The 42754-nt window shown below is 69.9% G+C and carries 35 protein-coding genes and 2 tRNA genes; 16 read left to right on the top strand and 21 right to left on the bottom strand.

Annotated elements, in window-relative coordinates:
* Positions 1 to 97 precede the first annotated feature (97 nt).
* Both G5B46_RS23860 and G5B46_RS23855 read left to right on the top strand, forming a co-directional pair.
* The gene (locus G5B46_RS23860) at positions 98 to 571 is read left to right on the top strand and encodes a glucuronosyltransferase (RefSeq protein ID WP_240903638.1); all 474 of its coding nucleotides are present in this window, start codon (positions 98 to 100) and stop codon (positions 569 to 571) included.
* The gene (locus G5B46_RS23855; RefSeq protein ID WP_165263138.1) at positions 568 to 1053 is read left to right on the top strand and encodes a glycosyltransferase; all 486 of its coding nucleotides are present in this window, start codon (positions 568 to 570) and stop codon (positions 1051 to 1053) included. The genes G5B46_RS23860 and G5B46_RS23855 overlap by 4 nt, the downstream gene beginning before the upstream one ends.
* A gap of 72 nt (positions 1054 to 1125) precedes the next feature.
* Here the strand turns inward: G5B46_RS23855 and G5B46_RS23850 are convergent, their stop codons facing one another.
* Together G5B46_RS23850 and G5B46_RS23845 are read right to left on the bottom strand one after the other, a co-directional pair.
* Positions 1126 to 2418, bottom strand: coding sequence for a polysaccharide pyruvyl transferase family protein (locus G5B46_RS23850; RefSeq protein WP_165263136.1), 1293 nt, complete (start codon positions 2416 to 2418; stop codon positions 1126 to 1128).
* On the bottom strand, positions 2415 to 3851 hold the full coding sequence (locus tag G5B46_RS23845; RefSeq protein WP_346764975.1) for an oligosaccharide flippase family protein: 1437 nt from the start codon (positions 3849 to 3851) through the stop codon (positions 2415 to 2417). Before G5B46_RS23845 ends, G5B46_RS23850 begins: the two co-directional genes overlap by 4 nt.
* Before the next feature lie 209 nt (positions 3852 to 4060).
* On the opposite strand from G5B46_RS23845, the gene G5B46_RS23840 reads away from it, so the two are divergent.
* Positions 4061 to 5281: a glycosyltransferase gene (locus G5B46_RS23840; RefSeq protein ID WP_165263132.1), complete on the top strand. Its 1221-nt coding sequence runs from the start codon at positions 4061 to 4063 to the stop codon at positions 5279 to 5281.
* Between the two features lie 16 nt (positions 5282 to 5297).
* Here the strand turns inward: G5B46_RS23840 and G5B46_RS23835 are convergent, their stop codons facing one another.
* From G5B46_RS23835 to G5B46_RS23820, 4 genes are read right to left on the bottom strand one after another with little or no spacing between them, the layout of a single operon-like run.
* Positions 5298 to 5942: an SGNH/GDSL hydrolase family protein gene (locus G5B46_RS23835; protein ID WP_165263130.1), complete on the bottom strand. Its 645-nt coding sequence runs from the start codon at positions 5940 to 5942 to the stop codon at positions 5298 to 5300.
* Positions 5939 to 7144, bottom strand: coding sequence for an O-antigen ligase family protein (locus G5B46_RS23830; RefSeq protein WP_165263128.1), 1206 nt, complete (start codon positions 7142 to 7144; stop codon positions 5939 to 5941). The genes G5B46_RS23835 and G5B46_RS23830 overlap by 4 nt, the downstream gene beginning before the upstream one ends.
* Entirely contained in the window at positions 7141 to 8025 is an 885-nt protein-coding gene (locus G5B46_RS23825; RefSeq protein ID WP_165263126.1) for a glycosyltransferase family 2 protein, read from the bottom strand. Before G5B46_RS23825 ends, G5B46_RS23830 begins: the two co-directional genes overlap by 4 nt.
* Complete coding sequence (locus G5B46_RS23820) at positions 8022 to 8600, bottom strand: acyltransferase (RefSeq protein WP_240903636.1); 579 nt, start codon at positions 8598 to 8600, stop codon at positions 8022 to 8024. Before G5B46_RS23820 ends, G5B46_RS23825 begins: the two co-directional genes overlap by 4 nt.
* A 260-nt stretch (positions 8601 to 8860) precedes the next feature.
* Between G5B46_RS23820 and G5B46_RS23815 the strand changes: the two genes are divergently transcribed.
* Positions 8861 to 10030 (top strand): alginate lyase family protein, encoded by a 1170-nt coding sequence (locus G5B46_RS23815; RefSeq protein ID WP_165263124.1) that lies wholly within the window; start codon positions 8861 to 8863, stop codon positions 10028 to 10030.
* A 45-nt stretch (positions 10031 to 10075) separates the two neighbouring features.
* Here G5B46_RS23815 and G5B46_RS23810 read toward each other — a convergent pair.
* The 4 genes from G5B46_RS23810 to G5B46_RS23795 form a co-directional block, all read right to left on the bottom strand.
* Positions 10076 to 10149, bottom strand: a tRNA-Cys gene (locus G5B46_RS23810).
* A 92-nt stretch (positions 10150 to 10241) separates the two neighbouring features.
* Positions 10242 to 11396, bottom strand: coding sequence for an MFS transporter (locus G5B46_RS23805; RefSeq protein WP_165263122.1), 1155 nt, complete (start codon positions 11394 to 11396; stop codon positions 10242 to 10244).
* Complete coding sequence (locus tag G5B46_RS23800; protein WP_165263120.1) at positions 11393 to 13660, bottom strand: TonB-dependent receptor; 2268 nt, start codon at positions 13658 to 13660, stop codon at positions 11393 to 11395. The genes G5B46_RS23805 and G5B46_RS23800 overlap by 4 nt, the downstream gene beginning before the upstream one ends.
* Before the next feature lie 83 nt (positions 13661 to 13743).
* Positions 13744 to 14853, bottom strand: coding sequence for a phosphatidylinositol-specific phospholipase C1-like protein (locus G5B46_RS23795; RefSeq protein ID WP_165263118.1), 1110 nt, complete (start codon positions 14851 to 14853; stop codon positions 13744 to 13746).
* A gap of 248 nt (positions 14854 to 15101) precedes the next feature.
* Here G5B46_RS23795 and G5B46_RS23790 point away from each other — a divergent pair, with 248 nt between their 5' ends.
* The 3 genes from G5B46_RS23790 to G5B46_RS23780 all read left to right on the top strand — a co-directional run bounded on the left by G5B46_RS23790 (position 15102) and on the right by G5B46_RS23780 (position 19619).
* The gene (locus G5B46_RS23790) at positions 15102 to 17870 is read left to right on the top strand and encodes a TonB-dependent receptor (protein WP_165263116.1); all 2769 of its coding nucleotides are present in this window, start codon (positions 15102 to 15104) and stop codon (positions 17868 to 17870) included.
* Positions 17871 to 18000: 130 nt separating this feature from the next.
* A complete protein-coding gene (locus G5B46_RS23785) occupies positions 18001 to 18588 on the top strand; it encodes a TetR family transcriptional regulator (protein ID WP_165263114.1) in 588 nt (195 codons plus the stop codon).
* Between the two features lie 26 nt (positions 18589 to 18614).
* Entirely contained in the window at positions 18615 to 19619 is a 1005-nt protein-coding gene (locus G5B46_RS23780) for an NAD-dependent epimerase/dehydratase family protein (RefSeq protein ID WP_165263112.1), read from the top strand.
* Between the two features lie 117 nt (positions 19620 to 19736).
* Here the strand turns inward: G5B46_RS23780 and G5B46_RS23775 are convergent, their stop codons facing one another.
* The 10 genes from G5B46_RS23775 to G5B46_RS23730 form a co-directional block, all read right to left on the bottom strand.
* Positions 19737 to 21095: a DUF1501 domain-containing protein gene (locus G5B46_RS23775; protein ID WP_165263110.1), complete on the bottom strand. Its 1359-nt coding sequence runs from the start codon at positions 21093 to 21095 to the stop codon at positions 19737 to 19739.
* Positions 21096 to 21098: 3 nt separating this feature from the next.
* Positions 21099 to 22808 (bottom strand): DUF1800 domain-containing protein, encoded by a 1710-nt coding sequence (locus G5B46_RS23770; RefSeq protein WP_165263108.1) that lies wholly within the window; start codon positions 22806 to 22808, stop codon positions 21099 to 21101.
* A 79-nt stretch (positions 22809 to 22887) separates the two neighbouring features.
* Positions 22888 to 23868: a P-type DNA transfer ATPase VirB11 gene (gene virB11, locus G5B46_RS23765; protein WP_346764974.1), complete on the bottom strand. Its 981-nt coding sequence runs from the start codon at positions 23866 to 23868 to the stop codon at positions 22888 to 22890.
* Positions 23865 to 24986, bottom strand: coding sequence for a TrbI/VirB10 family protein (locus G5B46_RS23760; protein ID WP_165263106.1), 1122 nt, complete (start codon positions 24984 to 24986; stop codon positions 23865 to 23867). Before G5B46_RS23760 ends, virB11 begins: the two co-directional genes overlap by 4 nt.
* On the bottom strand, positions 24983 to 25717 hold the full coding sequence (locus tag G5B46_RS23755; protein ID WP_165263104.1) for a TrbG/VirB9 family P-type conjugative transfer protein: 735 nt from the start codon (positions 25715 to 25717) through the stop codon (positions 24983 to 24985). The genes G5B46_RS23760 and G5B46_RS23755 overlap by 4 nt, the downstream gene beginning before the upstream one ends.
* Before the next feature lie 29 nt (positions 25718 to 25746).
* Entirely contained in the window at positions 25747 to 26958 is a 1212-nt protein-coding gene (locus G5B46_RS23750; protein ID WP_165263102.1) for a type IV secretion system protein, read from the bottom strand.
* Positions 26955 to 29330 (bottom strand): VirB4 family type IV secretion/conjugal transfer ATPase, encoded by a 2376-nt coding sequence (locus G5B46_RS23745; protein WP_165263100.1) that lies wholly within the window; start codon positions 29328 to 29330, stop codon positions 26955 to 26957. Before G5B46_RS23745 ends, G5B46_RS23750 begins: the two co-directional genes overlap by 4 nt.
* Positions 29309 to 29596: a type IV secretion system protein VirB3 gene (locus G5B46_RS23740; protein WP_058350403.1), complete on the bottom strand. Its 288-nt coding sequence runs from the start codon at positions 29594 to 29596 to the stop codon at positions 29309 to 29311. The genes G5B46_RS23745 and G5B46_RS23740 overlap by 22 nt, the downstream gene beginning before the upstream one ends.
* 6 nt (positions 29597 to 29602) lie before the next feature.
* Positions 29603 to 29935 carry a TrbC/VirB2 family protein gene (locus G5B46_RS23735; protein WP_165263099.1) on the bottom strand — a complete coding sequence of 111 codons (333 nt, stop codon included), beginning with the start codon at positions 29933 to 29935 and terminating at the stop codon, positions 29603 to 29605.
* A complete protein-coding gene (locus tag G5B46_RS23730) occupies positions 29935 to 30564 on the bottom strand; it encodes a lytic transglycosylase domain-containing protein (protein ID WP_165263097.1) in 630 nt (209 codons plus the stop codon). The genes G5B46_RS23735 and G5B46_RS23730 overlap by 1 nt, the downstream gene beginning before the upstream one ends.
* A 244-nt stretch (positions 30565 to 30808) precedes the next feature.
* On the opposite strand from G5B46_RS23730, the gene G5B46_RS23725 reads away from it, so the two are divergent.
* The 5 genes from G5B46_RS23725 (at position 30809) to G5B46_RS23705 (ending at position 37161) form a co-directional block, all read left to right on the top strand.
* The gene (locus tag G5B46_RS23725) at positions 30809 to 31348 is read left to right on the top strand and encodes a sigma-70 family RNA polymerase sigma factor (protein WP_165263095.1); all 540 of its coding nucleotides are present in this window, start codon (positions 30809 to 30811) and stop codon (positions 31346 to 31348) included.
* Positions 31348 to 32304, top strand: a complete 957-nt coding sequence (locus tag G5B46_RS23720) for a FecR domain-containing protein (protein WP_165263094.1) — start codon at positions 31348 to 31350, stop codon at positions 32302 to 32304. Before G5B46_RS23725 ends, G5B46_RS23720 begins: the two co-directional genes overlap by 1 nt.
* A 274-nt stretch (positions 32305 to 32578) precedes the next feature.
* Positions 32579 to 35071, top strand: coding sequence for a TonB-dependent receptor (locus tag G5B46_RS23715; RefSeq protein ID WP_165263092.1), 2493 nt, complete (start codon positions 32579 to 32581; stop codon positions 35069 to 35071).
* A 24-nt stretch (positions 35072 to 35095) separates the two neighbouring features.
* A complete protein-coding gene (locus G5B46_RS23710; RefSeq protein WP_165263090.1) occupies positions 35096 to 36616 on the top strand; it encodes an alkaline phosphatase D family protein in 1521 nt (506 codons plus the stop codon).
* 110 nt (positions 36617 to 36726) lie between these two features.
* Complete coding sequence (locus G5B46_RS23705) at positions 36727 to 37161, top strand: VOC family protein (RefSeq protein ID WP_165263088.1); 435 nt, start codon at positions 36727 to 36729, stop codon at positions 37159 to 37161.
* A gap of 83 nt (positions 37162 to 37244) precedes the next feature.
* On the opposite strand, the gene G5B46_RS23700 is transcribed toward G5B46_RS23705, so the two are convergent.
* A tRNA-Thr gene (locus G5B46_RS23700) sits at positions 37245 to 37319 on the bottom strand.
* 350 nt (positions 37320 to 37669) lie between these two features.
* Here G5B46_RS23700 and murA point away from each other — a divergent pair.
* From murA to G5B46_RS23680, 4 genes are all read left to right on the top strand, one after another.
* Entirely contained in the window at positions 37670 to 38959 is a 1290-nt protein-coding gene (gene murA / locus G5B46_RS23695; protein WP_165263086.1) for a UDP-N-acetylglucosamine 1-carboxyvinyltransferase, read from the top strand.
* 3 nt (positions 38960 to 38962) lie between these two features.
* Positions 38963 to 39403 carry a DUF2948 family protein gene (locus G5B46_RS23690; RefSeq protein WP_165263084.1) on the top strand — a complete coding sequence of 147 codons (441 nt, stop codon included), beginning with the start codon at positions 38963 to 38965 and terminating at the stop codon, positions 39401 to 39403.
* Between the two features lie 152 nt (positions 39404 to 39555).
* The gene (locus tag G5B46_RS23685) at positions 39556 to 40671 is read left to right on the top strand and encodes a hypothetical protein (protein ID WP_165263082.1); all 1116 of its coding nucleotides are present in this window, start codon (positions 39556 to 39558) and stop codon (positions 40669 to 40671) included.
* Between the two features lie 50 nt (positions 40672 to 40721).
* Positions 40722 to 42635 (top strand): M1 family metallopeptidase, encoded by a 1914-nt coding sequence (locus G5B46_RS23680; RefSeq protein ID WP_165263080.1) that lies wholly within the window; start codon positions 40722 to 40724, stop codon positions 42633 to 42635.
* The last annotated feature ends 119 nt before the right edge of the window (positions 42636 to 42754 follow it).

Genomic DNA, 42754 nt, shown 5'->3' with positions numbered 1-42754 from the left:
CCACGGCTTCACCTACGCCTCGGTGGGGCGCGGGGCGGCGGCCGAGGCCGCGGAACCGGCCGCGTCGCCGGTTTCGGTCGGGGCGTGAGGAACCGACATGGCCAAGGACATGGATGAGCGGCGATTGACGCGGGTCCTGGCGGTCTCGTCGTCGGGCGGCCATTGGGAGCAGCTGATGCTGCTGCGCGACAGCTTCCAGGGATGCGACGTGCAGTACGCCGCGACGATGGAGGGACTGGGCGAACGCTCGGGCGTCGGGGCCACCCGCATCGTTCCCGACTTCAACGCCAACAAGCCGATGCGCGTGCTGACGGGCCTGATGGCGGTGGCCAAGGTGGTGCGTGACGCCAAGCCGAACGTGGTGATCTCGACCGGCGCCGCGCCGGGCCTGATCGCGCTGCTGGTCGGCAAGATGATCGGCGCGCGCACGATCTGGATCGACAGCGTCGCCAATTCCGAGCGGCTGTCGCTGTCGGGCCGCATGGCCGGACGGATCGCCGACCTCTGGGTGACGCAGTGGGAGCACTTGGCCAATCGCAACGGCCCGGTCTACTACGGAGCAGTGCTATGATCCTGGCGACCGTCGGCACCCAGCTGCCCTTCGATCGGCTGATCGGCGCGCTGGACGAACTGGCGCCCAAGCTGGGCGTCAAGGTCGTGGCCCAGATCGGCGCCCAGGGGCGGGAGCCCGTCAACATCGAGTGGCGACGCACGATGGAGCCCCGCCAGTTCGAGGCCCTGTTTCTGGAAGCCTCGGTGATTGTCGCCCATGCCGGCATCGGCACCGTGCTGGCCGCCAAGCGCCATCGCAAGCCGATCATCATCGTGCCGCGCCGGGCCGCCCAGGGCGAGCACCGCAACGACCACCAGATGGCCACCGCCCGCCAGCTGGGCGGAAGCCCCGGCATCTACGTGGCTCACGACATCGACGAACTGGGCGGGCTGCTGTCGCGGACCGACCTGGAGCGGCCTTCGCCAGAGGCTGGGCGGTCGATCGGCGCCCTGCACAGCGCGCTGCGCAACTTCATCCAGACGGGCGTGGCGGTCAGCTGACCTTCACGTCTTCGACGAACTGAAGCGGCCCCTCTTGCGAAAGAGGGGCCGCTTTCGTTTGTGGGCCTGTCCTCAGGCGACGGGCCAGAGCGTGCTGAGGTTGGACTGCGAGGCGCTCTTCACCTGGGGTAGGGCCTCGGCGACCTGCGCGCGCAGGGCCGGGGCCTTGGCGAACGAGTCGAGCACCAGGCGGCTGAGGCGCTCGGCGTCCTTGGCTTCCTCGGGCGCGATCAGTTGCTCTTCAGACAGCGAGAAGTGCTCGAAGAGGCCCGCGAACTTGCCCTGGTAGGTAATGCCGACGACGGGCACGCCCGAGCCCAGCGAGCCGATCGCCAGGTGCATGCGGCCGGTGAACACCATGTCGAGCTCGGCGGCGATCGCCTTGATCTCGCCGGCCGAGATCTCCTTGTCCTGCAGGAAGGCGTGGCCGGGGCGGTCGATCGCCTCGAGCACGCGGGCCAGCAGCGCCACGTCGCCGTGAGTTTCGCCACGGAAGTCGTGGGGCAGCAGCACGACGCTGGAGCCCGTTTCGTCGATCAGGCGGCGGGCCGCCGTGGCGGCGGCCTCGACCAGCCGGCCGATCTCCTCGGGGTCGCGGTTGGGCACCAGCATCGGGTGGACGTTCAGGCCGCACACCGGGCGGCCCTCGGCGCGCTGGGCGCGGACCCAGGCCAGGGTCTGGGCGATGGCGTCCGACTCACGCGGCTTCAGCATGAAGGCGCAGTCGGCGACCCGGCGGCCGGGCGTGGCCGACAGGGCGTCGAACCGGCGAAGCGACACCGGGTCGCGCAGGTTGATGGCCAGGCTCGGCGAGAGCTTGTTCTTCAGGAACAGGCGGACCGGCCAGGCCGCGCTGCTGTTGAACGAGAAGCCGCCGATCACCGCGCGGCCGCCCGCGCTGGCGAAGATCTCGGCGACCATCCAGAGGCGCAGCGAGGTGATGCTGGAATAGTAGCCGTCGAGCACGTCGGCGCCGATGACCAGCAGGGCGTCGTAGGCGCGCAGGCCCTTGGCGATGTCGCCCAGGTTCCACGGCGCGCGCCAGACCGGCACGGCTTCGACGCCCTGGGCGACGATGCGTTCGGGCAGGTCGTTGCCGGCGGTGGCGATGCCGATGCGGACGCCGGGCGTGCGGCGGCGGGCCTCGTCGATGATCGCCTGGATCATCGCCTCGTCGCCGCGCGAGCCAAACGGGTCGCGGCCATCGGCGCTGAGGATCACCAGGCTTTTCGGCGGCTCTTCGGAGGGCTGGGCCGCCAGGGCCGAGCGCGCGCGGGACCACTGCGACAGCATCTGCGGCGTGCGGACGAGCTCACGCAGGCGTTCGCGCGGCGACTTTTTGCGTCCTTCGGCGATGCGGCTCAATTTGCAGTTCCCTTGATCCAGGCGGGGACGCGGCGCCCGCCTACCGAAACGATGGCCCGGCGCAGGGCGGGGCCGTTGAAGAGCATGGCGCTGGCCAGGTAGACCGCGCCCCCGATCGCGCCCAGCACCACCAGCCGCGGCAGCGAGTGGCCGAGCGTGCCGACATAGGGGCGCAGCGCCCAGATCGCGCCGAACATCAGGAAGGCGCTGAGCGCGAACGGCGTGACGATCTTCAGCAGGCGGGCCAGCGAATAGCCGACCTCGCGCCGCCCGAAGGCGAAGCTGACCATGCCCAGCACTGCGTGCGAGATCGAGAAGGCCAGCACGATGGTCTGCAGGCTGCGGCCGTAGGTGGCGGAAAGCACGATCACCGAGGCGATCGCCTTCATGCCCTGGACGACCATCGCCACGCCGGGGCGGCCCACGGCGTTCAGCAGCGTGCCGTTGTAGTATTGCAGCAGGCGGAAGGCGCCCAGCAGCGACAGCGGCAGCAGGATCGCCTCGCTGCCGTGGCCGTTGCGGCCAAAGGCGATGTCGGTGATCTCGGGGGCCAGCGCGCCCAGCATCACGAAGATCGGGAAGGCCAGGGCCGAGGTCAGTTCGAACGACTTGTAGAGCGCTTCCACCAGGGCGGGCCGGTCGTCGGCCAGGCGCGAGAAGTGCGGCATCGACACGTCGATGGTCACCGCGCTGATCAGCTGCATCAGCACGGCGTAGATGCGCGAGCCCATGATGTAGAGCGCCAGGGCGGCGGGGCCGAGGGCCGCGACGATGAACAGCTCGATGCTGCGGCCGCCGACATAGTCGAGCATGCGCGAGGCGAAGACCTTGGAGCCGAAGCGCACCAGCGGCAGGGCCCGCGCGGGCGAGGCCGGACGGGGCGTCCAGGGGCGGCGCCACCACACCATGACGGCGTTGATCAGCGCGAACAGCACCAGCTGGGCGGCCATGCTCATGGCGCCGAAGCCCAGCAGGGCCAGGCCCACGCCGACCGCGCCGCTGACCAGGGTGGCGATCAGCCCGCGCATGGCCAGCCAGCGGAAGTCGCCGTTGCGGCGCAGGACGGACTGGGGAATGTAGCTCAGCGCGTTGATCAGGACGGCGACCAGCGCCACCGACAGGATGGGGGTCAGGCCGGGCGCGCCGAGGAAGGTCTCGAGCTGGGCTGAAAAGATCAGGCAGGCGGCCGCGACGATGATCGAGAAGCCGACGTTGAACAGCGCCGCGGCTGACAGAATCTCGTCATCGATCTCCTTGGCCTGGACCACGGCTTCGCCCAGGCCGTTCTCGGCGAAGATCTCGGCGATGGCGATGACGGCGATGGCCGCGCTGAAAAGGCCAAGCTGTTCCTTCGGCAAGATTCTTGCCAAAGCGAAGAACACGGCAACGGATCCGAGGCGCACGCCCCAGTGCCGCAGCGCCGACCAAAACACTTGCAGTCTTATGCTCAAGGTCAGCGATCTCTGTCACAAAAAACGAAAGTTGGGTTTCGGCTTTGTATGTTCTTATATTGCCTTTCGTGACGCATATATTCTTGCCTCACCTATAGCAAGCGCTTAGGTTTGAGTGGGTCACACATTCTCGGATCGATGAACTGCATGCATAAGAAACGGCACGTTCAGCGCGTTAGGCGTGCGGCGCGATGACGGTCGGCAAGCGTACCGCGGCCTTCATCTGCGATGAGCCGCCGGCTCCGAACCAGAGCGGCCCGAGCACCTACAACCATACGATCCTGCAGGGCCTGATCGACCTCGGCTACGCCGTCACGGTCATCTGCACGACGCGCCGCTTCAAGGCGGTCGTGACCCGCGCGCCCCGTGTCGAGGCCCAGGTTCGCTACATCCACGCCCGGCAGGTCGGCGACCTGCTGGTCTGCGTCACGCCGCAAGCGATCGCGCGGGCCGGCAAGGCGATGCTGAAGACCCTGGCGCCCAAGCGCGGGGGCGGCGCTTCGGCAGGCGAGGGAGACCGGGTGGCCCGGATCGGCCGTTTCCTGTCGCCGCGAGAGCGGCGGGCGGTCGCCGAACTGATCCCCGCCGACGTCGACGTGCTGGCGGTCGACACCATCTTCCGCGCGGCGCCGCTCGAGGGCTGGAAAGGCCAGGCACGCACCGTGCTGGTGGCCCATGACGTCTTCTACGAGCGGTCGCGTTCCTTCGCCGAGAACGGCTTCAAGGTCCTGCCGATGATCGAGCGCGACGCCGAGGCCGCGATCGTGGGGCGGTTCGACTGCATCGTCGCGATCAACAGCAGCGACCAGGAGCGCCTCGCCGACCTGGCGCCGGCGCGGCCGTGCGTGACCATCCTGCCCACCGCCAGCAGCAAGCCCGCGGCTTTGGACGGGCAGGCAGAGCGTCCGGCCAACCAGATCTTCTATCTGGGCACGCGCGCGCACCACAACGTGGACGGCCTGCGCTGGTTCTTCGACACGGTCTGGGACCAGGTCAGGGCGCGCCGTCCGGACGCCGTGCTGAACCTGGTCGGCTCGATCTGCGAGGACTTCCGCGACGAGCGCGCGGGGGTGGTTCTTCACGGTCGGGTCGACGACCTGTCGTCGGTGGCCGGCCGGTGCGCCTTCGCCATCAATCCGGTGCGGATGGGCAGCGGGCTGAAGATCAAGATGGTCGACTGCTTCAACCTGGGCCTGGGCTGCGTGACCACCCGCGTGGGGGCCTACGGCTTCCCGGTGGGCGAGGCCGCGCCGTTCGCCGCCGTCGATGGACCCGAGGCCTTCGCCGACGCCGTCGTTCGCTGGATCGACCAGCCGGACCTGGCGCGCCAGGCCGGCCTGGACGCCGTCGGTTATGCGCGGCTGTTCCGCCAGGAGGGTGCGACCAGCGCCCTGGAAACCGTCCTGGCCTGACCTTCGTCGGCCTTGCTCAGCAGGGTTTGCCGGCGATCTGGGCCGCCATGTGCGGTGCGACGATGCGGCGGGCGTAGTCCGGATCGGGATGGCGCCCGTCGGGGATGGCCCGGCGGAGCGTGTCCGGACCAAGCTTGCGCCACAGGGGGCGATGGTCGACGAAGGTCGCACCCTCTTCGCGGGCCAGTTGCTGGTACTGGCGATAGTAGAGGTCGAGGCGAGGCCGCGTGAGCTGCGCCATGCCGACGGACGGGTTCATCGCCAGCAGGAAGATGCGGCTGCCCGGGAACTCCTTGCGCAGGCGGCGAACCATCGAGCGGGCGTTGTCCAGGCTTTCGCGCGGCCCCACGCCCTTGAGCAGGTTGGCGTCGCCGCCGGCGAAGTCGATGGTCACCACGTCCGGGCGCAGCGCGACGGCCCGGTCCATGGCGTCCAGCCCCCAGCGCGAGGTCACGCCGGGCGCGGCGACGCGGGTGACCCGCACCTCGCGGTGAAGGCAGGCGCTGAGGCGCTTCTGCAGTTCGGGCTGCCAGTGGTTGCGGGACGTCAGGCTGGCGCCGATCGTCACCACCTGCAGCGGCCGATCGGCCTTGGCGTGAGCGGAAAGCGGCGCCGAGGCCATCAGGGTCGCCGCCGCGAGCGTGGCAAGGCCGGGTCTCAACTGATCGCGCCGCGCGACACCCCGCGTCCCGCGCTTCCAGGCGGCGTCAGCCAGGCCGGCCGCGACGGTCGCGGCCTGGGGCTGCGGACCTCGCGCGTGGCGAACGAGGCGATGGCCCCGACGAACAGCAGCGTGAAGTAGGGCGGCGTCGCCAGCGCGTTGTCGGTCAGGCTGAGCATCAGGTAGCCGAGCGCGGCGACCAGCATGGTGGCGTTGGGCGGATGGCGGCGCGACAGCCACACCGCCGCCATGGCGCCGATGAACATGCCGAAGAAGGCGAACGAGCCGACATAGCCGAGCTCGACGGCGATGCGCAGGAAGTCGTTGTGCGAGGCGGCCGAGCCCGTGAGGATGTAGACGCTGCGCGGCACGGCCTTGATCGCGTGGCCAAAGCCGATGCCGGTGCGGCCGTATTCCTGCAGCAGCCCCTCGAGATAGTTCCAGAGCAGTTCGCGGCCGCTGAGGCTGTTCATCGAGAAGCGCTTGATGATCGGGCCGCCGAGCACGGCGACCGCGCCCAGCACGGCGTAGACGCCGCCGAAGCCGATCAGGAACTTGCGCGAGCCGCGGTCCTTGTAGGTGGCGAAATAGGTGTAGGCCAGCAGCATGGCGGCGATGGCCACGGGCATCCGGGCTGCGGTCGCCACCAGGATCAGCATGTTCACGCCCGCCAGTATGGCGTAGCGGCGGTCGCGAAGGCTGGCGTACTGCCCCGCGGCGAAGGCGCCGGCCATGGCGAAGCCGCCCAGGAAGGCCGGAATGGTCGAGCCCTGCAGGCGCGGAACGCCCGTATAGCCCTGGCTGAACATGCTCCAGACGCCGATGACCTGGTAGACGAGGCCTAGCCCAAGCGCCAGCAGCGGCACCCAGGAGGCCAGGACCAGCCCGAAGTTGATGTCCTTCTTGTCGGGAATGCCGGCCAGCAGCAGAAACGGGATGATGTACTGCGTGACGGCGCGCAGATAGACGTCCCAGCTGAAGCTGGCCCAGTCGGTGGCCATCGCCAGGATCGTGGTCAGGGCCAGCGTCGCCGCCAGCAGCACCAGCACCACGTAGTTCTTGGGCCGGGTCGCCACATAGACGATGGCGGCGATCAGGAAGAACGACTTGATCAGCGCATTGATGCCGTCGGCCCGGAACGCCAGGTCGAAGTTCAGCAGAAACGACAGGTAGCCGACGAAGAAAAGGACGCGAAACGTCATTCAGCGATCCCGTAGCGCAGCTTGGTCGTCGACAGCGAGGCGCGCACGGCGCTGACCAGCGTCGAAAGGCTCATGCGCCGCCGCAGCAGGTAATAGACGCCGACGGCGATCTTGCGCAGGTACTGCCGGTTGGCGGCGGGCCCCAGGCCGCGGTTCTTGGCGATCGCCAGCAGGCTGCCCAGGAAATACTCCTGGCGCTTCTCGACGATCTTGTCGCGGTGACCGATCATCTGGACGTCGAGATAGACCACGTCCTTGGCGCCGAAATAGGCCCGGATGGCGTAGTCGGTGTCCTCGCCGCCGCCGCTGGGCGTGCCCAGGCCCAGGTTCTCGTCGAAGCCGCCCAGGTCGCGCAGCAGGCCGCTGCGCAGGAAGATGGTGTTGGACGAGGCGTTCTTGACCGCCTCGTCGAGGCTGGCCGGGCGAAGCTGGACCGAGAGGTCGCCCGCCGGCTGGGGCTGCGAGCCGTAGCGGCAGAAGGCCAGGTCGAGCTGCGGGGTGTCGGCGAACACCTTGCGCAGGGTGGCCAGCGCGCCGGGCGGATACCACGCGTCGTCGTCGGGGAAGGCGCCGATGGCGTCGGGCGAGACGGTGTCGCCGGCTTCCTGGGCGAAAAGGTTCAGCAGCACGTTGCGGGCCGCAGACAGCGACATGCGCTGGGGCGAGCCGACCACGGTCATGAAGCTGGGCGCCTTCTGGCGGAAGGCCTCTACGTCGGCGTCGCTGGCGCGCTGCAGCAGGATGAAGCTGCGGATCGCGCCGGCGCCGAGTTCGGTCTCGCTTTCGCGCAGGGCCGCGATGTGCCGTTCCAGCTCGTGGCCGCGCGGCGAGAGGAAGTCGGTGGTGGTGAAGAGATAGAAGAGAGGGGCGGGCGCGCTCATGATTCCTTCGTCCACTCCCGGTTGGCCATCCGGCCTTCGCTCAGCTCGATGCCGCGCTTGATGACCTTGGCCGGGTTGCCGGCGACGGCGCAGTTCGACGGCACGTTCTCGGAAACCACCGCGCCGGCGGCGACGATGACCTGGTCGCCGATCACCACGCCGGGCAGGATCACCGAGTTGATGCCGATGAAGCAGTCGTCGCCGATGACGGTGCGGCGATGCATCTTGCGCACGCCGTCGTGCGACAGGACGACCGCGCCGTTGGTGACGGCGGTGCGCGCGCCGATGTGCACGCCGCGGGGGTTGGTCTTGTCGAGGCGGGCGCCGAACGAGATGCGGGCGGTGGGATGGATGTTCATCCCGTAGATCAGGCGGAGGTAATCCCGATTCAGGCCGACGACCTTCTTGCGAACGGCGGTGCGAAGTTTCGCTAGCATCGTGTGCTTATGTCCCGTCAACAAAGACGTTGAAGTGAAGGCGAGATTTGAAGGTTTCTTGCCGTAGAGGATGCGTTCTTCAGGCGAGTTTGTGGCGCGCCCGTGTTCATCCACGCTTTGCGCGATCTTGCGTCGCAACATCTCCATAGCACGCGATGCGACTTGGGAAATCCGGATTCTCCGAACGGCAACGCTTAACAGCGATGGTCTCGCCGCAATTTTGATCGTCGTACGACAATCTCTGCATAGGGTTTGACCTGCGCTCTCTTTCCCTCGGCTCGTATGCTCAAGCCGCCACGTTGCCGCCCTAGTGCCCAAGCGGAGTGGCCGTGGGAGGCGGGCAGCCCGTTCGTCGCGGCTCCCGGCGTCCCAGTGTCCCGAGTATCGAGGGGTTCAGTATGACCCGGAATGTTGGAAGATTTACGGCTGCGGCGCTGGCGAGACCGGCGCCGGCCAGGATCTGGGGGCTGCAGGCTCTGGTGCTGGCCGTGGCGCTTGTCCTGAGCTGGGCCGGTTCGGTGCGGGCGGCCGATTTCGCGGTCGTCGATCCCGCAACGGTGCAGGCGGTCAAGCAGATGGGACGGGAGGGCGTGGGCGGCAAGTTCATCGCTCGCGCCATCAAGACCGTGAACCGCGCGCCCGCGCCGGTGTCGGCGTTCCGCGTCGAGGGCACGCTGCCAGGCGATCCGCAGCGTACCGCCAGCATCAAGGCCGAGCGGGACTTTCCCGTCATGCTCGACCAGGCCGTGGCCTATCGGATCACCGGCGATCCGCGCCACCTGGCCACGCTGAACCGCTATTTCGACGCCTGGACGGCGATCTACTCGCCCACGTTCAATCCGATCGACGAGACCCGGCTGGACGTCATGATCATGGCCTTCGACCTGTCGCGCGAGGACCTGGATCCCGCCGTCCGCGACCGCTTCGTCGCGCTGATGCGCAAGATGTCCGAGGGCTATCTCTCCGACATGGAGGGCAAGTACGCCACCGTGGTCCACAACTGGCAGAGCCATCGCGTCAAGCTGGCGACGATGTCGGCCTACGAGACGGGCGATGCGGCGCTGATCACCCGGGCGGGCCAGGCCTATCAGCGGCAGGTCGACGGCAACGTCTACGCGGACGGCACCGTCTACGACTATCACAGCCGCGACGCGATCCATTACCTGACCTACGACGTCAACGCGCTGATGATCGCGGCCCTGGCGGCGCGGGGCCATGGCCACGACTGGTTCTCGTACGTCAATCCGAACGGCGGGAGCCTGGGCGGGGTGCTGGCCTGGCTGACGCCCTATGCGCTGGGCGAGCAGACCCACCAGGAGTTCGTCAACTCGACGGTGAAGTTCGACGCCCAGCGCGCCGCCGCCGGCCAGTCCGACTTTTCCGGGACCTGGGATCGCGCCGACGGCGCGCAGACCTTCACCCTGGCCACGCTGTTCAACACCGCCTACCGGCCGACGCTGGAGGTGCTGATCCCGCTGCCCGGCGCCAAGGTCTCCGAATGGCTGATGCTGCTCTGCACGGTGAAGAGCGCCCCGGGCGCGGCCTGTCCCGCGGGTGACGCCGTATAGCGGCGCGAGGGCGAGAAGCCCTGTCTGCTATGAAGGAGAAGAGGGTGGAGGCCCGGCCCGGAATCGAACCGGGGTAAACGGATTTGCAGTCCGGCGCGTAACCACTCCGCCACCGGGCCACCGGGTCGACACGCTTGCGTCGGCGAAGAGGGCGGATGGCTATCAGAGGTCTGGCGCGCCTGCAATGGCCAAACTGGCTTATCCCCACGCTTTACGCGCGGCGGGTCAGGTGGAGGCCGCAAATCAAGGCCAGGGTGGCGATCGCGAGGCCGCCGGCCAGCCAGACGGCCGGGCGCACGTCGTGTTCGCTGACGATCAGGGCGGCCAGCAGCGGCCCGGTCGCGCAGCCCAGCAGGCTGGCGCCGGGGCCCAGCAGCGCCGCGCGCCGGCTGGGATCGGCCTCGATGGCCAGAGGGGTCAGGAACGGCGAGGCGAACAGCCAGGCGAAGCCGAACAGGCCCGAGGCGGCCAGGAAGGCCGGCGCCGGCGGCAGGGCGGCGAAGGCCAGCAGGCAGGCGGCCGCTGCGACCACGCCCAGGGTCAGCGACACGAACCACGACATCCGTCCGGCCAGGGCCGTGGCCGCCGCTCCGCCGGCGACCTGGGCGGCCAGCGAGATCGAAAAGGCCAGGCCCGCCGTCGTCGCCGGGTGTCCCGCCTGGCGTGACAGCGGCTCGGCGTAGATCCACAGGGCCAGGATGAAGGCCTGGAAGCAGAACACCGCCGCCAGGGCGGCCCAGCCGCGCGGACTGGGCAGGCCCTTGGGCCCGTCCTCGGTCTCGGGCAGGGCGGCCCAGGCGCGCGGGGCCAGGAAACCGGCCACGGCCGCCGATGCGGCCAGCGCCGCCAGCGACACGAACCCGCCGTCAGGGCCGAACCGGCCGATGACGAAGATGGTCAGGCCGGCCACCACGGCCAGTTGCGCCAGGGTCTGGACGGTCAGGTAGATTCCCGACCAGCGGTCGGGCCGCGACGAGCGCACGATCATGCCGGTGATGATCCAGATCAGCGCGCCGGCCGGCAGGCCCGCCGCCGCGCGGGTCAGCACCAGCAGGCCGTCATGGGCGAGCGTCGAGGCCAGGTTCAGCGCCGCCAGGAAGCAGCCGCAGGCCACCGCCGCCGGCCGCAGTCGCCTTGCGCCGAACAGGGGCCCCAGCACGGCCGCGCCGACGCCCATGGCCGCCAGCTCGGCCATGCCGGCAAGGCCGATCTCGGTCGCCGTCAGCCGCCCCGCCGCCTCCAGTCCGCCCAGCAGCAGCGGGCCGACGCCGGGAAACAGCACCCCGACGATCCCGATCCACAGCACCGCCAGCCGCTGGGTCAGGCTGGGCTTCGGGCCGATCCAGGCCCCGGCCTGGCCGCTCAATAGCGGGCCCGCAGATAGAGGCCGTAGGTGCGCGGCGGTCCCATGCTGAACACGTCGAAGCCCAGGCCCTCGATGGCGGTGATGTCGAGGATGTTGGTCTCGTCGAACAGGTTCTTGCCCCACACGCCCAGCTCGTAGCGGCCGCCGTCCAGCTTCCAGCCCAGCTGGCCGTTGACATAGGCCCGCCCCTTGTCGCTGAGCCGTTCGGTGTTGGCGGTGTCGAAGAAGACCTTCGAGCGGTAGGTGAAGTCCAGTTGGCCGGCGAAGTCGCCGACCGGCAGCGGGTGCTCGTAGCGGACCACGCCGTTGACGCTGGCCTTGGGGGCCGAGGGCAGGCGATTGCCCGAATAGTCCTGCCCGACCGAGACGAAGTCCTTGTACTCGGCGTTCAGCAGGGCCGCGCCCAGGGTCAGCGACAGGCCGCGCATCGGCCGCGCCTCGATCTCGGCCTCGGCGCCGTAGACCCGGGCGGCCGAGGCGTTGGTGAAGTACTGCACCGACAGGGCCCCGCGCTGGATCACGGTGTAAACCTGCAGGTCCTGGTAGTCGTAATAGAAGGCGGCCGCGTTCAGGCGCAGGCGGCGATCAAAGAACTCGCTCTTGGCCCCCACCTCGAAGGCGTCGACGGTCTCGTCGTCATAGGGACCAAGGTCCTCCGGCGCTGTGGTCTGGCCGGTGAAGAAGCCGCCGCTCTTGTAGCCGCGATTGTAGGTCGCATAGAGGTTGGCGTCGTCGCTCAGCGCGTAGCGCAGGCCAAGGCGCCCCGACAGCGACTTGAAGGTCTTGTCGCCGTCGTAGGTGAACAGCGTCAGCAGGCCGTAGTCGACGTCGCTGACATAGTGGAAGCTCTTGTCGTCGACCGAATAGCGCAGGCCCGCCGTAAAGGTCAGCCGGTCGGTGAGGTCGTGGTCCACCTGGCCGAAGACCGCCCAGCTGCGGGTCTTCTGGGTCAGCGGCCAGCCGAACACGCCGATGCTGGCGGCCGGGTCCATGCCGGTCGGATTGTCGGGCGTGGGGCTGCGCAGATCGCCCAGCACGTCGTAGCGACTGTCGTTGGACAGGTCGTCCTTGGCCCAGTAGAGGCCGGTCACCCAGCGGGTGGGGCCCTGGCCGTTCGACTGCAGCCGGAACTCCTGGCTGGCCGTCTCCTGCAGGGCGATGTAGCGCGCGCTGATCACCTGCAGCGGATTGGCGTCGGTGTCCTCCCAGTCGTCGCGGGCCGCGCGCTGGTAGCCGGTGATCGAGTAGAGGGTCATGTCGCCCAGGTCGTAGGAGACGCTGGCCGTCGCCCCGAACAGCTTGACGATGTCCTTGCCCTCGAAGCGGTAGTCGCCTTCGTAGAGGTCGTTGCTGGTGTTGGCGTAGCCCAGCACGTTCGTGCACTGGCCCGAGGTGTAGTAGGCCGGCTTGCAGACGGCGTAGCCGAGGCTGGGATCGAAGTCGCCGGCCGCCTCGGGCGTCTGGGCCACCAGCGAGCGGTGATAGGTCCAGATCGAGCCGCCGCGCGACTGGTTGAGGCTCAGCGTCAGGTCGGCCGTCAGCTTGTCGTCGGGCTTGTAGCGCAGCGCCAGGCGCGTGGCCCAGCGGTTGGCGTCGTTGCCCTTGTTCCCCGTCAGGCGGTTGGTCGTATAGCCGTCGTTCTTGTCGTAGAGGCCGCTGATGCGGAACGACAGGGCGTCGCCGGCGATCGGTCCGCCAAAGCCGCCCTGAGCGTTGATCGCGTTGAAGCGGCCGTACTCGACGGCGATGTCGCCGCCCGGCGTGCTCGAGGGCTTGCGGGTCGTGACGTTGATCGCCCCGCCGGTGGTGTTGCGGCCGTAGAGCGTGCCCTGCGGTCCGCGCAGCACCTCCACCTGTTCAAGGTCATAGAAGCCTGCCAGCTGGGCCAGCGGCGAGGCCACGTACACCCCGTCCACATAGACGCCGACGGCGCTGGCCGTGCCGGGGTTGAAGTCGTTGACGCCGATGCCGCGGATGAACATGCGCGGATTGGCGGCGTTGTCGTCGGTCTTGATCTGCAGGCCGGGCGCCAGGCCCGACAGCGCCAGCACGTCGCCGACCCGCTGGTTCTGCAGCTGGGCGCCTGTCATGGCGGTGACCGAGACGGGCACCTCCTGAAGGTTCTCCGCCCGTCTCTGAGCGGTGACGACGATCTCGTCCAACGCGACGGGCGCGGCCTGGTCGGCCGTCTGAGCCCAGGATGAGGTCGCCGACGCCATCAAGGCGACGGCGGCGACCCCGGCGAACACTTGCAGCTTGCGCACTACAATCCCCCGCATGTCCGTACGAGGAGGATGCTAGCTATAACTATCGTTTTGGCAAGCGCCGTTCGGCGACTTGCGTTTGCCTATTTCGGGATTGCCCTGGAAACAGCGCCGGCGGTCATTTCGACCGCGTCGTTGCAGCCCTTGGGCGCGCGAACGGGATTGCAGGCGGCCGCCACGCCGTCCGGCAGGCGCACGGTGTAGTTCCCCGGCAGGCGCGGGTCGGCCCACATGTAGTCGGTCGAGACGTACTGGGCGCCGCTGGAGAGCGCGGCGTCGCGCATGGTCACGTCGGCGGCGCGGGCGGCCCAGGTGTCGGCGTCGGCGCGGGTGCGCACGATGAACCCGGCCTTCACGGCCGCGGCGATGCGGTCCTTCTGGGCGATCGGATCGTTGAGCGTCAGGTAGGCGGCGGCCGGCGAGGCCTCGTCGGTGTTGACGAACATCGCCCGGCCTTCCAGCGAGGCGCGGGCGCCGCGATAGATCGCCACCTTGGCCGGCCCCTCGTCGAGGGCGAAGAACACCTTGCCGCGGGCGGCCTCCAGCGTCGGCCAGCCGCCGGCCAGCACCGCCTCGCGCAGGGTGGCCTTCCTGCCCTGCACCAGGTCGGGGGTGATCAGGCGATCGGGGCCGAAGACGCCGCGGATCTCGGCGTCCAGCGCATCGAAGGTCTTCTCGTCGAAGGGCAGGGGCGTGACGCCGCCCGGCAGGCTGGGCTGGCCCTCCTTGGCGTTGAGCAGGATCAGGATCGGGACGTGGCTCGGATGGGCGTCCGACCAGGCGCGGAGCTGCGAGAGGCATTCGACGAAGGTCACGCACGAGGTGCGGAAGTCGACGTCGGGCATGTGCAGGGTCTTGAAGCCGGGGCGGGCCAGGGCCTGCGCCGTCGCCGGCGGCAGGGTCGTTCCGCCGCCCAGGGCGGTCAGGGGTCTGGCGTAGCGGTTTCCCTGCGGGTCGGCGACGACGTCGATCTCCAGCTGGCGGGCGCCGGCGTCGAGCTGCTCGGCAAGCGGTCGATGGGCGTAGTCGAGGGCCAGGACGGGTCGCCCGCGCGCGGCGACCATCGCGGCCAGCTCGGCCGGCGGGATCGCCTGCTTGTAGGAATTGTGGGTGCCGACGGCCACAAGGTCGTTCATCCGCAGCGGCGCCTCAGCGCCCGCCGCCATCGTCATCGCCGCCAACAGGCCCAGCATCGCACGCCCTCCACCCTGAGAAAGCGGCCTGTCTAGCCACGGCGCATGACGGTTCGACGTCAGGCCTGCGCCACCGCCCTGCGGCCCATTCGCAACAAATACGGGGAAAGTCGAACGCCCGACGTGGGGCTTCATCGGGCCGTTATCAAACTCGTAACACGCGGTCACAATTTCGCCCTAACCGCCCCGCCATCGCGCCGGAGGCCCGCTCTTGGAGGCTTCCCGGCGATCCAGTTGCAGGGGGTCTCATGTCCACCACGAAGAAAGCGCTGTCGCTCAGCGCCGCGTCGGCCGTCCTGGTCTTCGCCATGCTCGCCGCGCCGGCCCAGGCCGCCGACATCTCGGCCGACGCGCCGATCGCCACCGCCGCCGATGACGCCGACGCCGTCGAGGCCATCGTCGTCCAGGGCTTCCGCAAGTCGCTGGGCGTGGCCCGCGAGATGAAGCGCGACAGCAGCATCGTCGCCGACGTCATCGTCGCCGAGGACATGGCCAAATTCCCCGACCTCAACCTCGCCGAGTCGCTGCAGCGCCTGCCGGGCGTGGCCATCAACCGCGAAGCCGGCGAAGGCCGCCGCGTGTCCCTGCGGGGCCTGGGTCCGGATTTCACCCGCGTGCAGCTGAACGGCATGGAAGTGCTGGGCAACGTCGACTCGCCGATGGACAGCCGCGGCCAGACCTCGCGTGACCGGGCGTTCGACTTCAACATCTTCGCCTCGGAGCTGTTCTCGAAGATCGACGTGCGCAAGTCGTTCTCGGCCGAGCAGGACGAGGGCGGCATGGCCGGCACGGTCGGCCTCTACACCGCCAAGCCGTTCGAGTACTCGGGCCGCAAGGCCGCGCTGTCGCTGCAGGGCGGCACCAACAGCGCCACCAAGGATTTCCAGCCGCGCGTCGCCGGCATGATCAGCCAGAACTGGGACGACAAGTTCGGCGTCCTGGTCTCGGTCGCCTACTCCAAGCGCCAGGTCGAGGAGCAGGGCTACAACACCTACGGCGCGGGCCAGCAGAAGGCCAACGCCGCCAACGTCGTCAATCTCAGCCCGACCGACGCGGCCAAGGCGCTGGCCGGCGAGCTGATCTTCCAGCGCGGCAACCGTCTTTCGGTGTGGGGCGCCGACAACGAGCGCCTGGGCGTGACGACCGCCCTGCAATGGCGCCCGGTCGAGAGCCTGACCCTCACGCTCGACGGCCTGTACGGCAAGTTCTCCAACGACCGCAGCGAGAACCACCTGGCCACCCGCGCCAGCGTCGGTTCGACCATCCTGGGCGCGGCCACGCCGCACTCGGGCGTGACGACCGCCGCCCCGGTGCTGCGCTCGATCCAGTACGACCAGTACAACACCATCATCTACGCCGACGTCGCCAACACGGTGTTCGCCACCGAGACCCGTCGCCAGGAGACCGAGAACACCTTCAAGCAACTGGTCCTGACCGGCGAGTGGGAGGTCTCCGAGAAGCTGAAGGTCGACGGCCACATCGGCCAGGAGACGTCGGACTACGACATCCCGATCTCCGACAAGTTCTACACCGAGGCGTTCGGCGACCTGATCACCGACTACCGCGGCAAGACGGCCAAGAACACCTATGGCTGGAACACCATCGACCCGAACAACTACCGCGCCCACGAAATCGACTTCTCGGCCACCTACCAGACGACCGAACTGAACAACGCCGAGGTCAACCTGGCCTACAAGTTCGACGAGGCCCTGATCCTCAAGGGCGGCCTGTCGTTCCGCGGTTTCAAGAATTCGGGCTACACCCAGACCAACGACGACGTGAACAAGACGCCGTGGGAGAAGGGCACGCTGGATGACCGCGTGACCAACTACTACAAGATCTTCGACAAGCATAAGGACCAGTCGTGGATCATCGTCGACTGGAACAAGGCGCTGGCGCAGTACAACGTCACCCGCACCCTGAGCGCCCCCAAGTCGGTCTATGAGGTCGAGGAAGAGACCAAGGCCGGCTACGTGCAGCTGGACTGGAAGACCGAGCTGGCCGGCATGCGCCTGCGCGGCAACATCGGCGCGCGGGCCTATGACACCGAGCTGACCTCGTCGGGCGTGACCACCCGCACGACGGCGGGCGTCTCCTACAACGTGCCCGCGACGGTGAAGAAGAGCTATTCGGGCGTGCTGCCGGCGTTCAATGCGGTGCTGGAGGTCTCCGACCAGTTCCAGATCCGCGCCGCCGCCGCCCAGAACATCAACCGTCCGGCCCTGGCCGCCTACGCCATGAACGGCACGATCAGCGTCGACGGCTCGACCGTCACGGTCTCGACCGGCAACCCGAACCTCGACCCCTACACCTCCGACGAGTTCGACCTGTCGGCCGAGTGGTACTTCGGCAGCGTCGGCATGCTGACCGCCGGCGTGTTCCACAAGAAGATCGACGGCCTGGTCAGCAGCCAGACCGTGACCAACGTGCCCTATTCCAGCACCGGCCTGGCCGAGGGCCTCTATCCGGGCGTGACGGGGTCGACCAACGTCGCCTCCTACACCCGCCAGGTGAACCTCAACGACGCCACCCTGACGGGTCTGGAACTGAGCGCCCAGAGCGACTTCTTCTTCCTGCCCGGGCCGCTGAAGAACATGGGCGTGGTGGCCAACCTGACCCTGATCGACTCCGAGACGACCAACAAGATCAACACCCTGGACTTCAAGGGCGAGATCTACGGCATGTCCGACGTCAACTCGAACATCACGCTCTACTACGAGACCCCCAAGTGGGGCGGCCGGATGTCGGCCAACTACCGTTCGGACTACACCATCGACAGCGGCGGCTTCGAGGCCACCACCTATGTCGACGCGGCGGCCTTCTACCAGCTTTCGCCGCGCATCCGCCTGACGCTGGACGGGGTGAACCTGACCGACGAGCGCGAGGCCCAGTACAACAGCTTCTGGGTCTACGACACGACCAAGAAGCTGGTGGTCACCCAGCCGGGCGCCCAGCGCCTGTGGAACCACACCAAGAGCGGCCGCACCGTCTTCTTCGGCGCCAACATCCAGTTCTAGGCGCCCGCCAGGACGACCATGGCGCGCCCCGGGGCCTTCCAGTTCCGGGGCGTCGTCGTTTCCGAAGGGTGGTTGCCCGGCGAGATGGACTCATTTATATCCGACTGGTCGGTTATAAATGGAGTTGGTCATGGGCCGCAGACGCATCGTCGATCGTGACGCCGTTCTCGACGCCGCCGAGGCGGTGGTCGCCCGCGACGGGGCCGCGCGTCTGACGCTGGACGCGGTGGCCGAGCAGGCCGGCATCGGCAAGGCCACGGTGCTGTACGACTTCAAGACCAAGGCGGCCCTGATCGACGCCGTGGTCGAGCGGGCGGTGGCGCGCGACAACGCCTTCAACACCGCCATGACCCAGAGCCTGGAAGGGCAGGGCGACGCGGTGATCCGCGGGCGGATCCTGGCGGCGGCCACGCCCCTGCCCGACGACTTCCGCGCCGTGGCCCTGAACCTTTGCGCGGCCCTGGCCCAGGACGCCGGCCTGCGCGGCCATATCCAGCAGAACCAGCGCGCGGTGATCAACGCCCTGACCGCCGATGCGGCCAGCTCGCGCGGGGCGCTGCTGGCCTATCTGGCGCTGGAGGGGCTGAAGCTGCTGGAGGCGCTCGACTATCACGCCTGGCCCGCCGACGAGCGGGCGCGGATCCTGCGCGAGATCAACTGGCTGGTAACCGCAAAGCCCGACGGCGAGGCGCCTCTGCCGTCGCCGAAGACGACCTGAAGACCCCCACCTAGGACCTGGAAAGCATGACCTTCAACGAACCCGCCGTCGGCGGGCGCGCGCCCGCGCGCCTGTTTCTCACCGGGGGCAGCGGCTATGTCGGCCGCAACCTGATCCGCCGCCTCGTCGCCGACGGGGTGCAGGTCGTGGCGTTGGCCCGCAGCGCGGCCGCCATCGAGACCGTCCGCGACCTGGGCGCCGAGCCTTTCGAGGGCGACCTCTTCGATCCGCGTCTGGCGGAGGGCATGGCCGGCTGCGACGCCCTGGTCCACGCCGCCGCCGACACCGATCACGGGGCCGGCGTCGAGGCCAGGCTTCAACGGATCAATGTCGAGGGGACCCGCGCGGTGCTGGCCGCCGCCAAGGCGGCGGGCGTGTCGCGCGCGGTGCTGATAAGCACGGAGTCGGTGCTGCTGGACGGCGCGCCGCTGGTCGGGGCGACCGAGGACCATCCCTATCCCGCGCGTCCGGCCGGGGCCTATTCGAAGACCAAGGGGCGGGCCGAGCGCCTGGCGCTTGCGATGAGCGAGCCGGGCTTCGAGGTCATGGCCGTGCGGCCGCGCTTCGTCTGGGGGCGTGACGACACCACGGCCCTGCCGCAACTGGCCGACGCCGTGCGTTCGGGCGCCTTCGCCTGGATCGACGGCGGCCGCTACCGCACCTCGACCACCCATGTCGCCAACCTGTGCGAGGGCGTGGCGCTGGCGCTGAGGAACGGGGCCGGCGGGCAGGCCTATTTCATCACCGACGGCGAGCCGGTGGAGTTCCGCGCCTTCGCCACGCGCCTTCTGGCCACCCAGGGCCTGACGGCGCCGGACAAGACCGTTCCGCGCGGCCTGCTGAAGACCATCGCCACGGTCGGAGACGCCCTGGCGGCGATCAGCGGCGGCCGCCTCAAGGGCCCGCTCAGCCGGCAGGTCTACGCCACCTCGGCCGTCGAGGTGACGGTCAGCATCGCCAAGGCCCGCGCGGCGCTGGGCTATGCGCCGGCGGTGTCGCGCGAGCAGGGACTGGCGGAGTTGGCGGGGTAGCACCCCCTCAGTCGCTCCGCGACAGCTCCCCCAGAGGGGGAGCATCTGCGCCGCGCCGACCAGATCCTGCCCCTTCGGGGGAGGGGGCCCGGAGGGCCGGAGGGGGTCTTTCCCTTCCTACCCGAACAACGGCACCGGCCCGCGTCCGCCGCCGTTCCAGGTCGCCCAGTTGGGGAACACGTACGGCATGTCGGCGGGCGAGACGCCGTACCATTGGGCGATGGCGCCGACATACTCCTCGACGGCGATGCTGGGGATCCAGCGGCCGTCGTTGTAGGCGTCCTCGGCCCCGCCGTAGGTGGTGTCGGGATAGCGGCCGTGGACCTTGCGCGAGGCCAGGGCCGCGCCCAGCACCAGGTGGTTGGAGCCCCAGGCGTGGTCGGTGCCGGCGTTGGCGTTGGGTTTGTAGACCCGGCCGAAGTCCGACATCGTGAAGGCGGTGACGTTGTTGGCCAGGCCCAGCGCCTTCATGGCGTTGTAGAAGGCGGCCAGGGCCATGGCGAGGTCGGCGTACAGGCTGTTGTGCGACGCGGCCTGGCCGTTGTGGGTGTCGTAGCCGCCCTGGCTGACGAAGAAGGTCTGCTTGGCGTGGCCCAGGGTGTTGCGGGCCTCGATCATCCGCGCCGCCCGCAGCAGTTGGCGCGAGATCTCGCTGGTCAGGGTCGCCCCGGTGGTCGGGTTCTTGAAGTACTGGTCCACCGTCGAGGTCGTGGCGCTGACGATGGTGTTGGCCGTCGCCGCCTGGGCGTAGGCCGACGACATGCCACGGCCGGTGAAGTCGGTCACCGCCCCGAAGGCCGAGGCGTCCGAGAACGCGTTCAGCGCCTGCTGGCGGGCGATCACCGCCGCGTCGGTGCTGGCGGCGTTGTAGCCGTTGCGCGAGATGCCGCCGCTGGACGGCAGGATCAGCGGCGACTTGCGGCTGCCCAGCAGGGCCAGCTGCGAGCCGGCGATCGAAACAAGCGGCGGGATCTCGGCCGCCTCGGCGCGATCGAGGATGCGGCCCATGAACCCGTCGAGGTTCTTTTCGCGCATGCGCATGCCCTGCCACTCGTTCTGCTGGTCCTCGTGGGACATCAGGTTCAGCGGGCGCAGGTCCGGGCGGCTCTGGTAGATGGTCTTGGTCAGCGGCTGGAACAGCGTGCCGGTGTTGAGCACGACGCTGAGCGCGCCCTCGTCCCAGGCGCTCTTCAGCGAGGCCATGGCCGGGTGCAGGCCAAAGGCCGTGCCGGTCAGCGGCATGAGGGCGTCCTGCTTGACGGCGATGGCCGCACGCTTGGCGGCGTAGTCGGCGTAACGCTCGTCGTTGGGGATCACCATGTTCCAGGCGTCGTTGCCGCCGAACAGGAAGACCCCGACCATCGCGCGATAGCTGGAGGTGTCGGCGACGGCGGCCGAAACCCCGATCTGGGCGAGGGCGGCGGTGGCGGAGGCGCCGGCGAGCAGCCGGCCGAAATCACGGCGGGAAAGGGTCATGGCTCAGCGGTCGACTTGGAAGTGAGGGGAGGTGGCGACGACGTAGAGGGCGACCTGCGCCCGCTTGCGCGCCTGGACGGCGGGGTCGGTGTTCTTGACGGCGGCCATGGCGCTGGACAGCGCGCTGCGCTGGGCCGAGGTCATGGTCCCGTTGAGGAAAACCAGATCGATGCGTTCGAGCATCCTGGCCTCGTCGGCGGCCAGCGCCTCCCATTGCGGCCAGGGCAGTTCGACGGCGGTCGAGCCCGGGATGGTCGTCTGGGCCTTGAACTCGGTGCGGGTGGCCTCGCCGGCCATGGTCCAGTCCCAGGCCAGGTTGTGGCGGGCGACCATGGTCGAGGTGGTCATCAGCTTGCTGGCCGGGCTCATCTCGCCCGAGCCCAGCGGCAGCGGGAAGTCGTAGGGGTAGAAGTTGAACACCGACGGGGCGCGGAAGGGCATCTGCCCCAGGCCCGCGTCGCGATAGTAGAAGGCGTAGCCGTCCGACTTCAGGCCCATGCCGCGGGCCAGGCCGGTCAAGAACAGCACCGGCTCCTTGACCTTGCCGGGCGTGGCGGCCGAGCCGCGCGCCTCGGCATCGGTGAGGATCGCCTTGATCACCGCCTTCATGTCGCCCCGCACGCCCGCGCCGTTGTCGGCGAAGACGGCCGCGACCCGGCCCACATAGGCCGGCGAAGGGTTGGCGAGGGTCAGCTGCTGGATCAGCCGCTTGGAGATGAAGGGGGCGGTGTTGGGGTGGTTGAAGACGGTGTCGACCACCGTGTCGAGGTTCTGCTGCTGGGTCGCGCCGGCCGGGACCGTCACGTTCAGGAACGTCTTGGCCCCGGTGTCGAACCGCGCGGCGTTGACGATCATCGGCTTGGAGTAGTCGATCTTGGCGTAGTCGGTGATCGGCGCGCCATCCAGGCGAGCGTAGGTCCAGCCGGTCAGCGCGCGGGCCACTTCCTTGACCTCGGCGTTGGAGTAGGTGGCGATCACCGCACCGTCGGCGCCGGTCTTGGGCGTGCCGTCCATGTTCAGCATCACGGTGCCGATCGAGAACAGCTGCATCAGCTCGCGCGCGTAGTTCTCGTTGGGGGCCGACTTGTTGCTGTCGACCATGTCGAGGAAGTTGCCCATGAACGGGTTCAGGGTCACCTCGCGCAGGATGTCCTTGTAGTTGCCGAAGGCGTTGCCCAGCAGGATCTGGTTGAAGGTCGCCAGGCCGGCGGTGGTGTGCACCTCCAGGTCGGAAGCGACCACGATCTGCGACAGGGCGAAGGCCGTGCGCTGGCGCAGCTGGTCGTCCTTGCCCATGGCGTTGGAATAGAACCGCATGGCCATCGGCAGGGCGCCGAAGTTGTCGCGGTTGCAGTTGTTCAGGTCCGTGCCGGTCAGGTTCTGCGCCGTGCAGAAGTTGGTCGCCACCGGCTTGGCGGCGATGTCGGCGTAGGTGCTGGCGTTCAGGGCGAACTGCTGGTCGATCCACGCCCCGGCGTTCTTGGCCGCGACGATCTGGTCGATCAGTTCGGGGGTCGGGCCGAAGCTCGCCTGCTTGGCCAGGCGCGAGGCCTCGGCCGCCGAGATCACCACCGGCGGCGGGGTGGTGGGCGTCGTGCCGCCGCCGCCCTGGGGCGTCGACGATCCGCCGCCGCCGCTTCCACCGCCTCCGCAGGCGGAGAGAAGAAGGGCCAGGCCGATCCCGGACCCCGAAGCTAGAAGTTTGATACGCATGGCGCAGAAGTCCCCGATCACGCCCGCGGAACGGGCGCGCTGAACGCGAAAACAAAGGAAGGGCGGGCGAAGGGCGTCTCTATCTGTCGATGAAGACGATCTCCCTGACGGCGCGGACGCCGTCCTGACGGTGAAGCTGGACGAAGACGTCGACGACGCGCTCGACATGGTCGACCACGTCCTGGCGTCTAAGATTGGCCCCGGCCTGCAGGGCCATCAGGGCCAGTTGCTCGACGGCGCCGCGCGGATCGTCGGCGTGCACCGTGGTCATCGAGCCCGGGTGGCCGCTGGAGACGGCGCGCAGGAAGCTGAAGGCCTCGGCCCCGCGCAGCTCGCCCAGGATGATCCGGTCGGGCCGCAGGCGAAGGCTGGCCTGCAGCAGGTCCTCGGTTCCGACCCGGGCCTCGCCCTGCTGCCCGCGCGCGGCCACCAGGCCGACGGCGTTGGGGTGGGCGAGGCGGATCTCGGGCGCGTCCTCGATCAGCACCAGACGCTGGTCGAGCGGAACTTCCTTCAGCAGGGCGTTCAGGAAGGTGGTCTTGCCGGTCGAGGTGCCGCCGCTGACGACGATGTTCTTGCCCGCCCGCACGGCGCTCGACAGGAAGCCGTGCACGTCGCCCGCGTCCAGCAGGGCGCGCAGCGCCGCGTCCGGACGGGACGGTGGCGCGGTCGCGTGGTCGAAGGCCCCGGCGGCCGCGTAGTCGTCGAGCGACAGGTCAGAGACCACGTGCTTGCGGATCGCCATCACGATCCCGCCGCGCGTGGCCGGCGGGGCGACCACCTGCACGCGGGCGCCGTCCGGCAGCACGGCCGACAGCAGGGGATGCTCGCGGCTGACGCCCTGGTGGGCGAGCGCGGCGACCTGGCGGGCCAGGCGCCACAGGTTGGTCTCGTCGAGTTCGGGAACCGCGACGGCGGCGACGGCGCCGCCCAGCCGCTCGACCCACAGCTCTCCTGGCCGGTTGACGTAGAGGTCGGTCACCGCCGGATCGGCCAGCCACGGCGCCAGCGGCGCCAGATAGGCCTCCAGATAGACCCCCATGGGAGCGTGATGGGTCACTTGCGGCCCCGCACGCCGGAGAAGTCGAGGTCGCGGGCGACGAAGATGGTCACCGGCGCGCCCTGCGGCGTGGTGATGGTCGGCGAGGTGTTGCCGGCCTTGGCGACGTTGGCGAGGTTGGCCGCCTCCGACATCGAGCCGATGTAGATCTGCGAGTTGGCGCGGGTGTTGCCGACCGCCGCGACGCCGGCGTTCAGCACCGAGGTCAGGATCGATCCGCCGAAGCGGGTGAAGAAGTGGCGGTCGACCTTGCCTTCCAGTCCGCCCCGGCCCAGCGGGTCGGCGGCCGGCGAGCCGATCTGCACCGACACGCCGTCGGGCCGGATCACCCGGGTCCAGATCACGAAGACGCGGCTGGCGCCCAGCGCCAGGCCCGACTTGTACTGGCCGATGACGCGGCTGCCGCGCGGGATCAGCACGGTCGAGCCGTCGAAGCTCTTGACGTCGCGGGTGACCATGGCGCGGGCCAGGCCCGGCAGGTCGGAATTGATCGCCGTCTCCATCACCGCCGGGATCACCGCGCCCTGGGGAATGACGGCGTCGAGGTCCTGCATGGCCGTGGCCTTGGCGGGGGTCGCCTCGTCCAGGCCGACGCGGTCGGCGAACCGCTCGTCGGAACTGAGCGCGGCGGCGCGGCCGGTCTCGCCAGCGGCCGGCGTCGGTGTTCCCGGGGCGGCGGGGCGGGCGCCCCGGTCGCTGAGATCCACCACCAGCGTCGGCGCGCGCCGGCGGCCGGCCTCGTCGACGGGGGCTGCGACCAGCACGGGTTGCGGCGGGGCGGATGCGGCCGGCGGCATGGGCGCGGGGGGCGGCGCGCTGTTGTCGACCGTGAACTGCGGGGCGGGCACGGCGTAGAGCGGGCCCTGCACCTGGGCGACCTTGGCGATGGGCGCGGGCTGGGCGGCGGCGGGCGGGGCCACCGGCTCGCGCTGGCGGGCGTCGGCCCGGTGGCTGGACAGCCAGGCGAAGACGGCCACGCCGAACACGCCGAAACCGGCCATGACGGCGAGGTTGGAGACCCCGCCGCCCTTGCCGACGACGGGGCGGGCCTGGGCGTCGGCCGCGGCCAGGTCGTCTTGGACCTGCGAGGTCAGGCGCGGATCGATGTCGTGGGTCATCGGGCCTTCCCCTGGGCCTGCCAGGCGCCGTTGACGACGGTGGCGCTGGCCTTGTCGCTGCGCAGCACGAAGCGCGGGGCCAGCTGGTCGACGACCAGGTAGCCGTCCTTGACCACGGCGTTGGCCAGGCCTTCGACGCCGTCGGCGCCGATGACGAAGATGGCCGGCAGGTCGGCCTGCTGGGGCCAGGCGAAATAGGTGGCGCGGCCGTCGTCGAACACCCGCGTCGGGGCAAGGGCGCCCGCGCCCTTGATCGTGTAGGCGGCGTTGAGCGGCGCCTGGGCCGTCGCGGCCCTGGCCGGCGGTGCGGCGACCTCGACCGGAACCGACGGATAGCGGAAGCGCACCACATAGGCCGCCTCGGCCGCGCTCGCCGGCGCGATCACCAGTTCGAAGACGTAGCGGCGGCGGTCGGTGACAACGGTCATGTTGGTGGCCGGGGCGCGGTCGACCGGCTTGAGGAACAGCAGGGTGGCGCGCTTGTTGGGCGTGACCTGCCAGCCCAGGGCGTCGCCGATCGAGACGTTCTCGATCCGCTCGTCGGGGGCGAACTCCAGCATGGTCTGGAAGCCCAGCACGCCGACCAGCCGGTGAACCTGGTCGGGGTCGTAGGGCAGGGTGCGGATGCGGGGGTCGGCCGGCTTGGACGCCGCCGCCGGGGCGGCGGTCTGGGCCAGGGCCGGGGCGGCCAGGCCGCAGGCGAGCGACAGGGCCAGAAGCGAGCGCTTCACGGGCGAAACTCCGGAACGGGTAAGCGGGGTCACTGGTCTCTCCGGGCTCCGGAGGCGGTGCGGCGGGGCGAGGCCGGGCGGCGATAGCTGGCGCCCAGCGGGATGGCGGCGGCAGGTGCGGTGGTCGGGCCGGTCGCGGGCGCGGCGGCCGAGCGGTCGGACACCACCACCAGGCGGCGCGGGCCGGCGGGCGAGGACGCGGCGGCGGCGCTGGCGGACTGTTCTTCCCGCCGGGCCAGGCTGACGGCGGCGGCGGCCAGGTGGGCGGCGCGCGAGGGCGGCTCCAGCGGCATGGCGTAGGAGCCGCCGCTCGTGATCGACGGCGCGGCGGAGGCCTCGCCGGCTGGCCGTTCGCGCGGCAGGCGCAGGCCGGCCACGATCACGCACACCGCGATGGTCGCGGCGACCAGCACGACCGCGAAGACCAGGCTCAGCACCAGCACCGTGACGGCCGGACCCATGTCGAGCTCGGCGAACTGCTGGGCGTCCTTCATGGCCGCCAGGGCTTTCAGGGACGGAGCCATCATCGCCAGTTCCAGCGACAGGGCCAGGGTGGCGATCATCGGCAGGATCGAGAGGGCGATCATCGCCTTCAGCCAGCCCTCGACGAGACCGCGGGTGGTCTCGAACAGCAGCAGGCCGGCGACGATGGGGGCCAGCGCCAGCAGCACCGACAGCACCACCTTGCAGGCCAGGACGACGCCCAGGCTGGTCAGCAGCATCACCAGGCCGCCGACATTGGCGGCGAAGGCCGCGAAGCCCGGGCCGCCCTGCAGCGCCGCGTCGCGGGCGCCGGCCCTGGTCGCGAAGTGCTGGGCCGCCTCCTGCAGCGCGTCGAAGGCGAACTGCAGGCGGGCGTAGGGATCAAGCTTGCCGGCGGCGCCTCCGTCCAGCTGGGCCAGCAGCAGGCTTCCGATCTCGGCCGGGGCCTTGAACAGCAGGTCGTAGACCAGGGTCTCCAGCAGCGCCCAGTTGGTGGCCAGCGCCACGACCAGGGCCAGCTTAACGGCCGCGATGGTGGCGTCGCCGATGCGCAAGGCTCCACGGCCCAGCACCAGCCGGTAGCCCATGAAGGCCACGTACAGGGTCATCAGCACGGTCAGCAGGGTCGAGACCGGCGAGCCGGGCGCCGAAAGGGCCGCATAGCCGGCCTGGGCCAGGCCATGCACCTGGCAGTCGACCGAACCGATCAGGCCCTGGACCAGGGGAGCGTCGGCGGCGGGGCAGGAGACCGGGGTCATGCGGCCTCCTTCAGCAGCTTGGCCATCCACGCCTCGGGCGCGTCGCCCAGCCGTTCGCGCAGGGCGTCGAGGCGGCGCACGGTGCTCTCGCGACCCGACAGCACCGTCAGCAGTTCGGGCGAGCCGGACAGGTTCAGGCGGGCCACGACGCTGTCGGTTCCGTGCTTGATCAGGAAGCAGCGGGCGGTGTCGGGCAGGCTGCGGACCAGCTCGAACTCGTGCTCGGTCAGGCCGAAGCCCTGGCAGTAGTCTTTCGCCTGGGCCTTGGGGTTGGCCATGAAGATCTGGGTGGCGGCCTGCTCGACGATGGCGCTGGCGATGCGGCTTTCCAGGGCGTCCTGGGCCGACTGGGTGGCGAATCCCACCAGGCCGTTGCGCTTGCGCAGGGTCTTTTCCCAGTCCTTGATCCGGGCGACGAAGACGTCGTCGTCCAGCGCCTTCCAGCCCTCGTCGACGACGATCAGGGTGGGATGGCCGTCCAGACGCTGCTCCACGCGGTGGAACAGGTACATCATGGCCGGGGTGCGCAGGGCCGGATCGTCCAGCAGCTGGGTCATGTCGAAGCCCAGGGTGGCGGCCGAAAGGTCCAGGCCGTCCTGGGCGTTGTCGAACAGCCAGGCGTGCTCGCCCGCGCCGTGCCAGGGCGCCAGCCGGGCCGAGATGTCGGCGGCGTCCGGACGCCGCGCGCCCTTGAACAGTTCGGCGAAGAACCGCAGGCGGCGCAGGCGCGGCGCCTGGTCGTAGTTGGCGTCGACGGCGTCCTTGATGCGGGCCAGGTCGTCGGGCGTCAGGCTTTCGCCGGGCTGGCAGACCAGCCGCGCGACCCAGTCGGCGACGAAGCGGCGGTTGGCCGGGGTGTCTTCCAGCGCCAGCGGGTTGAAGCCCGTGGCCTGGCCGGGGCGCAGCACCTCATAGCGGCCGCCGATGGCGCGCAGGAAGATCTCGGCCCCGCGGTCCTTGTCGAAGAAGACCGTGCGCGGCTGGTACTTCTGGGCCTGGGCCAGCAGGAAGTTCAGCACCACGGTCTTGCCCGAGCCCGACGGCCCGATGATCGTGAAGTTGCCGAGATCGCCCTTGTGGAAGTTGAAGTGGTAAGGGCCGGCCGAGGTGGTCTCCAGCAGCGTCACCGCCGGGCCCCAGTGGTTGCCCAGGGCCTTGCCGACCGGGAAGTTGTGGCCGCTGGCGAAGCCCGCGAAATTGGCGGTCGAGATCAGCGCCCGGCGCGCGACGTCCTTGAAGGCGCCCGGAAACTGCGCCCAGAAGGCGGGCTCCAGGTTGACGTCCTCGCGCACGGCGATGGCGCCCATCTCGGTGAAGGCGCTCATCACCTCGGCGGTCGACAGGTCCAGAGCGTCCAGGCTGCGCCCGCGCACCAGCACCGACAGGTGGTGTTCGCCGAAGGCCGCGCGGCCGCTGACCACGTCGTCCTTGGCGCGGATCAGGTCGGCCTTGACGCTGAGGGCGTCGTCGTCGGCCGCGCGCATGCGGCGCAAGGCCAGGTTCATGCGGTCCAGCGTCGGCTGGCGGTCGACGAAGCCGAAGCTCTGGGTGACCACCATCTCGCACGGCAGGCGCAGCAGGTCGTCCAGCATCCCCGGCGTGGTCTGGGCGGGGTAGTCCTTGACCGAGACGATGGCGCCGAAGTCGCGCGAAAGGGCGCCGGCGCGCGACAGTTCCAGCGTCTCGTGGCCGAAGCTGACCCGGCGATAGGGCAGGTATTCGCCGACGTCGCCCTGCGGCGCCAGCACCGGGCGCATCTCGCCGTTATAGAGGCAGGACAGGAATTCCAGCGGCTCCGAGCACTTGCCCTGAGCGCCTTCGTATTGGGAAAGCACCCGCGCGCCGTAGGGCGCCAGGGCCGAGACCAGGCCGTCGCGGGCGGCGTCCAGTTCGCGGCGGTCCAAGGCCTTCTGGCCGTCGGTCTGGGCCGGGCCCCTGGCCAGGCGCAGGGCCTTGTCGATCAGCCCGCCCTGGCCCTGCAGGGGGCGGCGGACGATCGTCAGGAAGAGGTCGTTGACGTAGAGCCTGCGGCCGGCGAGGCGCGCGCTCCACTCGGCGTCGAGCCGGGCGCTGAAGTCGTCGGCGAACTCGCCCTCGGCGCCGACCCGCGCCTCGCGGCGGATGATGTGGTGGTAGATGGCGAAGCGCGAGCTGGCGAGGCCGCGCAGCATCACGTCGCGCACGGCCTTGCGATAGTTCAGGGTCTCGCTGTCGGCCGTCTCGAACGGCAGGCCGGCCAGGTGGATCACCTGCATCAAGAGGCCGTCGCGCGTCTCGATCGTGCGCTCGTCCAGCAGCCGGGCGTAGGGCAGGCGCTTGCCGGCGCGGGCTTCCCGGCTCGCCTTGGGCTTCACGGTTGGTAGCTGTTGCATCGCCAGGCCCGGAAATTGGGTACGCGGGGGCAGCGGCTGACCTTGGTCAGCCACAGGTCGAAGATGCGGGGCTCGCGCAGGCAGGCCGCGTAGCCGATCGCGTGGATCACCAGGGCGGCGAGCAGGGCCCAGAACGACTTGGTGATCAGGAAGAGCTCGGTCGTGACCACGCCGTTGACGACGAAGTAGCTGTAGGTCACGCCGGCGAACATCTGGGGCCGGGTCAGGGCCCCGAACACCACGTCGCGATCGAGGGGAGCGGCCATCGGCTGTTACGCGCCCGCCGCCGTGCGGATGCCGCTGACGATGGTCGTCGCGCCGAACAGGATGAAGCAGCCCAGGATGACGGTCGCGCCGTAGCGCCAGTTCATGCGGCCGGTCAGCATCATGAAGCCGACGGCGGCCACCGCCATCACCGCAACGGCGGTGGCGACGTTGCCCAGCAGCGTGCCCTGCAGCCACATCACGCCCGACAGCACCGCCGACGAGCCCTGCGGGTCGGCCTGAACGGCCTGGGCGTGGGCCTGGCCGGCGGCGGCCAGGAGGGCGCTGGCCAGGGCGGCGGCGCGGACGCTTACGAACTTGGTCTTCAGGATTTGGCGCATCAGTTGGAGGCTCCGAGGGCGGGAACGGCGAAGGCGGCGCCCGACACGGCCATGCGGCCGAGGATCGAGGTCACGTAGGCTTGGGTTTCGGCGTAGGGCGGCACGCCGCCGTGCTTGAGGACGGCGCCGGGACCGGCGTTGTAGGCGGCCAGGGCCAGCTTCACGTCGCCGCCGAAGCGGGTGAGCATCTGGCGCAGGTACATCGCCCCGCCGCGCACGTTCTGGGCCATGTCGGAAGGATCCACGCCCAGGTCGCGGGCCGTGGCGGGCATCAGCTGCATGACGCCCAGGGCGCCCTTGCGCGAGCGGGCGGTGGGCTTGAAGCGGCTTTCACGCCAGGCGACGGCTTCGACCAGCTTGGGATCCAGCGCATAGGCGGCGGCCGCGGCGGCGATCTCGCGGCGGACCTCCTCGTGGCCGGCCTCCACGACCGGCGGCAGCGGCGGCGCGATCGCCTCGACGGCCTCGTCGGTATAGACGGCCGGGCCCTCGAAGCGCGTGACCTCGCCTTCGTCGCCGATCTCGAGAACCTGAGCGGCGGCCAGGCCGGGCGCGGCGAGGGCGGCGAGCAGGCAGCAGGTCGCTATGGCCGCCAAGCCCATGGCCTGGCGTGCGAAGTCGAACGTCATCGACGCTCCCCCGATCAGCTGTGGTTAAACGATATGCTTAATCGATGTGTATAGGGCGCGTCTGAATCGCGTAATGCGTCAGGACAGCGCATCGGTAACCAGTTATCTGTGTCGAGAAGTCTACGTTCTTCGTCTCGCAAGCTTAAGCTTGGCGAAGTATTGAGTGGATATACTTAAGCTGCCTGCTCGATCGCCGTCGTCGAGCTGTCACGCGTTTGTCGTCCGCCGATGGCATGGCCGGGCCATGTCCCTCTCGGTTTCCAGCCTGCGTCTCGAGCCGCCCGGCGAAGAGCGCTTCGAGGCGCTGACCCGGCGGCTGCGCGCCCCGCTGCTCAGCTACTTCACCCGTCGCACGGGATCGCGCGTCGAAGGCGAGGAACTGGTCCAGGACCTGTTCGTGCGGCTGCTGCGGCGGAGGGGGCTGATGACGCTGGAGAACGTCGACGGCTATGTCTTCGAGGCCGCCGCCAACCTGCTGCGCGACAAGGCCCGCCGCGATCGCGCCCGGCTGGAGGGCGGTCCGGTCGACCTGGAGCGCATGGATCCGGCCGACGACCTGCCCGGCGCCGAACAGGTGGTGGGCGGGCGCCAGAACCTGGCCCGCATCCGCGCGGCCCTGAAGTCGCTGCCGCCGCGCGCCCGCACGATCGTCATCCTGCGCCGCTTCGAGGACATGAGCCACGCCCAGATCGCCGCGCGCCTGCGCATCTCGGTCAGCGCCGTAGAGAAGCACCTGGCCCGCTCGATGGCCGTGCTGCGCGACGCCCTGCGGGAGGACGCCTGATGGTCCGTCCCCGCAAGCCCGGCGAGGCGGCCGCCGACTGGTTCGCCAAGGCCGAGGACGACCGCATGCCGCTGGACGAACGGCGGGCGTTCGACGCCTGGATGGCCGACGCCGACAACGCCCGCGCGTATCGCGACGTGGAAGACGCCTGGGACGTCCTGGGCGAGGCCGGCGGCGACCGCGAACTGCTGCGCATGCGCTCGGCGGCGCTGCGGGCGGCGTCCGGGCCCAGTCGGCGGGCGGTGTTCGGCATGGCCGGCGCGGCGATCGCGGCGGCGGCGGGCGCCGGCGGCGTGGGTTTGATGATGGCGGGCGCGGCCCAGGCGACGATCCGCACGGGCGTCGGCGAGCGCCTGACCGCGCCGCTGCCCGACGGCTCGCGCGTGACCCTGGCGCCGCTGTCGAAGATCCGCGTGAAGTTCACCTCGGCGCTGCGTTCGGTGCGGCTCGACGAGGGGCAGGCCTATTTCGAGGCGCGCGCCGCCAGCGATCGTCCCTTCCGCGTCACGGCCGGCGATCAGGTCGCCGAGAGCGCCGGGGGGCGCTTCCAGGTGACCCTGGGCGAGGGCGGATCGCAGATCCTGCTGGAGGAGGGGGCCTTGCGCGTGGCGGCCGACGGCGCGGCCGCGCGCCGGATCGACGCCGGCCAGATGCTGTCGGGGCCGGCCTCGTCGCCGCGCGTCGCCGCGGCCGATCTGGAAGGGCTGACGGCCTGGCGCAGCGGCCGGCTGGTGTTCGACGACGAGGCGCTCAGCGAGGTCGTCGCCGCCTTCAACCGCTACTCCGCCGACCAGCTGGTGCTCGGCAGGCCCGACCTGGGCGCGATCCGTGTCTCGGGCTCGTTCCGCTATGACGGCGCGCGCGAGTTCGCCGGCGCCATGCAGGCGGCCTTCGGGCTGCGGGTGCGGCAGGTGGACCAGGCGACGTGGCGGATCGAGCCGGGGACGTCGGGCTGAGCGCATCACCCACGGATCCCGTCGTTCCCGCCCCTGTGGCGGGAACCTCTCTGTCAGCCGCAAGTGCGGTTGGGGCGGCGTGCTGAGCACGCCGCGTGCACTGCCCGTGCGCACGTAACCAGGGTTTCCCGCCACAGGGGCGGGAATGACGGGAACGGGGAGGGTCTCCAGACCGGCCATCCATGAAATTTCTGCGACGGGATGAGGGTTCGTCCGCGGGGGCGGTTCCTGGAGTCGATCGGTCAGGGGCCGGCGGCTGTTTAGGACGATATCGATGACGAGCTTCTCTTCGCGCGCCCGGATGTTCCGGCAGGGGCTGCTGGCCTGCTGCGCGCTCGCGGCCTTCGGCGCGGCTTCCCCGGTCCTGGCGCAAGGCGCGACGCCGACGGCCTACAGCCTGGCCGCCCAGCCGCTGGAACTGGCTCTGCCGGCCTTCGCCCGCCAGGCCGACGTGCAGGTGCTGTATGCGCCGGCCCTGGTGCGCGGCAAGCGCGCGGCGCCTGTCGCCGGCGCCCGCACGCCCGCCGAGGCCCTGGAGCGGATGCTGGCCGGCACCGGCCTGAAGGCCGTGGCCACGGGCGAGCGCACCTTCACCATCGCCGCCGAGGACCGGCCCGAGGTCAGCCAGCTGGAAGAGGTGGTGGTCACCGCCCAGAAGCGCTCGGCCGCCATCGAGGACGTGCCCATGGCCGTGGCGGTGGTCGACGGCGCCGACGCCTCGCGCCGCGGGATCACCAATGTCGTGGACCTGGTCGACGAGGTCGCCGGCCTGTCGGTGAACTACGCCTTCGGCGGCACCAACTACGGCCTGCTCAGCATCCGCGGCATCGGCGGGGCCGACGACTACAAGCCCAACGGCAACCCGTCGGTGGCCCTGCATGTCGACGGCGTCTACCAGACCTCGAACGCCTATCTGGGCATGCCGCTGTTCGACCTCGACCGGGTCGAGGTGCTGAAAGGTCCACAAGGCACGCTCTACGGCCGCAACACCACGGCCGGCGTGATCAACGCCATCACCCGCGGTCCCGGCAAGGAGGTCGAGGGCTCGGCCCGCCTGGAGTACGGATCCTACGACTACACCGAGTTCGAGGCCTCGGTCGGCGGCCCGGTGGGCGACAATGTCGGCGTGCGCCTGGCGGTGCTGGCCCAGAACGGCGGCGGCTTCATGGACGGCGCGGGCGCGGGCCTGCTGGCCGGCTATCGCCCGTCGGTGCGCGGCGTCGTGCAGACCCAGGTGCCGCCCCTGGCCGATCCGGGCCGTCGCGAGGGCTTTGGCGACAAGGACCTGTTCGCCGCTCGCGCCACGATCGATTTCGCCCTGGCGCCCGAGACCGACCTGACCGTCAAGTTGTTCGGCAGCCGCGATCGCGGCGACACCCGCCAGTACGACCGCATCGCCCGCAGCCGCGACGCCACCCTGGCCAACGCCGGCGAGAACGAGGACCCCTACGAGTTTTACTCCAGCGGCTACCCGACCCACGAGATCGACATCTACGGCGGCTCGGCCACGCTGGCCCATCGCGTGAAGGAGAACCTCAACTTCACCGCCGTCGGCGGCTGGCAGGGCTCCAAGCGCTCGGTGCAGGGCAATGGCGACGGCTCGCCCTATCCGGCCTCGTACTTCGACGCCGACGAGAAGCTGAGCCAGGCCTCGCTGGAACTGCGCCTGGCCGACGACACCGGCGGCAAGGTCGACTGGATCGCCGGCGCCTTCTACGTCACCGACGAGGTCAAGTTCGACACCAACTGGATCAGCTATTCGGCGCTGACCATCTACGACAACCTGCACAAGCAGAAGCGCACCAGCATGGCGCTGTTCGGCCAGGTCGACTATCGGCCGATCGACCGGCTGCAGCTGTCGGCGGGCCTGCGCTACACCCGCGACGACGCCGACTATCAGGGCAGGAACGTCGACCGCAATCCGTGGGGGATCAGCACCTTCACGACCACCTTCGCCACCACCAATCCGTTCTCGTGGGACGAGACCTTCGAGGACGACAACGTCTCGGGCCGCCTGACCGCCAAGTACGAGTTCACGCCCGACCTCAACGTCTTCGTCTCGGCCGGCACCGGCTATCGCGGCGGCGGCTTCGACGGCACCTCGATCTTCACCGTCGCCGAGACCAAGCCCTTCGCCTCCGAGACGGTCATCGCCTACGAGACCGGCCTGCGCTGGTCGACCTCGCGGGTGCGGGTGTCGCTGGACGCCTTCCGCTACCGCTTCAGCGAACTGCAGGCGACCACCCGCCTGGCCAACGACACCAACGGCCGCGCCAATGTGGGCAAGGCCCGCAGCGACGGTTTCGAGGCGGCGGTCAGCGCCCAGCTCTTCCGCAGCGAGCGCCAGGTCCTGCAACTGGACGCCAACGCCACCTGGCTGGACACCGAGATCCTGTCGTTCAGCTCAAACCGCGTGGCCGACGTGCTGCAGACGGTGGGCGACCCGCTGCCGGGCGCGCCCGACGTCTCGGCGACCCTGGCCTTGAACCACCAGCTGTTCCTGCAGGGCGGCTTTGGCCTGCGCAGCCGCCTGGGCGTCACCCATCACGGCGAGGAGAGCAACCGCCTCAACGCCCTGCCGGGCAACACCGCCAAGGCCTACACCCTGGTCAACGCCCGGGTGGAGCTGGCCACGCCGTCGCACTGGACGCTCTACGCCTACGGCAAGAACATCACCGACGAGGTCTATTTCCCCGAGCTGAACGGCGCCGCCCGCCTGGTGGGCGCGCCGGCCACCTGGGGCGTGGGCGCGCGGTTCGACTTCTGATCTGAACCTGGAGAGAGGTCCGCCATGTCCCGTCTCACCCGTCGCGGTCTCGTCGTCGCCTCGGCCGCCCTGGCCCTGGCGCGCGCCGACGCCGTGCTGGGCCTGGAGATGGAGCGCAGGGCGGGCCTTGATCCCTTCGCGCTGGGCGTCGCCAGCGGCGACCCTGCGCTGGACGGCTTCGTGCTGTGGACGCGGCTCAGCGACCACGGCGCGCCGCTGGACGCTCCGTCCGTGCCGGTGACCTACGAGGTGGCCGAGGACGAGGCCTTCGCCCGCATCGTCCGGCGGGGCAGGCGGGCGGCCGCGCCCAGCCTCGCCCACGCCGTGCACATTGAGATCACCGGCCTGCGTCCCGGCCGGCCCTACTGGTACAGGTTTCACGCGCTGGGCGCGGTCAGTCCCGTCGGGCGCACGGCCACCGCGCCGCGCCGGGCGCAGCGGGCGAGGCTGGCGGTCAGCGCCTGCCAGCACTTCGAACTGGGCTGGTTTTCCGCCTATCGCGACCTGGTCGCGGCCGAGCCCGACCTCGTCGTCCAGCTGGGCGACTACATCTACGAGAACAGCTACGCGCAGTTTGCCAAGGTCCGCGCCTTCGATGGAGCCGAGCCCTCGGACCTCGCCGGCTATCGCCGCCGCCACGCGCTCTACAAGTCCGATCCCGACCTGCGCGAGGCGCACCGGGTCGCGCCCTGGGCCGTCACCTGGGACGACCACGAGGTCGAGAACGACTATGCGGACCTGGCCAATCTGAAGGCGCTGGAGGCGCCGGTCTTCTCGCGTCGCCGGGCGGCCGCCTATCAGGCCTATTTCGAGCACATGCCGGTGAGGCCCAGCCTGTGGGCGCGGCCGGACGGCCCGCGCCTGCACCGCCGTCTGGCCTGGGGCGATCTCGTCGGCCTGCCGATCCTCGACGGCCGCCAGCACCGTTCGGTTCAGGCCTGCAACGCTCCGCGCCAGGCGGGCAATCGGCCTCGCCGCGACTGCGCCGAACTCGAAGCGCCCGGCCGCACCATGCTGGGTGCGGCCCAGGAAGCCTGGCTGGCCGGGAGCCTGAAGCGCGAGACCGCCCGCTGGACGTTGCTGGCCCAGCAGACCCCGGTCGCGCCGATCCAGACGCCCGAAGGCGTGATGTCCGACCAGTGGGACGGCTATCCCGCCGCCCGTCGCCGCTTGCTCGCAGGCCTGGCCCAGCCGGCCGTGCGCAACGCCGTGACCCTGGGCGGCGATATCCACGCCTTCCTGGTCGCCGACCTGCACGCCGTTCCCGAGCGGCCCGAGACGCCCGTGGTCGCCACCGAGCTTGTCACCACCTGCCTGGCCGCCAGCCACGCGCCGCACGCCCGTTATGGCCAGGCCATGACGCGCAATCCGCACCTGAGGTTCGCCGACATCGAGCGGTCGGGCTACCTGCTGCTGGAAGCGCGGCCGGACCGCCTGGAGGTCGACCTGCGCGCGGTTTCCGACCAGGCCGACCCAAAGGCGACGACCGCCAGTCTCGCCCGCTTCGTCGTCGAGGACGGCCGCCCGGGCGCGCTGAAGGCTTAAGGTCCGTCCGCTCGCTGTGCGAACGCTCGTCGCGGGGCGGATGACGGTCGGCTCCGGCGCGCCGACAGTGTCCGACCGCATGGCGGTTCCGTGCGGTCGGGGAGGGGGCGATGGGCGGCTTCAGTTACGGCTTTCATCACGGCGGGATCAGCGTTCCCGACCTCGACGCCGCGGTGGACTGGTACGGGCGCGTCCTGGGGTTCCGCCTGGAGCGCCGCTTTGCGATTCCCACGATCCCGGCGCAGGTGGCGATGATCGCCAACGGCGACCTGCGGATCGAACTGTTCGAGGTTCCCGGCGCCGCGCCGCTGCCGGACGCGCGCCGGATTCCGGACCGCGACGTTCACACCCACGGCTTCAAGCACGTGGCCTTCGTCACGCAGGACGTGCCCGCCCTGGTCGAGGAGCTGAAGGCCCGCGGGGCCGACATCGTTTGGCTGAAGGTCATGCCGCACGGCACGGCCTGCTTCATCCGCGACCTGGCCGGCAACCTGATCGAGTTCGTGCAGGGGCCGGTCTTGGCCAGCGAGGCGGGACGCCTGTAGCGCCTCAAGCGCTGCCTAAGCTTTTGGATCTCGCCGCATTTTTTGGAGTGTGGTGGGGACCCAGACTTCCATCTGGGTCCCCGTGGTGCCGCCGGGCAGGATTGAACTGCCGACCTCAGCCTTACCAAGGATGCGCTCTACCACTGAGCTACGGCGGCGGCGAGGAGGGGCGTATAGCCAACGATTTCCGGGATTGAAAGCCCAAATCGTGTTGACCAAGCCTCTGACGCAATTCACCTGTGGAAACATGAGTCAGTCATCGAAGCCAAACCCCAGTCAGGACAAGGAAAAAGCCGATCGCGAGGCGCGTTTGGCCCAAGCCCTGCGAACCAACCTTCGCCGTCGCAAGGCGCCCGCCAGCGCGTCGGCCAAGCCGGAATCGTCCTCGCAGGGCGACGAGTAGGGGAATCGGCGCGGCCTCTTGCATGCCCACTTGCAAGCGTTAGAACCGCGACCTCACATGTGACCCGCGCGAAGGACGGTTTTTCGCGCGTTCGAGGGATTTTCATTGGATCGCATCGCCATCACCGGCGGCGCGCAGCTGAACGGGACCATCCCCGTCAGCGGCGCCAAGAACTCGGCCATCAAGCTGATGGCCGCCAGCCTGCTCACGGACGAGCCGCTGCGCCTGACCAACATGCCGCGCCTGGCCGACACGCGATTCCTCGGCAAGCTGCTGACGCGCCTGGGCGTGTCGGTCACCGAAAGCGACGGTCCCGACGGCCAGCAGACCATCCTGCACGCGCCGGAGATCACCAGCGGTTTCGCGCCCTACGACCTGGTGCGCCAGATGCGCGCCTCGTTCAACGTGCTGGGCCCGCTGGTCGCCCGCTCGGGCCAGGCCAAGGTTTCCCTGCCGGGCGGCTGCACGATCGGCGCGCGTCCCGTGGACCTGCACCTGCAGGCCCTGGAAGCCCTGGGCGCCAAGATCGACCTGCATGAAGGCTACGTCTACGCCCAGGCTCCGCGCGGCCTGAAGGGCGCCGAGATCAGCTTCCCGATCGTGTCGGTCGGCGCCACCGAGCACGCCATGCTGGCCGCCGTGCTGGCCGACGGCGTGACGGTGATCAAGAACGCCGCCTGCGAGCCGGAACTGGTCGACCTGCAGGAATGCCTCAACGCCATGGGCGCCAAGGTCGAGGGCGCGGGCACGCCCACGGTCACCATCACCGGCGTCGCCCGCCTGAAGGGCGCGACCCACGCGGTGATCCCCGACCGCATCGAGATGGGCACCTACGCCGTCGCCGCCGCCATGGCCGGCGGTGAAGTGCGCCTGACCAACGCCCGCCCCGAACTGATCGAGAGCCTGTCGGTCAAGCTCGAGGAGGCCGGCGCCACGGTGGTCCGCACCGAGGACGGCGTCATCGTCAAGCGCAACGGCTCGCGCCTCAACGCGGTCGACATCGAGACCGCGCCGTTCCCCGGCTTCGCCACCGACCTGCAGGCCCAGTTCATGGCCCTGATGACCACGGCGAACGGCGAGAGCCACATCCGCGAGACCATCTTCGAAAACCGCTTCATGCACGCCCCCGAGCTGATGCGCCTGGGCGCCGACATCTCGGTGCACGGCGGCGAGGCCCGCGTGCGCGGCGTCGCCCAGCTGGAAGGCGCCGAGGTGATGGCGACCGATCTTCGGGCGTCCGTCAGCCTGGTGATCGCCGGCCTGGTCGCCCGCGGCGAGACCGTGGTGTCGCGCATCTATCACCTGGATCGCGGTTTCGAGCGGCTGGAAGAGAAGCTGGGCGCCTGCGGGGCCCAGGTGCGTCGCATCAAGGGCGACGGCGAGCCGGAGCTTTAAGCCATGAGCGCCGCTCCCCTTCGCCTGCTGGCCCAGGAGCCCGCCGACCTCGAGGTGGTCTCGGCCGCCCTGCAGGACGCCGTGGCCAAGATCGGCGACATTCGCTGGGACGCCGGCGCGCGGACCCTGACCCTGGCCTGCAACCGCTTCCGCTGGGAAGCGGGCAAGGGCCGGGGCAAGGGCGGCGAGCGCGTGCGCTCGGCGCTGCAGCTGGGCGACGTCACCGGCGTCCAGGCCCGCAACCTGCGCCGCGACGCCAAGCAGGCGGTCGTCGAGCTGCTGTCGATCGGCTTCGAGCCGGGGCAGGAGGCGCCGGGCGGCACGGTGCTGCTGACCTTCGCCGGCGGCGGCGACCTGAAGGTCGCGGTCGACTGCATCGAGGTGGTGCTTGCCGACATGTCCGAACCCTGGGCCACCCCGCGCAAGCCGGGCCACGAGGGGTAGTTTCCCCAACTTCCCGTCATTCCCGCCCCTGTGGCGGGAATGACGGGCGGGGCTGGTTGCCGGTTAACCAACCAAGCTTCTGATTTCCAAACATTTCAAATCGCATCGAGCCTGATACAACTCGCCGAAGTTGAATCGAGGTCGAGTGCGTGATGACCAGGATCGGGTCGCAGGGCTACGCCGCCGCCTATGCCTATGCGGGGGCGACGAACACCCAGACGGGAACCGCCGCCCAGCAGCAGGCCAAGGCCGCCGAAGCCGCCAGGACGGGGGCGTCCAGCGTCAGCGTCACCTTGTCGGCGGAAGCTCAGGCGGCGCTCGCCGCCAAGACCGACGGCCGCGACCTGGGCGCCGTCGTTTCCGACGCCCGCAAGAGCCTCGACGCCCTGCTGTCGGCCGCCAAGGCGACCAGCGCCCTGAAGGACGGCAAGGCCACGATCGACGTCTCGGGCCTGGATCGCCGGGCCCTCTACGCCATCGCCTCCAACCAGGGCGGAAGCTTTCCGATCGAGGAGCAGGTGGTCGCCAGCCTGCAGCTTCAGTCCGGGCAGAACGCGGCCCTGGCCGGTCCCGCCGCCGACGCCCGGGTCACCGGCGACTATGCCGGCCTCTACAAGGCCGCCCTGACCCGCCACGAGGGCGCCGGGACCGAGGAAAAGGCCACGCTGAAGTGGCAGAACGAAAAGGCCGCCCTGGTCGAGGGCCTGCGCCAGGCCACGGCCAAGCCGGGAACCGCCCCGACAGGGATCGCCGACGATCCGGTCGCCGCCTACGTCAAGCAGAACGGCGGCGTCGTCTCCAACCCGCGCTCGCGCGACATCGACGACGTGGTCGCCGACGTGCGGGTGGCGCTGGACCGCCAGTACAGCTTGGCGACCGGCGAGGGCATGGCGACCGGCCCGGACGCCGGCAAGATCGATTTTACCCGCTTCGACGACCGCTCGCTGTCGGCCATCGCGCTGAACAAGGGCGGCCAGTTCTCCGAGCACGAGGCCAAGGAAGCGGCCGGCGAGATCCGCAGCCGCAACCGCGAGGGCGTGTCGTCCTACTGGAAGGCGGCCCAGCAGTCGGGCGACGGCTCGGCCTTCGGCCGCACGCTCGTCTCGCAGTACGTCTCGATGAGCAGCGAGGAGCGCGAGGCGGTCGGCTGGACCCCGGCGCTGTACGAGAAGATGGTCGCGACGCAGAACCTGTCGGCGAAACTTTCGTCGATGTTCGGTCCCGACGGGTCGATCAAGACCGGCATGAGCCTGCTCGACTATCTGTAGGCGGCGGTATCTGGAATAAGGGGGCAAAGTTCCGCTTCCACGGATTGCTCATGTCCCTGATCTTGCACACCCCGCGCGCCGTCCTGATGGCCGCGCTGCTCGGCGCCGCCGCCGTTCCCGCCCTGGCCCACGCCGCGCCGACCAAGCCGATGGTCGCCCCGTTGTCGACCGCCTCGGACGCAAGCGACATCCACTCCTACGCCAAGCCGAAGATCGCCCGCGTCACCCATGTCGATCTCGACCTGACCGCCGATTTCACGGCCAAGAAGATGGTCGGCACGGCCGCCCTCGACCTCCTGCTGGCGCCGGGCGCCAAGGAGGTGGTGCTCGACACCAAGGGGCTGGTGATCAAGTCGATCACCAACGCCAAGGGCCAGCCGCTGAAGTGGACCCTGGGTCCGGCCGACCCGCACATCGGCGCGCCGCTGACCGTCGCGCTGAACGGCGCCAAGCGCATTGTCATCGCCTATGAAAGCGCCCCTGACGGCGCGGCCCTGCAATGGCTGTCGCCCTCCCAGACGGCGGGCAAGCAGAAGCCCTACCTGTTCAGCCAGGGCCAGGCGATCCTCAACCGCACCTGGATTCCCACCCAGGACAGCCCCGGCATTCGCCAGACCTGGACCGCCCGCATCGTCGCGCCCGAAGGCCTGAAGGCGGTGATGAGCGCCGAGCAGCTGACCCCCGACGGCGAGCCCGCAGCCGGCGGCGGCCGCGCCTATCGCTTCAAGATGGACAAGCCGGTCGCCCCCTACCTGATCGCCATCGCCATCGGCGACCTGGCCTTCCAGCCGCTGGGCAAGCGGACGGGGATCTACACCGAACCCTCGGCGCTCAAGGCCGCGGCCTGGGAGTTCGCCGACGTCGAAAAGATGGTCGAGGCCGCCGAGGCGCTCTACGGCCCCTATCGCTGGGGTCGCTACGACCTCTTGGTGCTGCCGCCGTCGTTCCCGTTCGGCGGCATGGAGAACCCGCGCCTGACCTTCGCCACCCCGACGGTGATCGCCGGCGACCGCTCGCTGGTCAGCCTGGTGGCGCACGAACTGGCGCACTCGTGGTCGGGCAACCTGGTGACCAACGCCACCTGGGCCGACTTCTGGCTGAACGAAGGCTTCACGGTCTATTTCGAGAACCGGATCATGGAGGCCCTCTACGGCAGGGACACGGCCGCCATGCTGGCCGACCTGGGCTGGACCGACCTCCACGAGGCCATCGAGGAGGCCGGCGGCCCGACGGGGCCCGACACTCGCCTGCACATCGACCTGACCGGCCGCGACCCCGACGACGGCATGACCGACATCCCCTATGAGAAGGGCGCGGCCTTCCTGCGCACCATCGAGAAGGAAGTCGGCCGCGAGCGCTGGGACGCCTATCTGCGCGGCTATTTCGATCGCCACGCCTTCCAGCCGCAGACCGCCGAGGGCTTCATCGCCGACCTGCGCGCCAACCTGTTCAAGGGCGACAAGGCCCTGGAGCAGAAGATCGACATCCAGCGCTGGATCTACCAGCCGGGGCTGCCGGAAAACGCCGTCCACATCCAGTCCAAGGCCTTCGAGGCCGTCGACGCCCAGGCCAAGGCCTTCGCGGCCGGCGGGCCCGCGCCGCTCGAGGCCTGGAAGGGCTGGAGCACCTCCGAGCGCGTGCGCTTCATCAGCGGTCTGCCGCGCCAGTTGCCGGCCGACCGTCTGGCGGCGGCCGACGCCGCCTTTGGCCTGTCGGCCCAGGGCAACAGCGAGATCCGCTTCGCCTGGCTGCAACTGGCTGTCGCCAACCGCTACGCGCCGGCCGTGCCGTCGCTGGAGCAGTTCCTGACCGGCCAGGGCCGCCGCAAGTTCGTCGCCCCGCTGTTCGTCTCGCTGTGGGGACAGGGCGACTGGGGCCAGCCGATCGCCAAGCGCATCTATGGCGAGGCCCGGCCGCTCTATCACGCGGTGACCCGCGAGACCGTCGACAAGACGGTGAAATAGGGGGCGCGCGAGCGCTGAAAAGAAGAAAGGGCGGGACCGCGAGGTCCCGCCCTTGTTCGTTCCGGCAAGGAAGGTGAGCGTCAGGCCTTGGCGGCCTCGCCCTCCGGCATGTCCTCCAA

It is taken from the genome of Caulobacter sp. 602-2, from assembly GCF_011043625.1.
Lineage (GTDB): Bacteria > Pseudomonadota > Alphaproteobacteria > Caulobacterales > Caulobacteraceae > Caulobacter.
This window is presented reverse-complemented; position numbering and strand designations above follow the sequence as displayed.

What these genes read in the sequence shown, in the direction of transcription:
- G5B46_RS23860 (WP_240903638.1), top strand. Translation starts at nt 98, where the DNA reads ATGGCCAAGGACATGGATGAGCGGCGATTGACGCGGGTCCTGGCGGTC.
- G5B46_RS23855 (WP_165263138.1), top strand. Translation starts at nt 568, where the DNA reads ATGATCCTGGCGACCGTCGGCACCCAGCTGCCCTTCGATCGGCTGATC.
- G5B46_RS23840 (WP_165263132.1), top strand. Translation starts at nt 4,061, where the DNA reads ATGACGGTCGGCAAGCGTACCGCGGCCTTCATCTGCGATGAGCCGCCG.
- G5B46_RS23830 (WP_165263128.1), bottom strand. Translation starts at nt 7,144, where the DNA reads ATGACGTTTCGCGTCCTTTTCTTCGTCGGCTACCTGTCGTTTCTGCTG.
- G5B46_RS23825 (WP_165263126.1), bottom strand. Translation starts at nt 8,025, where the DNA reads ATGAGCGCGCCCGCCCCTCTCTTCTATCTCTTCACCACCACCGACTTC.
- G5B46_RS23815 (WP_165263124.1), top strand. Translation starts at nt 8,861, where the DNA reads ATGACCCGGAATGTTGGAAGATTTACGGCTGCGGCGCTGGCGAGACCG.
- G5B46_RS23795 (WP_165263118.1), bottom strand. Translation starts at nt 14,853, where the DNA reads ATGCTGGGCCTGTTGGCGGCGATGACGATGGCGGCGGGCGCTGAGGCG.
- G5B46_RS23790 (WP_165263116.1), top strand. Translation starts at nt 15,102, where the DNA reads ATGTCCACCACGAAGAAAGCGCTGTCGCTCAGCGCCGCGTCGGCCGTC.
- G5B46_RS23785 (WP_165263114.1), top strand. Translation starts at nt 18,001, where the DNA reads ATGGGCCGCAGACGCATCGTCGATCGTGACGCCGTTCTCGACGCCGCC.
- G5B46_RS23780 (WP_165263112.1), top strand. Translation starts at nt 18,615, where the DNA reads ATGACCTTCAACGAACCCGCCGTCGGCGGGCGCGCGCCCGCGCGCCTG.
- G5B46_RS23775 (WP_165263110.1), bottom strand. Translation starts at nt 21,095, where the DNA reads ATGACCCTTTCCCGCCGTGATTTCGGCCGGCTGCTCGCCGGCGCCTCC.
- G5B46_RS23770 (WP_165263108.1), bottom strand. Translation starts at nt 22,808, where the DNA reads ATGCGTATCAAACTTCTAGCTTCGGGGTCCGGGATCGGCCTGGCCCTT.
- G5B46_RS23760 (WP_165263106.1), bottom strand. Translation starts at nt 24,986, where the DNA reads ATGACCCACGACATCGATCCGCGCCTGACCTCGCAGGTCCAAGACGAC.
- G5B46_RS23750 (WP_165263102.1), bottom strand. Translation starts at nt 26,958, where the DNA reads ATGACCCCGGTCTCCTGCCCCGCCGCCGACGCTCCCCTGGTCCAGGGC.
- G5B46_RS23745 (WP_165263100.1), bottom strand. Translation starts at nt 29,330, where the DNA reads ATGCAACAGCTACCAACCGTGAAGCCCAAGGCGAGCCGGGAAGCCCGC.
- G5B46_RS23740 (WP_058350403.1), bottom strand. Translation starts at nt 29,596, where the DNA reads ATGGCCGCTCCCCTCGATCGCGACGTGGTGTTCGGGGCCCTGACCCGG.
- G5B46_RS23735 (WP_165263099.1), bottom strand. Translation starts at nt 29,935, where the DNA reads ATGCGCCAAATCCTGAAGACCAAGTTCGTAAGCGTCCGCGCCGCCGCC.
- G5B46_RS23730 (WP_165263097.1), bottom strand. Translation starts at nt 30,564, where the DNA reads ATGACGTTCGACTTCGCACGCCAGGCCATGGGCTTGGCGGCCATAGCG.
- G5B46_RS23725 (WP_165263095.1), top strand. Translation starts at nt 30,809, where the DNA reads ATGTCCCTCTCGGTTTCCAGCCTGCGTCTCGAGCCGCCCGGCGAAGAG.
- G5B46_RS23720 (WP_165263094.1), top strand. Translation starts at nt 31,348, where the DNA reads ATGGTCCGTCCCCGCAAGCCCGGCGAGGCGGCCGCCGACTGGTTCGCC.
- G5B46_RS23715 (WP_165263092.1), top strand. Translation starts at nt 32,579, where the DNA reads ATGACGAGCTTCTCTTCGCGCGCCCGGATGTTCCGGCAGGGGCTGCTG.
- G5B46_RS23710 (WP_165263090.1), top strand. Translation starts at nt 35,096, where the DNA reads ATGTCCCGTCTCACCCGTCGCGGTCTCGTCGTCGCCTCGGCCGCCCTG.
- G5B46_RS23705 (WP_165263088.1), top strand. Translation starts at nt 36,727, where the DNA reads ATGGGCGGCTTCAGTTACGGCTTTCATCACGGCGGGATCAGCGTTCCC.
- G5B46_RS23690 (WP_165263084.1), top strand. Translation starts at nt 38,963, where the DNA reads ATGAGCGCCGCTCCCCTTCGCCTGCTGGCCCAGGAGCCCGCCGACCTC.
- G5B46_RS23685 (WP_165263082.1), top strand. Translation starts at nt 39,556, where the DNA reads ATGACCAGGATCGGGTCGCAGGGCTACGCCGCCGCCTATGCCTATGCG.
- G5B46_RS23680 (WP_165263080.1), top strand. Translation starts at nt 40,722, where the DNA reads ATGTCCCTGATCTTGCACACCCCGCGCGCCGTCCTGATGGCCGCGCTG.